The sequence below is a fragment of the Stappia indica genome (assembly GCF_020177335.1).
In the GTDB taxonomy this organism is placed as follows: Bacteria; Pseudomonadota; Alphaproteobacteria; order Rhizobiales; family Stappiaceae; genus Stappia; species Stappia indica_B.
In genome coordinates, this window is sequence record NZ_JAIVMG010000018.1 from 1 (window position 1) to 56151 (window position 56151).

General features: G+C 67.1%; 56 protein-coding genes and 1 riboswitch (1 of these 57 only partly in view). Of the genes, 14 read left to right on the forward strand and 42 right to left on the reverse strand.

From position 1 onward, the window contains the following. The 21 genes from LC062_RS19275 to LC062_RS19375 all read right to left on the reverse strand — a co-directional run. On the reverse strand, window positions 1-616 hold a 616-nt coding region (locus tag LC062_RS19275; RefSeq protein WP_224912640.1), incomplete at its 3' end, for a translation initiation factor IF-2 associated domain-containing protein. Continuing rightward, window positions 570-1217: an RNA-binding protein gene (locus tag LC062_RS19280; protein WP_224912641.1), complete on the reverse strand. Its 648-nt coding sequence runs from the start codon at window positions 1215-1217 to the stop codon at window positions 570-572. The genes LC062_RS19275 and LC062_RS19280, both read right to left, overlap by 47 nt. A 59-nt stretch (window positions 1218-1276) precedes the next feature. Beyond that, entirely contained in the window at window positions 1277-2944 is a 1668-nt protein-coding gene (gene nusA / locus LC062_RS19285) for a transcription termination factor NusA (RefSeq protein ID WP_224912642.1), read from the reverse strand. An 84-nt stretch (window positions 2945-3028) separates the two neighbouring features. After that, window positions 3029-3697, reverse strand: a complete 669-nt coding sequence (gene rimP, locus LC062_RS19290) for a ribosome maturation factor RimP (RefSeq protein ID WP_224912695.1) — start codon at window positions 3695-3697, stop codon at window positions 3029-3031. Window positions 3698-3924: 227 nt separating this feature from the next. Next, a complete protein-coding gene (gene trmB, locus LC062_RS19295; protein ID WP_224912643.1) occupies window positions 3925-4611 on the reverse strand; it encodes a tRNA (guanosine(46)-N7)-methyltransferase TrmB in 687 nt (228 codons plus the stop codon). 129 nt (window positions 4612-4740) lie between these two features. Continuing rightward, window positions 4741-5913, reverse strand: a complete 1173-nt coding sequence (gene metK / locus LC062_RS19300; protein WP_224912644.1) for a methionine adenosyltransferase — start codon at window positions 5911-5913, stop codon at window positions 4741-4743. A gap of 107 nt (window positions 5914-6020) precedes the next feature. After that, window positions 6021-6437, reverse strand: a complete 417-nt coding sequence (locus LC062_RS19305; protein ID WP_181761240.1) for a helix-turn-helix domain-containing protein — start codon at window positions 6435-6437, stop codon at window positions 6021-6023. Between the two features lie 206 nt (window positions 6438-6643). Next, a complete protein-coding gene (lnt, locus tag LC062_RS19310) occupies window positions 6644-8230 on the reverse strand; it encodes an apolipoprotein N-acyltransferase (protein WP_224912645.1) in 1587 nt (528 codons plus the stop codon). Between the two features lie 108 nt (window positions 8231-8338). After that, window positions 8339-9421 (reverse strand): hemolysin family protein, encoded by a 1083-nt coding sequence (locus LC062_RS19315; protein ID WP_404829752.1) that lies wholly within the window; start codon window positions 9419-9421, stop codon window positions 8339-8341. Between the two features lie 75 nt (window positions 9422-9496). Further along, window positions 9497-10027 (reverse strand): rRNA maturation RNase YbeY, encoded by a 531-nt coding sequence (ybeY, locus tag LC062_RS19320; protein ID WP_224912646.1) that lies wholly within the window; start codon window positions 10025-10027, stop codon window positions 9497-9499. After that, the gene (locus LC062_RS19325) at window positions 10024-11076 is read right to left on the reverse strand and encodes a PhoH family protein (RefSeq protein ID WP_224912697.1); all 1053 of its coding nucleotides are present in this window, start codon (window positions 11074-11076) and stop codon (window positions 10024-10026) included. The genes ybeY and LC062_RS19325 overlap by 4 nt, the downstream gene beginning before the upstream one ends. Window positions 11077-11274: 198 nt before the next feature. Beyond that, window positions 11275-12720, reverse strand: coding sequence for a tRNA (N6-isopentenyl adenosine(37)-C2)-methylthiotransferase MiaB (gene miaB / locus LC062_RS19330; protein WP_404829753.1), 1446 nt, complete (start codon window positions 12718-12720; stop codon window positions 11275-11277). 81 nt (window positions 12721-12801) lie between these two features. Beyond that, a complete protein-coding gene (locus tag LC062_RS19335; protein ID WP_224912647.1) occupies window positions 12802-13614 on the reverse strand; it encodes a lysophospholipid acyltransferase family protein in 813 nt (270 codons plus the stop codon). 2 nt (window positions 13615-13616) lie between these two features. Next, window positions 13617-14096: a Fur family transcriptional regulator gene (locus LC062_RS19340; RefSeq protein ID WP_224912648.1), complete on the reverse strand. Its 480-nt coding sequence runs from the start codon at window positions 14094-14096 to the stop codon at window positions 13617-13619. A gap of 69 nt (window positions 14097-14165) precedes the next feature. Further along, window positions 14166-14654, reverse strand: coding sequence for a ribosomal protein S18-alanine N-acetyltransferase (rimI, locus tag LC062_RS19345; RefSeq protein ID WP_224912649.1), 489 nt, complete (start codon window positions 14652-14654; stop codon window positions 14166-14168). Continuing rightward, the gene (gene tsaB / locus LC062_RS19350; protein WP_224912650.1) at window positions 14651-15340 is read right to left on the reverse strand and encodes a tRNA (adenosine(37)-N6)-threonylcarbamoyltransferase complex dimerization subunit type 1 TsaB; all 690 of its coding nucleotides are present in this window, start codon (window positions 15338-15340) and stop codon (window positions 14651-14653) included. The genes rimI and tsaB overlap by 4 nt, the downstream gene beginning before the upstream one ends. Before the next feature lie 165 nt (window positions 15341-15505). Continuing rightward, window positions 15506-16060 carry a NifU family protein gene (locus LC062_RS19355; RefSeq protein WP_224912651.1) on the reverse strand — a complete coding sequence of 185 codons (555 nt, stop codon included), beginning with the start codon at window positions 16058-16060 and terminating at the stop codon, window positions 15506-15508. Between the two features lie 136 nt (window positions 16061-16196). Further along, on the reverse strand, window positions 16197-16691 hold the full coding sequence (locus LC062_RS19360; protein ID WP_224912652.1) for a universal stress protein: 495 nt from the start codon (window positions 16689-16691) through the stop codon (window positions 16197-16199). A gap of 72 nt (window positions 16692-16763) precedes the next feature. Continuing rightward, window positions 16764-18068: an ATP-dependent protease ATPase subunit HslU gene (hslU, locus tag LC062_RS19365; protein WP_224912653.1), complete on the reverse strand. Its 1305-nt coding sequence runs from the start codon at window positions 18066-18068 to the stop codon at window positions 16764-16766. A 66-nt stretch (window positions 18069-18134) separates the two neighbouring features. After that, window positions 18135-18695 carry an ATP-dependent protease subunit HslV gene (gene hslV / locus LC062_RS19370; RefSeq protein WP_224912654.1) on the reverse strand — a complete coding sequence of 187 codons (561 nt, stop codon included), beginning with the start codon at window positions 18693-18695 and terminating at the stop codon, window positions 18135-18137. A 133-nt stretch (window positions 18696-18828) separates the two neighbouring features. Next, window positions 18829-19410: an NADPH-dependent FMN reductase gene (locus LC062_RS19375; RefSeq protein ID WP_224912655.1), complete on the reverse strand. Its 582-nt coding sequence runs from the start codon at window positions 19408-19410 to the stop codon at window positions 18829-18831. Window positions 19411-19568: 158 nt separating this feature from the next. Here LC062_RS19375 and LC062_RS19380 point away from each other — a divergent pair, with 158 nt between their 5' ends. Continuing rightward, window positions 19569-19988: an MmcQ/YjbR family DNA-binding protein gene (locus LC062_RS19380; protein WP_318246121.1), complete on the forward strand. Its 420-nt coding sequence runs from the start codon at window positions 19569-19571 to the stop codon at window positions 19986-19988. Here the strand turns inward: LC062_RS19380 and LC062_RS19385 are convergent. Beyond that, entirely contained in the window at window positions 19960-20421 is a 462-nt protein-coding gene (locus tag LC062_RS19385; protein WP_318246122.1) for an Lrp/AsnC family transcriptional regulator, read from the reverse strand. The genes LC062_RS19380 and LC062_RS19385 overlap by 29 nt on opposite strands. Window positions 20422-20562: 141 nt before the next feature. Here LC062_RS19385 and LC062_RS19390 point away from each other — a divergent pair, with 141 nt between their 5' ends. Next, window positions 20563-21774, forward strand: a complete 1212-nt coding sequence (locus tag LC062_RS19390; RefSeq protein ID WP_224912656.1) for a methionine gamma-lyase — start codon at window positions 20563-20565, stop codon at window positions 21772-21774. Between the two features lie 169 nt (window positions 21775-21943). Then, the gene (locus LC062_RS19395; protein ID WP_404829754.1) at window positions 21944-24346 is read left to right on the forward strand and encodes a 1-deoxy-D-xylulose-5-phosphate synthase N-terminal domain-containing protein; all 2403 of its coding nucleotides are present in this window, start codon (window positions 21944-21946) and stop codon (window positions 24344-24346) included. A 126-nt stretch (window positions 24347-24472) separates the two neighbouring features. Here LC062_RS19395 and LC062_RS19400 read toward each other — a convergent pair whose 3' ends face one another. The 4 genes from LC062_RS19400 to dnaK form a co-directional block, all read right to left on the reverse strand. Beyond that, the gene (locus tag LC062_RS19400; RefSeq protein WP_224912658.1) at window positions 24473-25078 is read right to left on the reverse strand and encodes a class I SAM-dependent methyltransferase; all 606 of its coding nucleotides are present in this window, start codon (window positions 25076-25078) and stop codon (window positions 24473-24475) included. Window positions 25079-25171: 93 nt separating this feature from the next. Further along, window positions 25172-26299 carry a molecular chaperone DnaJ gene (gene dnaJ, locus LC062_RS19405; RefSeq protein WP_224912659.1) on the reverse strand — a complete coding sequence of 376 codons (1128 nt, stop codon included), beginning with the start codon at window positions 26297-26299 and terminating at the stop codon, window positions 25172-25174. A 72-nt stretch (window positions 26300-26371) separates the two neighbouring features. Continuing rightward, a complete protein-coding gene (locus LC062_RS19410) occupies window positions 26372-27274 on the reverse strand; it encodes an FkbM family methyltransferase (RefSeq protein ID WP_224912660.1) in 903 nt (300 codons plus the stop codon). A 76-nt stretch (window positions 27275-27350) separates the two neighbouring features. Next, complete coding sequence (gene dnaK, locus LC062_RS19415) at window positions 27351-29267, reverse strand: molecular chaperone DnaK (RefSeq protein ID WP_224912661.1); 1917 nt, start codon at window positions 29265-29267, stop codon at window positions 27351-27353. A 311-nt stretch (window positions 29268-29578) separates the two neighbouring features. Here dnaK and LC062_RS19420 point away from each other — a divergent pair, with 311 nt between their 5' ends. Then, entirely contained in the window at window positions 29579-31063 is a 1485-nt protein-coding gene (locus LC062_RS19420) for a SulP family inorganic anion transporter (RefSeq protein ID WP_224912662.1), read from the forward strand. A gap of 88 nt (window positions 31064-31151) precedes the next feature. Continuing rightward, window positions 31152-32006: a universal stress protein gene (locus LC062_RS19425; RefSeq protein ID WP_224912663.1), complete on the forward strand. Its 855-nt coding sequence runs from the start codon at window positions 31152-31154 to the stop codon at window positions 32004-32006. Window positions 32007-32063: 57 nt separating this feature from the next. Here LC062_RS19425 and LC062_RS19430 read toward each other — a convergent pair whose 3' ends face one another. The 15 genes from LC062_RS19430 to LC062_RS19500 form a co-directional block, all read right to left on the reverse strand. Continuing rightward, window positions 32064-33776, reverse strand: a complete 1713-nt coding sequence (locus tag LC062_RS19430; protein ID WP_224912664.1) for a SulP family inorganic anion transporter — start codon at window positions 33774-33776, stop codon at window positions 32064-32066. Between the two features lie 184 nt (window positions 33777-33960). Then, on the reverse strand, window positions 33961-34587 hold the full coding sequence (locus LC062_RS19435; protein ID WP_224912665.1) for an MliC family protein: 627 nt from the start codon (window positions 34585-34587) through the stop codon (window positions 33961-33963). Between the two features lie 99 nt (window positions 34588-34686). Beyond that, entirely contained in the window at window positions 34687-35679 is a 993-nt protein-coding gene (locus tag LC062_RS19440) for an energy transducer TonB family protein (RefSeq protein ID WP_224912666.1), read from the reverse strand. Further along, window positions 35676-36101, reverse strand: coding sequence for a biopolymer transporter ExbD (locus LC062_RS19445; RefSeq protein ID WP_224912667.1), 426 nt, complete (start codon window positions 36099-36101; stop codon window positions 35676-35678). Before LC062_RS19445 ends, LC062_RS19440 begins: the two co-directional genes overlap by 4 nt. A gap of 52 nt (window positions 36102-36153) precedes the next feature. Beyond that, entirely contained in the window at window positions 36154-36528 is a 375-nt protein-coding gene (locus LC062_RS19450) for an ExbD/TolR family protein (RefSeq protein WP_224912668.1), read from the reverse strand. After that, the gene (locus LC062_RS19455; RefSeq protein WP_224912669.1) at window positions 36525-37166 is read right to left on the reverse strand and encodes a MotA/TolQ/ExbB proton channel family protein; all 642 of its coding nucleotides are present in this window, start codon (window positions 37164-37166) and stop codon (window positions 36525-36527) included. Before LC062_RS19455 ends, LC062_RS19450 begins: the two co-directional genes overlap by 4 nt. Continuing rightward, on the reverse strand, window positions 37163-38227 hold the full coding sequence (locus tag LC062_RS19460) for a DUF6925 family protein (RefSeq protein WP_224912670.1): 1065 nt from the start codon (window positions 38225-38227) through the stop codon (window positions 37163-37165). The genes LC062_RS19455 and LC062_RS19460 overlap by 4 nt, the downstream gene beginning before the upstream one ends. Then, window positions 38199-39053 carry an ABC transporter ATP-binding protein gene (locus LC062_RS19465; RefSeq protein WP_224912671.1) on the reverse strand — a complete coding sequence of 285 codons (855 nt, stop codon included), beginning with the start codon at window positions 39051-39053 and terminating at the stop codon, window positions 38199-38201. Before LC062_RS19465 ends, LC062_RS19460 begins: the two co-directional genes overlap by 29 nt. Beyond that, window positions 39050-40048 carry a FecCD family ABC transporter permease gene (locus tag LC062_RS19470; RefSeq protein WP_224912672.1) on the reverse strand — a complete coding sequence of 333 codons (999 nt, stop codon included), beginning with the start codon at window positions 40046-40048 and terminating at the stop codon, window positions 39050-39052. Before LC062_RS19470 ends, LC062_RS19465 begins: the two co-directional genes overlap by 4 nt. Further along, window positions 40045-40929: an ABC transporter substrate-binding protein gene (locus tag LC062_RS19475; protein WP_224912673.1), complete on the reverse strand. Its 885-nt coding sequence runs from the start codon at window positions 40927-40929 to the stop codon at window positions 40045-40047. The genes LC062_RS19470 and LC062_RS19475 overlap by 4 nt, the downstream gene beginning before the upstream one ends. Continuing rightward, window positions 40929-42863, reverse strand: coding sequence for a TonB-dependent receptor plug domain-containing protein (locus LC062_RS19480; RefSeq protein ID WP_224912674.1), 1935 nt, complete (start codon window positions 42861-42863; stop codon window positions 40929-40931). The genes LC062_RS19475 and LC062_RS19480 overlap by 1 nt, the downstream gene beginning before the upstream one ends. A 210-nt stretch (window positions 42864-43073) precedes the next feature. Continuing rightward, window positions 43074-43289: riboswitch (cobalamin riboswitch) on the reverse strand. A gap of 60 nt (window positions 43290-43349) precedes the next feature. Continuing rightward, window positions 43350-44183, reverse strand: coding sequence for a heme ABC transporter ATP-binding protein (locus LC062_RS19485; protein ID WP_224912675.1), 834 nt, complete (start codon window positions 44181-44183; stop codon window positions 43350-43352). A gap of 17 nt (window positions 44184-44200) precedes the next feature. Continuing rightward, complete coding sequence (locus LC062_RS19490; RefSeq protein ID WP_224912676.1) at window positions 44201-45304, reverse strand: FecCD family ABC transporter permease; 1104 nt, start codon at window positions 45302-45304, stop codon at window positions 44201-44203. Window positions 45305-45323: 19 nt separating this feature from the next. Further along, window positions 45324-46190 (reverse strand): heme/hemin ABC transporter substrate-binding protein, encoded by an 867-nt coding sequence (locus LC062_RS19495; RefSeq protein WP_224912677.1) that lies wholly within the window; start codon window positions 46188-46190, stop codon window positions 45324-45326. Window positions 46191-46216: 26 nt separating this feature from the next. Then, window positions 46217-47278 carry a hemin-degrading factor gene (locus tag LC062_RS19500; protein ID WP_224912678.1) on the reverse strand — a complete coding sequence of 354 codons (1062 nt, stop codon included), beginning with the start codon at window positions 47276-47278 and terminating at the stop codon, window positions 46217-46219. Window positions 47279-47630: 352 nt separating this feature from the next. Here LC062_RS19500 and LC062_RS19505 point away from each other — a divergent pair, with 352 nt between their 5' ends. The 8 genes from LC062_RS19505 to pdxY all read left to right on the forward strand — a co-directional run bounded on the left by LC062_RS19505 (window position 47631) and on the right by pdxY (window position 54408). Next, window positions 47631-49721 carry a TonB-dependent hemoglobin/transferrin/lactoferrin family receptor gene (locus LC062_RS19505; RefSeq protein ID WP_224912679.1) on the forward strand — a complete coding sequence of 697 codons (2091 nt, stop codon included), beginning with the start codon at window positions 47631-47633 and terminating at the stop codon, window positions 49719-49721. Between the two features lie 8 nt (window positions 49722-49729). Continuing rightward, a complete protein-coding gene (locus LC062_RS19510; RefSeq protein ID WP_224912680.1) occupies window positions 49730-50188 on the forward strand; it encodes a hypothetical protein in 459 nt (152 codons plus the stop codon). A gap of 12 nt (window positions 50189-50200) precedes the next feature. Then, on the forward strand, window positions 50201-50902 hold the full coding sequence (locus LC062_RS19515; protein ID WP_224912681.1) for a MotA/TolQ/ExbB proton channel family protein: 702 nt from the start codon (window positions 50201-50203) through the stop codon (window positions 50900-50902). 25 nt (window positions 50903-50927) lie between these two features. Next, window positions 50928-51269: a biopolymer transporter ExbD gene (locus LC062_RS19520; protein ID WP_224912682.1), complete on the forward strand. Its 342-nt coding sequence runs from the start codon at window positions 50928-50930 to the stop codon at window positions 51267-51269. Between the two features lie 13 nt (window positions 51270-51282). After that, the gene (locus tag LC062_RS19525) at window positions 51283-51708 is read left to right on the forward strand and encodes an ExbD/TolR family protein (protein WP_224912683.1); all 426 of its coding nucleotides are present in this window, start codon (window positions 51283-51285) and stop codon (window positions 51706-51708) included. Continuing rightward, window positions 51705-52664: an energy transducer TonB gene (locus tag LC062_RS19530; RefSeq protein WP_224912684.1), complete on the forward strand. Its 960-nt coding sequence runs from the start codon at window positions 51705-51707 to the stop codon at window positions 52662-52664. The genes LC062_RS19525 and LC062_RS19530 overlap by 4 nt, the downstream gene beginning before the upstream one ends. A 145-nt stretch (window positions 52665-52809) precedes the next feature. Then, entirely contained in the window at window positions 52810-53508 is a 699-nt protein-coding gene (locus tag LC062_RS19535) for an MOSC domain-containing protein (RefSeq protein WP_224912685.1), read from the forward strand. 45 nt (window positions 53509-53553) lie between these two features. After that, window positions 53554-54408 carry a pyridoxal kinase gene (pdxY, locus tag LC062_RS19540; RefSeq protein ID WP_224912686.1) on the forward strand — a complete coding sequence of 285 codons (855 nt, stop codon included), beginning with the start codon at window positions 53554-53556 and terminating at the stop codon, window positions 54406-54408. 24 nt (window positions 54409-54432) lie between these two features. Here the strand turns inward: pdxY and LC062_RS19545 are convergent, their stop codons facing one another. Beyond that, complete coding sequence (locus LC062_RS19545) at window positions 54433-55002, reverse strand: AAA family ATPase (RefSeq protein ID WP_224912687.1); 570 nt, start codon at window positions 55000-55002, stop codon at window positions 54433-54435. Between the two features lie 458 nt (window positions 55003-55460). Between LC062_RS19545 and LC062_RS19550 the strand changes: the two genes are divergently transcribed. Beyond that, window positions 55461-56151, forward strand: the 5' portion of a protein-coding gene (locus LC062_RS19550; RefSeq protein ID WP_224912688.1) for a TRAP transporter substrate-binding protein. Its footprint extends 326 nt past the window's final position; only the first 691 of its 1017 coding nucleotides appear in the window; the start codon lies at window positions 55461-55463; the stop codon falls past the right edge of the window.

The window sequence follows — 56151 nt, forward strand, 5'->3', positions numbered from 1 at the left end:
CTTCCGCAGCCTCGAGCTTGGCGCGCTCCGCCTCCTCGGCGGCCCGCTTGGCGGCCTCTTCGGCCTCGCGCTTGGCGCGCTCCTCGGCCTCGGCCTTGCGGCGGGCCTCTTCCGCGATGCGGCGGCGTTCGTCTTCCTCGCGGCGCTTGCGGTCCTCGACCTCACGCAGCTGCGCCTCGCGCAGGGCGGCCTGACGCGCGGCCGCTTCCTCGCTGGTCAGCGTGCGCAGGATATTGCCGCCACGCGGCCGCTGGCCGGAGGCCGCACGGCGCGCCGCTGCGGTATCGGCCTTGACCGAACCGCCCTTTTCGATGTCGGGACGGCGCTCGCGCTGCTGTTGCTGCTGAGCGGGCGCGCGCGGAGCCGGCGCTTCCGCCTCCGGCTTGCCTTCCTGCCCCGGCAGGACGACCCGGCGCTTCTTCTTCTCCACGACGACAGCCTTGCTGCGCCCATGCGAGAAGCTCTGACGCACGGTGCCCTGCTCGACGCCGGGCCGCTTCAGTCCAAGCGTCTTGCGTTCAACGCTGATTGTCTTGTCGCCGGGATTTTTCGTTTCGCTCATATCGCCTTCAGTCCTGGGTCGCCGCACCGCCCGCAACGCCGCCGGATTGCTCATCCGGGTTGGCTCGGAAACGCTCCAATGCGTCTATCCGCATCAGCGCATTTTCGCTCGCGGATCCCGCGAGCAGTGCAGCATGTATCACATTTGACCGACCCAATGCCAAATCCAATTGAGTCGACGCAAAACTCCGTAGCGTCCGGCACCCGCCGGACCCGGCGAATCGCGCCTTCGCGATCGCCGACAACTTTCTGACACCGTCCTCGCCCGCGTCCGCCGCCAGGAGAAGCGCGATCACATCCGCGCTCTTCAGGGCCGCTTCGACCTTGGCAAACCCAGCAAGGACCTGCCCCGCCTTGCGTGCCAGCGACACCGAATTCAGCGCCGCGCGTTCCAGCAGAGCGTCCACACGCTCCGCCAAGTCCTCATCGGCGGTCACCTGCTCCTTGAGGGAGCGGGCGAACACCCGTTTCTTCTGCGCGGCGGTGACCGCCGCATGTGTCGCACTCACCCATACACCGCGCCCGGGCAGCTGACGCTTGAGATCGGGAACGATCCTTCCGTCAGGGTCCGCGACAAACCGGATCAGTTCCGTCACCGGCCTGGTCTCGCGGGTCAGGGCGCAGCACCGCTCCAGCGGCTCGTTCCGTCTCGGCACGTTTTTACTCCGCCGATCCCCACGCGCCCCGCCTCTGGCGGATCAGGCGCATCGGGACGTCACACCTCGTGCACGACACCTGCCGCAACGACTTCCTCGGACGCCGGCGCATCGGCTTCTTCGCCATCCGCCTCGTCGCCCTCGCCGGCCTCGTCATCTTCGGCCGCGGCCTGAAGCTCCTCGGCGCTGACCCAACCGGCCTCGACGCGCGCGGCCATGATCATCTCCTCGGCCTCGGCGCGGCTCAGATCGAACCCGGACAGCGCGCCCTCGTGGCGAACCGTCTCGCCCGCCGACCGCTCGGTCCAGCCGACCAGGTCATCGGTGGCGCAGCCGGCCAGATCCTCGACGGACCGAACCTCGTCCTTGCCGAGCGCGACCATCATCGCGGTGGTCACGCCGGGGACCGCACGCAGGTCGTCGGCAACCCCGAGCGCCTTGCGCTCCTCGTCCAGCTTCGCCTCGACCTCTTCGAGATATTCGCGGGCACGCGCCTGGATTTCGTCGGCGGTGTCCTCATCGAAGCCCTCGATGGTCGCGACTTCGTCCCGCTCGACATACGCCACTTCCTCCACCGAGGCAAATCCTTCGGAGGCAAGAAGCTGGCCGACGACCTCGTCCACATTGAGCGCATCGACGAAAAGCTGCGTCCGTTCAGCGAATTCACGCTGGCGGCGCTCCGATTCATCATGCTCGGTCATGATGTCGATCGCCCAGCCGGTCAGCTGCGAGGCAAGCCGCACATTCTGACCGCGCCGGCCGATGGCCAGGGACAGCTGCTCGTCCGGAACCACCACCTCGATCCGCTCCGCATCCTCATCGAGCACCACCTTGGCGACCTCGGCCGGCTGCAGGGCGTTGACGATGAAGGTGGCCGCATCCGGGTTCCAGGGGATGATGTCGATCTTCTCGCCCTGCAACTCGCCGACCACCGCCTGGACGCGGCTGCCGCGCATGCCGACGCAGGCGCCGACCGGGTCGATCGAGGAATCCTTGGAGATCACCGCGATCTTGGCGCGCGAGCCCGGATCGCGGGCCACGGCGCGGATCTCGATGATGCCATCGTAGATTTCCGGCACCTCCTGCGCGAACAACTTGGCCATGAACTGCGGATGGGTGCGCGACAGGAACACCTGGGGCCCACGCTGCTCGCGGCGCACGTCGTAGATATAGGCGCGGATGCGATCGCCGGTGCGGAACATTTCGCGCGGGATCAGCTCGTCGCGCCGGACCACGGCCTCGCCGCGACCGAGATCGACGACCACATTGCCGTATTCCACCCGCTTGACGACGCCGTTGATGACCTCGCCAATGCGGTCCTTGAACTCGTCGTACTGGCGATCGCGCTCGGCCTCACGGACCTTCTGCACGATCACCTGCTTGGCCGACTGGGCGGCGATGCGACCGAAATCGAGCGGCGGCAGCGGCTCGGCGATGTAATCGCCGATCTGCGCCAGCGGGTTGCGCTGCAGCGCCTCCTCAAGCCCGATCTCGGTGGCGACATTCTCCACCTCCTCGGCAACCAGCAGAAGCCGCTGAAGCTTGATCTCGCCGGTGCGCGGATTGATCTCGGCCCGAACCTCGGTCTCGGATCCGTAGCGGGAACGCGCCGCCTTCTGGATCGCGTCCTCCATCGCCGCGATCACGATCTGACGGTCGATCGACTTCTCCCGCGCCACCGCATCGGCGATCTGCAGAAGTTCAAGCCGGTTCGCACTGATTGCCATCTCGCTCAACTCCTCTGGCGCCGGAAACCGCGGCGCACCCTCTGTCTTTCCGACGGAACGCTTGACCGGCGCTCCGGATGTTCACTATTCGCCCGGCTCGCGGCCGGATCCGCGATCCGTGTCAGTTGCCGCCGCAACCCCGGCGCGGGGCCCCTTGCCCCGCCCCCGGCGCGCGGCCCGCTCCGCCTGACGCGCCGCCTTCTCGGCCTGGCGCGCGGCCTTTTCCGCCTTCAGCGCCGCGTCGATCAGAAGATCGGTCAGGACAAGACGGGCATCGCCGACGTCGCGCAGCGCAAGCTCGACGTCCCGCTGTCCGTTGGGCAGTTCTTCCTCAAGCCGCAGCGTGACCGTATCCGCATCGGCGGCGGTCAGAACACCGCGAAAGCGCTTACGCCCATCGAGCGGCACCGAAAGTTCGATCTTCGCCAGATGACCGAGCCAGCGGCTGAAATCGCCGGCGCGCACCAGCGGCCGGTCGACCCCGGGCGAGGAGAGTTCGAGATTGTATTCCCGATCGATCGGATCCTCGACGTCGAGCACCGGCGTGATGCCACGGCTGACGGTCTCGCAATCGTCGATGGTCATGGTGCCGTCGGGGCGCTCGGCCATCACCTGCAACGTCAGCCCATCGACACCGGAGAGCTTGACCCGCACGAGGCGGAACCCGAGATCCTCGATGACGGGCTCGACGATGGCGGCGATCCTCGCCTCCAGTCCGGCCTCGCGGACAAGTCTTGGTTCGCTGTCCTGCACGAAATCCTCATTTCCCTGGGTGCGGCACGGGGGCGACGGATCCTGCGATACCGCCACGCATCACTCCGGCGCCTTCGCCGGTCGGCGACACCCGCCGCGCGCCTGGCGGCACCCCTAAAACAAAAAGAGCGGGTCCCGGAGGGGCCCACTCTCAAACTGCCCTTGATGAGCCGCCAGAGAATATTTGACGATCACTATAGTCAAATCACCGGCCAAGGCAAGCGGATTCACAGGCGGCGGAACTCCAGATAGCGGCCGACCCGCCCCTCGCGCACGGCCTTGCGCTCATAGCGTGTGCCGGACCAGGGCGCCCAGGGACGGCGCCAGTCATCGGCCCGCTCGGCGGTCCATTCGAACGCCGGATGGTCGCGCAGGTGCCGCAGCGTCCAGTCCACATAGGTATCGATGTCGCTGGCAAACCGCAGCAAGGCTCCCGGCTTCAGCACCCGGGCGTAACGGTCGAGATTGACCGGGTTGATGAACCGGCGCTTCCAGTGCCGGCGCTTCGGCCAGGGGTCCGGATAGAGCTGGTAGACACCGTCGAGGCAGGCCGGCGGCAACCAGTCCAAGAGCTTGATCGCATCGTCGCCATAGACCCGGACGTTCTCCAGGCCTTCGCTGTCGACCTCCGCCACCGCCTTGGCCAGGCTGCTGACGAAGGGCTCGACGCCAATGAACCCCACATCCGGCAGGCGCCGCGCCTCATGCAGCAGATGCTCGCCGCCGCCGAAACCGACCTCCAGCCAGACCGCGCTCACCGGCCGGGCGAACAGGGTCGTGACGTCTTCAGGCGCCGGAACCGAGAGATCCGGCTGCAACCGCTGCAACGCTGCGTCGAACTGTTCCTGCCGCCCCTTGCGCAGCGGCTTGCCCACGCGCCGGCCGAAAAAGGAACCCTTGGTGTGATCCGTCATCGCATTCTTCCATCCCGCCGGCGCGGCACGTCCCGCGCGCGGGCAAATTTCCGGCTGCCGAAGGGCAGCGGACATGACAACGCCGCCGGAAGGCTCCGGCGGCGCTGTTCGTTGATCTGAAGCCCCGGATCAGCCCGCGATGTCGCGCAGGGCGTGCACCAGGTCGATCTTTTCCCAGGAGAAGCCACCATCGGCCTCCGGCTCCCGACCGAAGTGGCCGTAGGCCGCGGTGCGGGCGTAGATCGGACGGTTGAGCTGCAGGTGCTCGCGGATGCCGCGCGGCGTCAGGTTCATGACGTTGCGGATCCCCTTCTCGAGCTTGGCCTCGTCCACCTTGCCGGTGCCATGCAGGTCGACATAGACCGACAGGGGCTCGGCAACGCCGATGGCGTAGGACAGCTGGATGGTGCAACGGTCGGCGAGATCCGCCGCCACCACGTTCTTGGCGAGATAACGCGCCGCATAGGCCGCCGAACGGTCAACCTTGGTCGGATCCTTGCCGGAGAACGCGCCGCCGCCATGGGGCGCGGCACCGCCATAGGTGTCGACGATGATCTTGCGGCCGGTCAGGCCGCAGTCGCCGTCCGGACCGCCGATGACGAAGGCACCGGTCGGATTGACGTGCCAGACCGTCTCGTCGGTGATCCAGCCGCCGGGCACGGCGGAAATGATGTAGGGCTCGACGATCGAGCGGATGTCATCGGAGGTCAGCGCCGGATCGAGATGCTGGGTCGACAGCACGATGGAGGTCAGCCCCACCGGCGCACCATTCTCGTAACGCACTGTAACCTGGCTCTTGGCGTCCGGGCCGAGCGCCGGCTCCCGGCCGGTCTTGCGCGCCTCGGCGAGGAGCCGAAGGATCTTGTGCGAGTAGTAGATCGGCGCCGGCATCAGCTCCGGGGTCTCGCGGCAGGCATAGCCGAACATGATGCCCTGATCGCCCGCGCCCTCGTCCTTGTTGTCCGCCGCATCGACGCCCTGGGCGATATGCGCGGACTGGTCGTGCAGGTGAACCTGGATGTCGCAGGTTTCCCAGTGGAACCCTTCCTGCTCATAGCCGATGTCCTTCATCGCCAGCCGGGCAAGATGGGCGATGTAGTCATGGGTGATGTGCGAGGGACCGCGGGTTTCACCCGCAATCACGACCCTGTTGGTGGTGGCCAGCGTTTCGCATGCCACCCGCGCTTCCGGCATTTCGCCGAGAAACGCATCGACCACGGCATCGGAGATCCGGTCACAGACCTTGTCCGGATGACCCTCCGACACGGATTCAGAGGTAAACAGATAGTTTTGACGCGCCACGAGCAATCGTCCTTCTGGGAAGAAAACAGTAAGAAGCGGCGGGAAATCCCGCCGCTTCGGCTGACTAAAGACAGTGTTTTGCGGAGCGCGTCAAGCCATTCGACCCGTCAGCCCTTGTCGGCTTCCTCGCCCGCCAGAGCGCGGACGAGTTCGACCACCCGGCGACGAACCTTCGCATCCTCGATCCGGACGAAGGCCTTGTTGAGCGACAGCCCTTCTGAAGAGGACAGGAAATCGACAACATAAGATGCCGGCTTTGCTTCACCGAAGCCGGTTGCTTCATCCGGTGTCCCAGGGGCATCTTCGAAGAAGAACGCAACCGGGACCTTCAGGACCGTCGCGATATGCTGCAAACGGCTCGCACCGATCCGGTTGGTGCCCTTCTCATACTTCTGGATCTGCTGGAATGTAATCCCGAGGCTCTCACCAAGTTTTTCCTGGCTCATTCCAAGCATCATTCGGCGCAGCCGCACGCGGCTTCCGACATGCACATCGATGGGGTTTGGTGCTTTCTTGCTGGGCATTTTTGATCTTCTTTCTCGCCTATCGGTTGCTGTGACCACGTCATTTATTCTCCGGAGGCTTTTTCACCGCCTCATCGAATGTCGCTCCGTTTCGCCCCGGAACATTCATCCATCGAGCCGGCAGCTTGCCATTTCCCGGTTTTTTCAACCCGCCGAACACGACCAGCGGACGCAGCTGTCATGATGCCGTGCGACAGGACCCGGCGTCAATCTTTACGCGCATACCCTACGTAACGCGATACCAGAAGGAGGCCAAGCAAAACCGTAACAAGCAAGCCCAAGATGAGCGCACCCGTCCGTGAATAAACCGTCGGGGGAGCACTGGAGGGCAAGCGCAGGTCGATCACCCCCTGTTGCCCGAGCCCGAGCCGTGCCCGCACTCGTCCCTGAGCGTCGACCACGCCACTGATTCCGGTGTTCGCCACCCGCACCACCGGCACGCCCTGCTCAATCGCCCGCATCCGCGCCTGGACGAAATGCTGGACGGGGCCGGGGGTATCGCCGAACCAGGCATCATTGGTGACATTGAGAATCCAGCCCGGACGCCCATCGGCCGAGGTCGCGGCTTCAGGGAATATCGCCTCGTAGCAAATCAGCGGCAGCATCAAGGGACCGGTCACCGGTGCCAGCAGCCGGTGGCGATAGCCGGCGCGGAATTCCCCTGGCGTCGCAACGAGCTTGGTCAGGCCGATGGCCTCCAGCCAGTCGCCGAAGGGCAGGAACTCACCAAAGGGCACCAGGCGCACCTTGTCATAGGCATCGCGGATGGTGCCCGCGCCATCGACCACGTAAACGCTGTTGTAGAACGACCCCGTCGCCTCGCCTTGCCGCACCGCGCCGGTGGCCAATGTGTCTTCCGGGCCAAGCATCCGGGCAATCGCCGACAGAGCGCCGGGCTCGTTCGTCAGAAGAAAGGGCACGGCGGATTCCGGCCAGATCACCACCCGCGGCAAATCGCCGCCGTCCGCGCCCGTCCAGGGCTGATCGCTCATCTCAAGATAGGTGGCGAAAACGCGGGAGCGGTTTTCCGGCTTCCACTTCTCCTCCTGTGGCACCGAGGGCTGCACCAGCCGGAGGGCCACCGGCTCGGAGGTCGGCGGGCCGGCCTGCGTCAACCGGGCCGCGCCAAATCCGCCGATCGCCAGAAAGAGCAGGACGCCGGCCACCCCGGCGCGGCGCCCTCCGCCCGGCTCGGCAAAGCCTGCCAGGCTGCAGAACACCAGGGTGACCAGGAGCCCGAGACCATAGACGCCGACCAGCGCGGCGGGCTGGGCCAGCCAGAGCACGTCACCGAACGCATAGCCCCAGGTGTTCCAGGGAAAGCCCGACAGAACGTTGCCGCGCAGCGCATCGGCGCCGGCGAGCGCCAGCGCCAGCGCCAGCAGCCGTCCCCAGCCGTCACGCCAGATGGCGGCGGCGAGCGCAACGCCAAGCCCGGTGAAGATGGCAAGTCCGGCCGGCAGCAGCAGCACGGCGAGCGGGATCATCCAGGCATGCAGCTGCGCGTCGACCAGAAAGGCCCGGCCGATCCACCACAGGCCGGCCAGATGAAAGCCGAAGCCGAACCACCAGCCAAGGACAAAGCCGGCGCGGGCGCGCGCCGCCAGCCGCGCGCCCGGCGCGATTGCTCCATCGAGCAGCCAGACCAGTGCGGGGAAGGAGAGGGCGAGCACCGGGAACCAGCCGAAAGGCGGCATTGCCAGCGCGGCAAGCGCTCCGCCAAGCGCCGCAAGCAGCCAACGCTGCCAGCCGAAGGCCAGCAGAAACACATGGGACAGTCGCTGCAAGATCACCGCTCCGCTCTACCAGCCTTTCCGAATGCCCCGCACCAGAGGTGCGAATCGTCCCGCGCATGCGCCGACGTTCTCCGCTGCGGCGCGGCCGGTCAAGCAGGCCATGCCCTACCCTTCCGAGGATGGCGCGGCCTCGGGCCGGCGAAGCCGGCGCCGCGCGTCGCCGTGCCGCGGATCGATACGCTTGGCCCGGATCCGCAGCCGCTTGATGCGCCGCGGATCGGCGTCCAGAACCTCGAATTCGTAGCCGGGAAGCTCGCGGGCGGCGATCAGCTCACCGCGCACCGGCACCCGTCCGACCAGCGTGAAGACAAGACCGCCAAGGGTATCCACTTCCTCGCCCAGTTCGCCGATCTGGAAACCGGTCCCCAGGGCCTGCTCCACGTCTTCCAGCGGAACCCGGGGATCGGCGGTCCAGGTGCCGTCGGAGACCCTGGAGATCATCGCCTCCTCGTCCTCGTCGTGCTCGTCCTCGATATCACCGACCACCGTCTCGACCACATCCTCCAGCGAGACCAGGCCGTCGGTGCCGCCATATTCGTCGATCACCAGCGCCATCTGCATGCGGTCCGCCTGCATCTTCGCCATCAGGTCGGCAGCCGGCATGGACGGAGGCACGAACAGCACCGGACGAATGATACCGGCCTCGTGCAGCGGCAACGACAAATCGACCCGAGACAGATCGACATCCGCCTCCTGGTTGGACAGACGCGCGGCCTGCGCCTCGTCTTCATCCTTCCCGGCCCTGTCCTTGGCGTCGCTCTGTTCGCCCCCCTCCTCGGCGCCCGCCTTGACCGCGAAATAGGCCATCAGATCCTTGATGTGCACCATGCCGCGCGGGTCATCGAGACCTTCATGATAGACGGGCATGCGGGAATGGCCGGATTCGCGGAACACCTCCATCAGCCGGCCAAGCGCGACCGTGTCCTCGATGGCGTCGATATCGGCGCGCGGCACCATGACATCGTCCACCCGCACCTCGCGCAGGCGCAGGATATTCGACAGGAGCACGCGTTCCTCGGGGGTGAAACTGGCCCCCTCATCCGCGTCACGGGCTAATTCATCCTGGAGATTCTGGCGCAGTGTCATCGCGCCGGATCGGCGCAGGCCGGCAAGCCGCTTCACCTGCCGCAAACCCCAGCCGAACAGGGACCGATGTGATATCGGCGGCTGGTCGTCATGTTCGCCCACGGCGCTCGCATCGGATGCGGGCTGCCGTTCGGGACTTCGATCCTCTGAATCGTGCATATCTGTTTTGCACCCGTCTCAGACGGGCGTGTTGCTCTCCGTGGTGCCATTGGTCAAGGGCGGCTCCCGATAAGGATCCGCAATTCCGAGCCGGGACAGAATCCGACGCTCGGTCTCCTCCATCTCCTCGGCCTCGTCCTCCATTTGGTGATCGTAGCCCAGAAGGTGAAGAAAACCGTGAACGACAAGATGAGAAAGATGATCGGAAAATGCAATTTCCAGCTCAGCCGCCTCGCGGGTGACGGTCTCCTCAGCGAACACCAGATCGCCGAGCAGCGGTCCGAACGGCGGCTCGGTCTCGTCGCCGCCGGGAAAGGACAGGACATTGGTCGCCGTGTCCTTGCCGCGCCATTCGCCGTTCAGCTCGCGCACATGCGCATCGTCGGTGAACACCAGCGACAGTTCCGTTCCCGGCACAAGCTCCAGAGCGAGATGGTCGCAGGCCATGCCCACCACCCGCTCGACCAGATCATGCAGCTCGGTTTCGCCCGGCCAGTTGCCCGCCTCGATGGACAGATCGAGTTCGGGCCGGTTCACCGTGGCGCTCATCGCCCCCGTCCCTCATTGGGGCTCCGGTCCGCATTGGCGCGACCGGGTGCGCTTGCCGCAAGCGCCTCGCGCTCCTGCGAGGCCTCGCGCGCGGCATCGTCATAGGCCTTGACGATGCGCGCCACCAGTTCATGACGGACCACATCGACCTCGGTGAAGGCCACATGGGCGACCCCTTCGACGCCCTGCAGCAGGGCCAGCGCCTCGCGCAGGCCCGATTGCTGGCCGGCGGGAAGGTCGATCTGGCTCGGATCACCGGTGACGATCATGCGGGAGTTCTCGCCCAGACGGGTCAGGAACATCTTCATCTGCATGGTGGTGGTGTTCTGCGCCTCGTCGAGGATCGCCACCGCATTGGAGAGGGTCCGCCCACGCATGAAGGCGAGCGGCGCCACCTCGATCATGCCGGACTGAAGGCCGCGATCGACCTTTTCCGCCGGCATCATCTCATAAAGCGCGTCATAGAGCGGGCGCAGGTAGGGATCGACCTTTTCCTTCATATCGCCTGGCAGGAAGCCGAGCCGCTCGCCCGCCTCCACCGCCGGACGCGACAGGATCAGCCGGGTGACGTCGCCGCGCTCCAGCAGCGCCGCGGCATAGGCCACCGCGAGAAAGGTCTTGCCGGTGCCGGCCGGGCCGGTGCCGAAGGTCAGGTCCGAGCGGTCCATCGCCCGGATATAGGCATCCTGCGCGGGCGTGCGCGCCAGCACCGTCTTGCGGCGGGTGGAAATCTGGGCGAAGGCCAGATGGGATTTCGGTTCGATGGTCGGCAGGTCGAGCTGCGCCTCTTCGGCCACCGCCATGCGCAGCGCCCCTTCCACATCGCCCGGGTGAAGCTCATGCCCCTGCTGCAGGCGAATGTAGAGCGCCTCCAGCGCCCGCCGCGCCTGTTCGCAGGCCGAATGCGGCCCCTTGATGATCACCTGATTGCCACGCGCGACCGCATCGACGGACAGCCGTTGCTCGATCAGGGCAAGGTTCTGGTCGAACTGGCCGAACAGATCGCCGACCAGGCGATTGTCATCGAAGGCCAGAACCACATGGGTCATGTCCGAGGCGGGGACCGCCGCGCGGCGCCCTCCTCGCGGCTGGGTCCGGCTGTCACCCGTCAAACGGCTTCTCCTGGCATCGCCTCTCCTGGCACCCCTCGCCGGCACCGTGGTTGCTGGCCCCGCCACCGGGCGGGTGCCAGATTGTCAGACACCGCAGTTCCGCCGCAGCGGAGCCATGCCGGTCGGCGCGCCCTGTCAGGCCGCACCCATCCGCCCGTCCCGCGCGGTCATCTCATCTTGCCCTGCGATCCGCCGGGCGAACAGGGAATTCGTACCGGTGCCGGTGATTTCCACCGGCACGATCTGGCCGATCAGGGTTTCCGGCGCCTCGATCTGCACCGGCTGCAACCAGGGCGAACGGCCGGTCACCTGCCCCGGATTGCGCCCGCGCTTTTCCAGAAGCACCTCGCAGCGCCGGCCGACCATGGCCGTGTTGAACTCCCGCTGCTGGCGGGTAATCAGCGCCTGCAGCTCCGCAAGCCGCTCCGACATCACCTCTTCCGCCACCTGATCTTCGAGCAGCGCGCCGGGCGTTCCCGGGCGCGGGCTGTACTTGAAGGTGAAGGCGGAGGCGAAGCCGACGCGCTCGACCAGATCCAGCGTGTCGCGGAAATCCGCGTCGCTCTCGCCGGGAAAGCCGACGATGAAATCGCAGGAAAGGGCGAGATCGGGGCGCGCATCGCGGATCCGGTCGACAAGCCGGAAATACTCCTCGCGGGTGTGCTTGCGGTTCATCGCCTTGAGGATCCGGTCCGAGCCCGACTGCACCGGCAGATGCAGATAGGGCATCAGCTGCGGCAGGTCGCGGTGCGCGGCAATCAGCGCATCGTCCATGTCGCGCGGATGGCTCGTGGTGTAGCGCAGCCGGTCGAGGCCGTCGATTTCGGCCAGGCGGAACAGCAGTTCGCCCAAGCCCCAGGCGCGGCCATCCGCCCCCTCGCCGTGCCAGCCGTTGACGTTCTGGCCGAGCAGGGTGACCTCGCGCACGCCCTCATCGGCAAGCCGGCGCGCCTCGGCGACGATCTGCTCGACCGGGCGCGAGACCTCCGCGCCCCGGGTATAGGGCACCACGCAGAAGGTGCAGAACTTGTCGCAGCCTTCCTGCACGGTGAGGAAGGCGGTGACCCCACGGGACCGGATGCCGGCCGGCGAGGGGGTCGCCAGATGGCGGAACTTGTCCTCGATCTCGAACTCGGTCTCCACCACCGTCGCACCATTGGCGGCCTGTTTCACCAGCTCCGGCAGCCGGTGATAGGTCTGCGGCCCGAACACCAGATCGACCACCGGCGCCCGGCGGGCGATCTCCTCGCCCTCCGCCTGGGCGACGCAACCGGCGACGCCGATCATCATTTCCTCGCCCTCGGCGGCGCGCGCATCCTTCAGCTTGCGCAGCCGCCCCAGCTCGGAATAGACCTTCTCCGCCGCCTTTTCGCGGATGTGGCAGGTGTTGAGAATGACCAGATCCGCCTCGTCCGGCGAGGCCACCGCCTCAAAGCCGTCCGGGGCGAGCGCATCGGTCATCCGGTCGCTGTCATAGACGTTCATCTGACAGCCGTAGGTCTTGACGAACACCCGCCGCTTGCGCGCTGCCGCTGCTGCCGGGTGCGTCTCGCCGCGCGCCATACTGGTCTCGTTGCTCATGAATTCCTCGGATCTCGCCGACGGCACCTGATGCCGTCCGCCGGCCGTCACGGGCCGGATCGCGATTGCTTTAACGGTTTTTCACCGGTTTGAGAATAGCGCGGATGCCGACGCCCGTCCCGCCAGCGCTTCGGCGGACAGGGCGCGCACCGTCTCCTCAAGCTGCCGGGTCAGCGCCTTGCGGTCGGCATCGGCAGGCACCTTGACCGGTTCGCCCCAGACGACCCAGACGTCAATCGCCCCCTGCTTCACCACTTCCATGAAGTGCGGCACCATCTCCATGTCGCCATACCAGGCCACATGCGGGCGGAACTGGCGCCCCATCGGCAGGCCGTGCAGGCCGGTATAGGCGATCGCCAGCGGCTGGATCCAGACATCGCCCTCCTCGCCGGCGACCGCGTGGCGCGCCGCGCCGATCAACGCCGAGCGGAACGGCAACACATAGTTGCCGCTGTTGGAGGTGCCTTCGGCAAACAGCACCATCGCATCGCCGGAGGCCATGCGCGTGCCGATCTCCTCGGCGGTGCGGGCGGTGGCGCTGCGCCGCTGCCGGTCGACGAACACCGAACGCTGCAGCTTGGCGAAAAGGCCGAACACCGGCCAGTTCGCCACCTCGGTCTTGGCGATGAAGGACAGGGGCGCGCGGCTGCCCAGCACCGTGATGTCGATCCAGGAGGCGTGATTGGCGGTAATCAGCAGCGGCCGCTCGGCCGCGGGCTGGCCCACCTCATGTACCTTGATGCCGACCATGCGGCAGGCGATCCGGTGCCAGACCACCGGCAGGCGGCGCTTCAGGTTGCCGTTGCCGCGCAGCGCCAGCCACTGCAGCGGAATGAGCGGCAGGGTCACCGCCGTCAGGGCCAGAAGAACGATCGCGGCCCGGGCGCGGGACATGTCTAGCCGGCCTCCCCGTCGGGCTCCGAACCGGCTTCGCTGTCCGCCTCCACGGGCTGCCCGCCGAGCGGAATGCCGTAGAGTTCCAGCCGATGATCGACCAGCCGGAAGCCGAGCTTGCGGGCGATCGCCTCCTGCAACCGTTCGATTTCCTCGTTGCGGAACTCGATCACCCGACCGCTCTTCAGGTCGATCAGATGATCGTGATGCTCTTCCGGCACGGTTTCGTAGCGGGCGCGCCCGTCGCGGAAATCGTGACGCTCGATGATACCCGCATCCTCGAACAGCTTGACCGTACGATAAACGGTGGAAATGGAGATGCGCGGATCGTTCTCCACCGCCCGGCGGTAGAGCTCTTCCACATCCGGATGGTCGCTGGCCCCCTCGATCACCCGGGCGATGATGCGCCGCTGCTCGGTCATGCGCATGCCCTTCGCGACGCAGATGTCCTCCAGCGACTGGGGGCTGTCGTGTTGGGTCATTTCGCCTTGTCCCTCCTTGCGAGGCGAGCCGCGCCTGGGTCCAGACCCTAACGCCTGATAGTCAGCCGATTACGCCAGATCGGCGCGCATGACAAGCGCACCGCCGCCGCCATCCCCGGTCTGATAATAGCCGCGCCGTTCCCCGACCTTGCGAAACCCGAGCCCGCGATAGAGCCGCAATGCCGGCTCGTTGGCCTCATCGACCTCCAGGAACAGCATTTTCGTACGCTCCGCGTAAAGCCGGCGCATGGCCGCGCGCATCAGCTGTACACCGATGCCCCGGCCACGCTGGCGTGGATCCACCGCAAGGGTCAGGATCTCCGCCTCGTCGGCAACCGAGCGCAGGATCACGAAGCCAAGCGGATTGCGGCTGCCGAACGCATTGGCGCGGCGGGCGAGCAGAATCACCACTCCAGTCTGCGCCCGCAGAGCGGCCAGTTCCTCACTGCTCCACACTCCGTCGAAGGAGCGGGCATGGATCTCGGCGAGCTGGTCGAGATCTTCCGCCGTCGCCTCCTCCACCACCGGAGGCGGCGCCCAGAACCACCAGAAGGTCATGCCAACAACCCCGGGGCGCGTACCGCCGGCTTGGCATCGGGCGGACGCAGGTAGAGCGGCTCCGGCGCGCTCTCAGGCGTCTCCGCCCGGGCGCCGAGCCGGGCCACCGCGCCGATCTCGGGAAAACCCGCCCGATCCAGGATCACCGGCGCCGGACCGGTCATCGCCGCCGCCAGCTTGTCGGCGCCGCTGCCGGCCAGCAGGGTTCCGGCGGTGAGCTCGGCGGCAAGCGCCTCCACTGCGACCACCCGCGCCGGGGTCAGGGCCGAACCATCGGCGGCAAAGCTCTGGGCATAGACATCCGGCCCACGCGCATCGATGACGGCGCAGATCGCTGCGTCTGCCGCAGCCTCCCCGCCGCTCTGACGGGCGGCCTCGCCAATCGCCTCCAGCGTCGAGATGCCCACCGCCGGGACGCCAACCACCAGCGCCAGCCCGCGCGCGGCGGACAGGCCGACCCGCAACCCGGTGAAACTGCCCGGCCCGATGGTGACGGCGATCCGGTCAAGCTCGGAAAAAGCCAGCCCCGCCTCGGCCATCACCTCGCCGATCATGTCCATCAGCCGCTCCGCATGGCCACGCTTCAGCAGTTCGCTGGCAGCGGTCAGGCGCGCGCCCTCCCCCTCTCCGTCAAGGACGGCGACCGAGCAGGCCTCAAGGGCGGTATCAATGGCAAGCAGGCGCATGAAGAGACTAAACCGTGCGGGGGAAGAAAGGTCGACTCGCCCTTTCGGCTAACAGCCGGGCCGGAGAAACGCAAGGACACGGGCGGCGGAGCCAATATGCTCCCTCCGCCACGCGAAACGGCCCGGTCGATGACCGGGCCGGTCCCTGCGTCTGGCGATACCGCGTCAGAGCGCGCGCACTTCCTCCACTTCCGGAACGAAATGGCGCAACAGGTTCTGGATGCCGTGCTTCAGTGTCGCTGTCGAGGACGGGCAGCCGGAGCAGGCGCCGCGCATGGACAGGTAGACGACACCGTCGCGGAAGCCCCGGAACGTAATGTCGCCGCCATCCTGGGCCACCGCCGGGCGCACCCGGGTCTCGATCAGTTCCTTGATGGTCTCGACCGTTTCCGCATCATCGGCCTCGAAGAACTCCTCGTCGCCCACCGCCTCGGTGTCCATCCGGGTCACCGGCGCGCCGGACATGAAATGCTCCATGATGGCACCGAGGATCGCCGGCTTGATATGCTGCCAGTCGGCGTCGCCCTTGGTCACGGAGATGAAGTCGTGGCCGAAAAAGATCCCCTCGACCCCCTCGACCTCGAACAGTTTCTCCGCCAGCGGCGAAGCCGCCGCATCCTCGCTCTTGCGAAAATCCATGGTGCCTTCCGGCAGCACGATCCGGCCGGGCAGGAACTTGAGGGTCGCGGGGTTCGGCGTTGCCTCGGTCTGAATGAACATCACTCTTGTCCTCTTGTCGCGCGGCGGGTGGCCTTGCTTGGCCCCGGCCCGCGATCGGTGTTGGCCCCAGTATACAGGCAGGAGGCGGCCTGCACCAGATTGGAATTGTTCCAGAGTGGCGACGGCCGCTGCCCGCTCAGGCCAGCGCCGCGATCGCCTCGTCGTCGAGCGTGCCGGGCACGATGGTCACCGGGATCGGGAAACTGGCAGCGGCCTTGCCGGCAATCGCGGTGACCAGCGGCCCCGGGCCTTCGGTGCTGTTTCCCGCCGCCAGCACCAGGATGGCAATATCGGCATCTTCCTCGATCAGATTGACGATCTCGTCGGCGCGGTTTCCTTCCCGCACCACCGGTTCGGGATCGGTGCGGGCGACCGAGCGCACCCGGTCGGCGGCGCGCGCCAGACAGTTGTCCGCTTCCTCGCGCGCTTCCGCCCGCATGATGTTCTCCACCCCCAGCCAATGCTGGAAATCGCCGGGGGCGATGACATAGAGCAGGATGACCACACCATTGGTGCGTTCCGCCCGCTTGGCGGCATAGACGATGGCCCGATCGCATTCCGCCGTCTCATCGACGACGACCAGGAATTTCCGTCGATGCCCGACCTCGAAACTTTTTCGTATAGCGACCATGGTCACATGCTGCCATCGGCTTGGCCGGCCGGCAAGCGGCAAGGCGCCGCAGTGTCCGCGCGGCGCATCGGGTTACAGGATGAAGCGCGACAGGTCGACGTTCTTCGCCAACTCGCCAATGTTCTTGCGCACATATTCCGCGTCGATCACCCGCGTTTCGTTGAACAGGTCCGGCGCCGAGAAGGACACCTCGTCCAGCACCCGCTCCATCACCGTCTGCAGACGGCGCGCGCCGATGTTCTCGATGGTCGCGTTGAGATCGACGGCGATCGAGGCGATCTCGTCGATCGCATCGTCGGTAAACTCGAGCGTGACGTCTTCCGTTCCCAACAGGGCGACATACTGCTTGATGAGGCTGGCCTCGGTGTCGGTGAGGATCGCCCGGAAGTCGTCCTTGGTCAGCGCCTTCAGCTCGACCCGGATCGGCAGACGGCCCTGCAGCTCGGGCAGAAGGTCCGAAGGCTTGGCGACATGAAAAGCGCCGGAGGCGATGAACAGGATGTGGTCGGTGTTGACCGGCCCGTGCTTGGTGGAGACCACCGTGCCCTCGATCAGCGGCAGCAGATCGCGCTGCACGCCTTCGCGCGACACGTCCCCGCCCTGACGCTCGGACCGCACGCAGATCTTGTCGATCTCATCGAGAAAGACGATGCCGGCGTTCTCCACCAGATGGATCGCCTCTTCCACCACCTTGTCCTCGTCGAGCAGGCTGTCGGCCTCCTGTTCGATCAGGATCTGGTAGCTGTCGCGCACGCTGGTGCGGCGGGTCTTGGTGGCCCCGCCCAGCGCCTTGCCGAGCATGTCGGACAGGTTCATCACGCCGATGCTGCCGCCGGGCATGCCCGGCATGTCGAAGCTGGGCATCTGTGGCTGCGCCCGCACCTCGATGTCGATTTCCTTGTCGTCCAGTTCGCCTTCGCGCAGCTTCTTGCGGAAGCTCTCCCTGGTGGAGGGGCTGGCGCTCTTGCCCACCAGCGCTTCCAGCACGCGCTCCTCGGCCTGAAGATGGGCCTTGGCCTCGACCGACTTGCGCTTGGCGGTGCGCACCAGCAGGATCCCGGCCTCGACCAGATCGCGCACGATCTGCTCCACGTCCCGGCCGACATAGCCCACCTCGGTGAACTTGGTCGCCTCGACCTTGACGAAGGGCGCGTTGGCGAGCTTGGCCAGACGGCGGGAAATCTCCGTCTTGCCGACGCCGGTCGGGCCGATCATCAGGATGTTCTTCGGCATCACCTCCTCGCGCAGACTCTCGTCGAGCTGCTGCCGGCGCCAGCGGTTGCGCAGGGCAATGGCGACCGCGCGCTTGGCATCCTTCTGACCGATGATGTGGCGGTCGAGTTCAGAGACAATCTCGCGCGGAGACAGATTGGTCATGGAAAGTTGGCCCCTCGGTTGACGGGATCAGAAATCAGGAACGGGTGGGCGTGCCGGCGCCGACGATCAGCCGTCGCACTCCAGCGTTTCCACTGTCAGGTTGCCGTTGGTGTAGACGCAGATATCGGCGGCGATGGCCATTGCCTTGCGCGCCACCGCCTCGGCGTCGAGGTCGCTGTCGATCATCGCCCGGGCGGCGGCCAGCGCGTAATTGCCGCCGGAGCCGATCGCCATCACCCCGCCTTCCGGCTCCAGAACGTCGCCGGTGCCGGTCAGCACCAGCGAGACCGAGCGGTCGGCGACCAGCATCATCGCCTCCAGCCGGCGCAGATAGCGATCGGTGCGCCATTCCTTGGCCAGTTCGACACAGGCGCGCATGAGCTGGTCCGGGTACTGCTCCAGCTTGGCCTCAAGCCGTTCGAACAGGGTGAAGGCATCGGCGGTCGCCCCGGCGAAGCCGCCGATGACATCGCCCTTGGCGAGCGGACGGACCTTGCGGGCGGTGTTCTTGATCACCGTCTGACCGAGGGAGACCTGACCATCGCCGGCGATTACCACCCGTCCGCCCTTGCGAACACCGAGGATCGTCGTTCCATGCCAGCCGGTCGGATCGTTCTGCGCGCTCATTCCGCCTCTCAACATCTTTCATTTCGTGTCTGCCGCCCGGCCGCCACCGAAAAGGAGGACCGCGCGCGGCAGGTCTCGCCTATGTAGGCGGTTGGCGGTGGATTGCCAACAGGGCGCGGATCATGCCCCAGCGTCACGCCCTGAGCCGGACCTCCTCGATCAGGCGGCGAACCATCACCTGCAACAGCTCGGCGGAGCGCTCGTTCTTCAACTCGCCGCGCTCATCGAAGGCATGCGCCGCCGATGGCACCACCGCCATATCCGGAATCACCAGCGCGCCAAGACCGATCTCCAGGATCGTCCGCAAGCCCATCAGGCCGCGCATGCCGCCGAACTGCCCGGGGGAGGCGGCGCCGAGCGCGAACACCCGGTCCTTGAACACCGACGTCGGCGCTTCGCCCTCGTCTGACCGGCGCGACACCCAGTCGATCGTGTTCTTCAAGAGCGGGGTGACGGCCGTGTTGTACTCCGGGCTGGCGATGAACACCCCATTGTGCTTGCGCATCAAGGCTTTCAGCCGCCGGGCGGTCTCCGGAACGCCCTTTTCCCGCTCCAGGTCCCCATCGTAGATCGGCATCGGATAGTCGGCGAGCGAAACCCGGGTGACCTCGGCATCGGCCAGCGCCAGCGATTTGGCGACCAGCTCGGCAAGCCGGGTGTTCAGCGAACCGGCCCGGATCGAGCCGGACATGACCAGTATGCGAACGTCCTGCATGATGCACCTTTCGAGGGGGCCGGGACCGGGGACAGCCGCGCCCTCGCCCCATCCCGGTGGTAAGTGATAAGGTGATATATTGCCCGCCCCGCCCGTGACCAGCAGACCGTGCCCCTCTGGCATAGCCGATCCGCCGCCCGTCCCGAAAGAGCCTTGCCGTGACCCGTGCCGAGTTCGATGCCTTCTGCCAGACCCTCACCGGTGCGACCCATGTGATCCAGTGGGGCGGGGCCTCGGTGTGGAAGGTCGGCGGCAAGATCTTCGCGATCTGCTCGCACTGGCGCGCGGGCGAGACGGACCGGATCAGCTTCAAATGCAGCGACCTCAGCTACCGGATCCTCACCGACCTGCCGGGCATTTCGCCCGCCCCCTATCTCGCCCGGGCAAAATGGGTGCTGGTGGAAACCGGCGAGGCGCTGGATGACGAGGATACCCGCGCGCATATCACCGCCGCGCATGAGATCATCGCCGGCAAGCTGACCCGCGCCCGGCGGGCGGAACTGGGTCTTCCGGTCAAGAGCGCGGCACGCAAGGCAACAACGGGCAAGCCTAGCCGGGCAGGACCTGGCTGCGCTTGACCACGCCGAAGGCGAAGCTGGAATCGAGCGAGGCAATGCCCGGGATCTTGTGGATCCGCCGGCGGATGAACTCCTCGTAGTCGGCCAGCGAGGCGACCACCACCCTGAGCAGATAATCCCGGTCGCCGGCCATCAGGTAGCATTCCATGATCTCGTCGATGCCGGCCACCGCCGTCTCGAAGGCGGTGACGTTTTCCTGGGAATGCCGGTCGAGGCGAACTTGCAGGAAGACCGTGACCGGCAGGCCATAGGCTTCCTGGTCGACGATCGCCGCATAGCCGTCGATCACCCCGGCGCGCTCCAGGTTGCGCACCCGGCGCAGGCAGGGCGAGGGCGACAGGTTGACCCGCTGCGACAGGTCCTGATTGCTCAGGCGCCCCTCGCGCTGCAGGGCGCGAATGATCTTGCGGTCCGTCTCGTCCAGTTTTGTCATTATTCCTGGCAGAATCTACCAATATTGTTCGGATGATTGGCAAAATAAGCCAGATTTGCGCAGACGCCAACCGCTATCGTCGATCCATCCGCCGCCCCGGTTTTCCGGCGCGGCCCGTTCGTTCGATCGAGGATCCGCATCATGAGCACCCGCACCACCGGACAGCTTGGTTTCGCCACCCGCGCCATCCACCATGGCTATCAGCCCGCCGACCATGAGGGCGCACTGACGCCGCCCTTGCATCTCACCTCCACCTTTGCCTTCGAAACCGCCGAGCAGGGCGGCGAGATCTTCGCCGGCGAGCGGTCCGGCCATGTCTATTCGCGCATTTCCAACCCGACGCTTGAGCTGCTGGAAGCGCGGATGGCGCTGCTGGAAGAGGGCGAGGCGGCGATCAGCTTCGCCTCGGGCATGGGCGCCATCACAGCGGTGATGTGGACGTTCCTCTCCCCCGGCGACGAAATCCTCGTCGACAAGACCCTTTACGGCTGCACCTTCGCCTTCTTCCGGCACGGGCTGGCGAAATTCGGCATCACCATCACCCATGTGGACATGCGCGATCCGCAGAACGTCGCGGCGGCGATCACCCCGCGGACGAAGATCGTCTATTTCGAAACGCCGGCGAACCCGAACATGCGGCTGGTCGATATTGCCGCCGTCGCCGAGATCGCCCATCACCATGGCGCCCGGGTGGTCGTCGACAACACCTATGCCACCCCGGTGCTGACCCGGCCGCTGGCGCTCGGGGCGGACATCGTTGTCCACTCGGCGACCAAGTATCTGGGCGGTCACGGCGATCTGCTCGCCGGCATCGCCGTCGGCAATGCCGAGGACATGCAGGAGGTACGCCTTGTCGGGTTGAAGGACATGACCGGTGCGGTGCTCGCCCCGCTCAACGCTCATCTGATCCTGCGCGGGCTGAAGACGCTGGAGTTGCGGATGGAGCGCCATTGCTCCAGCGCGAAGGTGGTGGCGGAGATGCTGGAGGCGCATCCGGCGGTCGCCCAGGTCCACTACCCCGGCCTTGCGAGCTTCCCGCAGCACGAGCTGGCGCAGCGCCAGATGCCCGGCTTCGGCGGCATGATCGCCTTCGAGCTGGCCGGCGGCATGGCCGCCGGCATCGACTTCCTCAACCGGCTGACCCTGATCAAGCGGGCGGTCAGCCTCGGCGATGCGGAAACCCTGATCCAGCATCCGGCCAGCATGACCCACTCCACCTACACGGCGGAGGAGCGGCAGGCCCACGACATTTCCGACGGACTGATCCGCCTGTCGGTCGGTCTGGAAACGCCTGAGGACGTGATCGCCGATCTTGTGGCCGCCCTGCCGGACGCCTCCCGCGCGGCGGCTTGAGGGACGCACGAAAGATTCTTTCCGATCTCGCCGCTCCAGCGGTATCTTTTTGCATCGCGGCGGCATTTTCCGTTCAGAACGATCTGAAAATGCCGCCACCCCTGCCTATCGTCGCGGGGTCCGGCGATGCCGGCACCTACCCCGGCCCCAGGCCCCACGAACCGACAGGATGAGGAGCATGATGGACACCTCCCGCAAGGCCGACCTGAAAGCCATTGAACAGAAGCTGCTCTGGCTCGCCTGCTGGACGGTCCACAATGCCAATCACCTGCGCGAGAAGACCGACGGCATGAAGGTCGGCGGCCACCAGGCGTCCTGCGCCTCGATGGTGTCGATCATGACGGCGCTGTATTTCCACATCCTGCGGCCCGAAGACCGGGTGGCGGTCAAGCCGCACGCCTCGCCGGTGTTCCATGCCATGCAGTATCTGGCCGGCAACCAGACCCGGGAAAAGCTGGAGGCCTTCCGCGCCTATGGCGGTGCCCAGTCCTACCCCAGCCGCACCAAGGACATCGACGACGTGGACTTCTCCACCGGCTCGGTCGGCCTCGGCGTGGCGATCACCGCCTTTGCCTCGATGATCCAGGACTATCTTGTCGCCAAGCCGTTTGCCGCCGACCGCCCGGAAGGGCGGATGATCGCGCTGGTCGGCGATGCGGAGCTGGACGAGGGCAATGTCTACGAGGCCCTGCAGGAGGGCTGGAAACACGATCTGCGCAACACCTGGTGGATCATCGACTACAACCGCCAGAGCCTCGATGGGGTCGTGCGCGAGGGGCTGGCCGGTCGGATCGAGGCGATCTTCGGCGCCTTCGGCTGGGATGTGGTGCGGATCAAATACGGCGCGTTGCAGCGGGCGGCCTTCACCGAACCGGGCGGCGAGGCCCTGCGCGACTGGATCGACACCTGCCCGAACGCGCTCTATTCGGCGCTCTCCTTTCAGGGCGGTGCGGCCTGGCGCAAGCGGCTCCTCGACGATATCGGCGACCAGGGCGCCGTCACCCGGCTGATCGACAGCCGCTCCGACGACGAATTGCAGGAGCTGATGAGCAATCTGGGCGGCCACTGCCTCGAAACCCTTGCCGACACCTTCGCCGAACAGGCCCGGCATGACCGGCCGGTCGCCTTCGTCGCCTACACCATCAAGGGCTGGAACACCCCGCTCGCCGGCCACAAGGACAATCACGCCGGGCTGATGACCCCGGCGCAGATGGAGGCCTTCCGCACCCAGATGGGCGTGCGCGAGGGGCATGAATGGGAGCCGGCGGAAGGGCTCGCGCTTGACGCGAGCACCCTGTCGCGCCTCGTTGCCGAAACCCCGTTCTTCGCCGCCGGCCGCCGCCGCCATCAGGCCGCGACGGTCGCCACCCCCGGTCCGGTGCTGCTCGACGACCGGACGCTGTCGACGCAGGCCGGCTTTGGCAAGATCCTCGACCAGCTCGCCAAATCGGATCACCCGCTGGCCGACCGGATCCTGACCACCTCGCCCGATGTCACGGTCTCGACCAATCTCGGCCCGTTCGTCAACCGGCGCGGCCTGTTCGCCCGCGACACGCTGGCCGACACGTTCCGCGACCAGCGTATTCCCTCAGCGCAGAAATGGGCGTTCTCCCCCACCGGGCAGCATATCGAACTGGGCATCGCCGAGATGAACCTGTTCCTGCTGCTGGGTGCCGCCGGCCTGTCCCATTCGCTGTTCGGCGAACGGCTGATCCCGGTCGGCACGCTCTACGATCCGTTCATCTCACGCGGGCTCGATGCGCTCAACTACGCCTGCTATCAGGACGCCCGCTTCATGGTGGTGGCCACCCCGTCCGGGGTGACGCTGGCGCCGGAGGGCGGCGCGCATCAGTCGGTCGCCACCCCGCTGATCGGCATGAGCCAGGACGGGCTGGCCGCGTTCGAGCCGGCCTGGCTCGACGAGCTGTCGGTGCTGATGGACTGGAGCTTCGACTATCTGCAGCGGGACGGTGACAGCGTTCCGGACGAACGCACCTGGCTGCGCGACGAGACCGGTGGCTCGGTCTACCTGCGCCTGTCAACCCGCGCGCTGGAGCAGCCGGCGCGGCGCGAGGACGATGCCTTCCGCCAAGGGGTGATCGACGGCGCCTACTGGCTGCGCGAACCTGGACCGAACTGCGAGCTGGTGATTGCCTATCAGGGGGCGGTGGCGCCGGAGGCAATCGAGGCGGCGGGGCGGATCGGCACCGACCGGCGCGATATCGGCGTGCTTGCGGTCACCTCCGCCGACCGGCTCAACGCCGGCTGGCACGCGGCGATGCGCATGCGCAAGCGTGGCCATCGCGGCGCCCGCAGCCATATCGAACGGCTGCTCGGCGGCCTGCCGTCCCATTGCACGCTGATCACCGTGCTTGACGGCCATCCGGCAACGCTGGCCTGGCTCGGCGGGGTGGCCGGCCATCGCACGGCGGCGCTCGGGGTGGAGCATTTCGGCCAGACCGGCACGGTCGCCGATCTCTACCATCATTTCGGGATCGATACCGACGCCATCGTCGCCGCCGCCTCCGAAATCGCGCCGGGACGGCCGGTGCGGCTGGTCAATCCGATTTGAGGGGGCCGATCTGAAGGCGTCGACCTGAGGGCGCCGACCTGGGGCGGCGTTCTGAGGGGGCCGACCTGATATTCGACATCAGACACCACCCGGGCGGCAGGACGGCTGCCCGGGAGCGCATCGGCCTCAGACGGTCTTGCGATAGACCCAGACCCGGGCGGGCGGCAGGTTCTTCAGGATCCAGCCGCTGCGCTCGACGGTAAAGACGCCGGGCTCCAGCGCGATCGGCGCAACCATGGCATAGGAAAACTGGATGAAGGGCGCGCCCGGCTGCAGCAGCTCGAACGCCTGGAACAGCAGGCTGCGCCGTTCCTCCTTCGGCCGCGAAAACAGCGGCATCGACGAGACGATGCTGGCGAGCGAACCGGCGGGAACATCGGCCAGCGTTTCGCGCAGCCGATAGGCGTCCCCTTCCACCACCTGCATGTCCGGATAGCGCCGGCGCAGAAGACGGCAGAAATTGTCATTGTATTCCAGCGCGATCACTCGTTCCGGGCCGATGCCCCGTTCCAGGATCGAATGGGTCACGACACCAGTGCCCGGACCGATTTCCAGCACCTGTCCGGGACGCTCGGCCTCGATGTAGGCGGCCATCCGCCGGGTGAGGTCCGGCCCGGAGGGGCTCACCGCCCCGGTGGTCAGCGGGTTTTCCGCCCAGCTACGGATGAAGCGGATTTCATCGGCCATCTTGGCGGTGAACCCACGGACCTTGCGGGTGGAGACCTCGAGCATCGTTTATCCTAGGTTGGAGCGTTACCCAGAAAATGCGAGCGGGCGATGGCGAATTCAAGGCGCCCGCCCTCGTCCGCTCGCATTCGTTTCCGGTTATCCGCTCAAATTGTCCAGAAAATCCTTCACCTTGGAGAAAAACCCGTGCGATTCAGGATGGGTCGCGCCGGAGGATTCCTGTTCGAACTCGGTCAGCAGCTCACGCTGCCGCTTGGTGAGATTGGCCGGGGTTTCGACCGTCACCTGAATGTAGATGTCGCCGAACTGCTGCGAGCGCATCACCGGCATGCCCTTGCCGCGCAGGCGGAACTGCTTGCCGGTCTGGGTGCCTTCCGGGATCTTCACCCGGGCCGTGTCGCCGCTCAGGGTTGGCACCTCGATCTGCCCGCCAAGCGCGGCGGTGGTCATCGAAATCGGCACCCGGCTGTAAAGATCCGCGCCATCGCGCTGGAAGAACGCATGGGGGCGGATCGACAGGAAGATATAAAGGTCTCCGGACGGACCGCCGCGCACGCCCGCTTCCCCCTCACCGCCGAGGCGGATGCGGGTGCCATCCTCGATGCCGGCCGGAATGCTGACCGACAGGGTGCGGTTGACGGTCTTGCGGCCATTGCCGCCACAGTCCTCGCAAGGGTCGGAAATCACCTGGCCCCGCCCCTGACAGGCGGCGCAGGCGCGCTCCAGCGTGAAGAAGCCCTGGGAGGCGCGCACCCGACCCGAGCCGCCGCAAGTGCGGCAGGTGACGGGCGCGCTGCCAGGCTTGGCGCCGGAGCCTGAACAGCTTTCGCAGGTGACCGAGGTCGGCACCTCGATCTCCACCGACTTGCCGGTGAAGGCCTCTTCCAGCGAGATTTCCAGATTGTAGCGCAGGTCCGCGCCGCGATCGCGGCCGGCCGACCGGCGGCCACCACCGCCCATGCCGAAGAACTCGTCGAAGATATCCGACATGGCGGAGGCGAAATCGCCCGGATGGCCGCCCTGGGCGCCAAAGCCACCATTTTCGAAGGCGGCATGACCGAAGCGGTCATAGGCCGCCCGTTTCTGCCCGTCCTTCAGGGTGTCATAGGCTTCGCTGACATCCTTGAACCGGGCCTCGGCGTCCGCATCGCCCGGATTGCGGTCCGGGTGGTATTTCATGGCCAGCTTGCGATAGGCGCTCTTCAGCGCCTTTTCGTCGGCATCGCGCGCCACTCCGAGCACGTCGTAGTAATCGCGTTTTTCCATCCAGCTTTCACCTGCTCACGGAACCTGATCCTCGTCTCACGGGAAACGAGGATCGGCTCCGACCATTTGTCGTCATGCGGCTCCGGCGGGAGCGCCAGGGCTCCCGTCACGCGAAGCGGCTGTCGAGGGAGCCCGCCGGAGCAGCGCGTTCAGCCGCGTGCGCCGGTCGAGCGAATACCCATGATCGAGGCATAGGCGCACGGCCGGCGGCAACTCCGCCCCCTTGCCCACTTCCACCACGATCAGGTCCGGCCAGAGCGTCTCCGGCGCCGCGGCGAACATGCCGCGCAGCGCCGCCTCGTCATGGCCCTCAAGGTCGATCTTCATTGCGTCGATGCGGGAAATGCCATTGCGCCGGCAGATCTCGCCGATCGGCAGGATCTCGACGCCTGCACCATCGCCGTCGTCACTGGCGCGCACCCGGTTCTCGCCGCGATTGCCGTCATGTTCGACCATCGCCCCGAAACCGGCGGTCTCGCTGACCGCGCAAGGGGAGACCGCGACCATATCGGCCGAGGACGCGGCCAGATTGGCCTCCAGCCGGGCGCGGGTGACCGGGTCCGGCTCCACCGCCAGCACCTCCACCTTGCGCCCCAGGGCGCGGGCGGCGGACACCAGCCACAGGCTGTACAGCCCGACATTGGCGCCAAGATCGACGAAGACGAAGGGATCGGACGGCGATCCGGCCAGCGCCTCGCTGAGCGCCAGCCGCTCCTCGCGGTCGAAGAACTGCACGCCGGCCAGCGCCCGCTTCTCGCAGCGGTTGGACTGCGGATGCAATCGGGCGAAGACGGTCGGATACACCTCGACATCGAAGGGGCCGGGGCGGCTGCCGACACAGAGCTTGCGAATGAGGGAAACGCCGATCCGGCCGATGCGGTTCACCGGCATGGCGGCGGCGCGGCGGCGCAGGGCCTCAAGCGGCCCGGGAAGGGCGCAGGTCCCGAAAGGGGGATCGAGCGAACGCGCGGTCATGATCCGGCCCAAACCTTTCGTCGAAACGCGAACTGGCGCGGCACCGGAGGGCGCCGCGCCAGGTCAGGGGACCCGATCAGGCCGACTTCTTGTCGTCGTCGTCGCGGACTTCCTCGAAGTCGGCGTCGACCACATCGTCATCCGCCTTCGGCTCGTCGGCGGCACCGGCTTCGGCACCTTCCTCGGCCTGGGCAGCCTGATACATGGCTTCGCCAAGCTTCATCGACACCTCGGCGAGCGCCTGGGTCTTGGCCTTGATGCCTTCCAGATCCTCGCCCTCGAGTGCGGACTTCAGATCGGCAATCGCGGTCTCGATCGCGCCCTTGTCCTCCGCCGAAACCTTGTCGCCATAGTCCTTCAGCGACTTCTCGGTGGAGTGGACCAGAGCCTCGCCCTGGTTGCGCGCCTCGACCAGCTCCTTGCGCTTCTTGTCCTCTTCCGCGTGGGCCTCGGCGTCCTTGACCATCTGGTCGATGTCAGCATCGCTGAGACCGCCCGAAGCCTGGATGCGGATCTGCTGCTCCTTGCCGGTGCCCTTGTCCTTGGCCGACACGTTGACGATGCCGTTGGCGTCGATGTCGAAGGCGACCTCGACCTGCGGCACGCCGCGCGGTGCCGGCGGGATGCCGACCAGATCGAACTGGCCAAGCAGCTTGTTGTCCGCGGCCATCTCGCGCTCACCCTGGAACACCCGGATGGTCACGGCGGTCTGGTTGTCTTCCGCGGTCGAGAAGGTCTGGCCCTTCTTGGTCGGGATCGTCGTGTTGCGGTCGATCAGACGGGTGAAGACACCACCCAGCGTCTCGATGCCGAGCGACAGCGGCGTGACGTCGAGCAGCAAGACGTCCTTGACATCGCCCTGAAGCACGCCGGCCTGGATCGCCGCGCCCATGGCCACGACCTCATCCGGGTTGACGCCCTTGTGCGGCTCCTTGCCGAAGAAGGCGCTGACCACTTCCTGGATCTTCGGCATGCGCGTCATGCCGCCGACGAGAACCACCTCATCGATCTGACCGGCGGCGATGCCGGCATCCTTGAGCGCGGCCTTGCACGGCTCGATGGTGCGCTGGACCAGATCGTCGACGATCGATTCGAACTTCGCCCGCGTCAGCTTCATGGTCAGGTGCTTCGGACCGGAGGCATCCGCCGTGATGAACGGCAGGTTGATCTCGGTCTGCGAGGCCGACGACAGCTCGATCTTGGCCTTCTCGGCAGCTTCCTTGAGGCGCTGCAGGGCGAGCTTGTCGGTCTTCAGGTCGATGCCCTGGTCCTTCTTGAACTCGGACGCGAAGTAGTCGACCAGACGCATGTCGAAGTCTTCACCGCCGAGGAAGGTGTCGCCATTGGTCGACTTCACCTCGAACACGCCGTCGCCGATCTCCAGCACCGACACGTCGAAGGTGCCGCCGCCAAGGTCATAGACCGCGATGGTCTTGCCGTCGTTCTTGTCGAGACCATAGGCGAGCGCGGCCGCGGTCGGCTCGTTGATGATGCGCAGCACCTCAAGGCCGGCGATCTTGCCCGCGTCCTTGGTGGCCTGACGCTGGGCGTCGTTGAAATAGGCCGGGACGGTGATCACCGCCTGGGTGACGCTCTCGCCAAGATAGCTCTCGGCGGTTTCCTTCATCTTCTGCAGGATGAAGGCGGAAGCCTGCGAGGGCGAATACTTCTGGCCGCCGGCCTCGACCCAGGCATCGCCATTGTCCGCCTTGACGATCTCGTAGGGAACGAGACCCTTGTCCTTGGCAACGGTCGGGTCGTCGTAGCGCCGACCGATCAGGCGCTTGACCGCGAACAGCGTGCCGGTCGGGTTGGTCACCGCCTGGCGCTTCGCCGGCTGGCCGACCAGCCGCTCGCCATCGTCGGAGAACGCCACCATCGACGGCGTGGTGCGCGCGCCTTCGGAGTTCTCAACGACCTTGGGTTCCTTGCCGTCCATCACGGCGATGCACGAGTTGGTCGTGCCGAGGTCGATACCAATGACCTTTGCCATATTGTCCTCTCTTTCCAGCAGACCGGTCAGACCCGTTGTGGCATCGGGCCGGCCCCTTTTCGATACGCATGACTTGTCCCCGCGAACGCCCGCATCCAATGCAGCTCCGCAGCAGAACGTGACCGCTATATAAGTGGCGCGCCGACACACCGCAAGGCTGCCGCGCCGCCTGCTTCAGGCGCCCCTGTTGTTGCATCGCAAAACAAACTCCCCTATCGAACGGGCGACACATTCTCCAGACCCTTGAGACCCTCGCATGCGGACGTCGGCCGGCAGGCCCGCCGCATGCGAACAGGAAAGCCCCGAACCCCATGACCTCAGCCTTTGCCTATCGCGACCAGTGGACCGGCAACATCCGCCGCGACCTCCTGTCCGGCCTGGTCGTGGCGCTGGCGCTCATTCCCGAAGCCATCGCCTTTTCGATCATCGCCGGCGTCGACCCGAAGGTCGGCCTCTACGCTTCCTTCTCCATCGCCGTGATCACCGCGATCACCGGCGGGCGTCCGGGCATGATCTCGGCGGCGACGGCCGCCACCGCCGTCCTGATGGTGACGCTGGTCAAGGACCACGGGCTGCAGTACCTGCTCGCCGCCACGGTGCTGGCCGGTCTGTTGCAGATCGGCGCCGGGCTCCTGCGGCTCGGTAATGTGATGCGCTTCGTCTCCCGCTCGGTGATGACCGGCTTCGTCAACGCGCTCGCCATCCTGATCTTCATGGCGCAGTTGCCGGAGCTGATCGGCGTGCCGTGGCTGACCTACGTGATGGTCGCCGCCGGCCTCGCGATCATCTATCTGTTCCCGTACCTGACCAAGGCGGTGCCCTCGCCGCTGATCTGCATCCTGATCCTCACCGCGGTGGCGATCGGCTTCGGCCTCGACGTGCGCACGGTCGGCGACATGGGCGAATTGCCCTCCACCCTGCCGATCTTCCTGATCCCCGACATTCCGCTCACCCTTGAGACGCTGCTGATCATCCTGCCCTATTCGGCGGGCGTCGCCGCCGTCGGCCTCCTGGAATCGCTGATGACCGCGAGCATCGTCGACGATCTCACCGACACCCCCAGCGACAAGAACCAGGAGTGCATCGGCCAGGGCATCGCCAACACCGCCACCGGCTTCATCGGCGGCATGGCCGGCTGCGCCATGATCGGCCAGTCGATGATCAACGTGAAATCGGGCGGTCGCGGCCGGCTCTCCACCTTTGCCGCCGGCGTGATCCTCCTGTTCCTGATCGTCGTGCTCGGCGACTGGGTGCGGCAGATCCCGATGCCCGCGCTGGTGGCGATCATGATCATGGTGTCGATCGGCACGTTCAGCTGGTCCTCGATCCGCGATCTGAAGGATCACCCGCGCTCCTCCTCCATCGTCATGCTGGCGACGGTGATCTGCGTCGTCGTCACCCACAACCTGGCCATCGGCGTCCTGGTCGGCGTGCTCCTGTCGAGCATCTTCTTCGCCTGGAAGATCGCCCAAATCTTCCGCGTCACCTCGACCCTGTCGGAGGATGGGCGCGCCCGCACCTATGTGGTGGAAGGCCAGGTGTTCTTCGCCTCGGCCGATGCGTTCACCGCCGCCTTCGACTTCCGCGAGGTGCTGGAGAAGGTCACCATCGACGTCAGCCGCGCGCATATCTGGGATATTTCCAGCGTTGCCGCGCTCGACATGATCGTGCTGAAATTCCGCCGCGAGGGCGCCGAGGTGGAGATCGTCGGCATCAACGAGGCGAGCGAGACCATCGTCGACAAGCTGGCCATCCACGACAAGCCCGGCGCGCTCGAACGACTGATGGGCCACTGAGACCGCCCCTCCGCGCCCGCTTCTCCCGAAGCGGGCCATTCACAAGACTGACGACAACCGGGCGACAGGCCGCCCAAGAGGACAGACAATGACCAAACTCATCGCCCTGGTCGACGGATCGGTCTATTCGCACAGCGTGTGCGACCATGCCGCCTGGATCGCCGGACGCACCGGCGCGGCGGTGGAAATCCTGCATGTGCTCAGCCCCCGGCAGGCCGCCGGGGGCGAGGCCAACCTGTCGGGCAACATCGCCCTTGGCGCACGCACCGCGCTCCTGCAGGAACTGTCCAGCCTCGACGAACAGATGGCCAAGCTGGCGCAGAAAAAGGGTCGGGCGATTCTGGAGGATGCCAAGGCGGTGGTCGAGGCGGCGGGCGCCGAGACGGTCACCACCCGGCTGCGCGCCGGCGACATCGTCGAGACCGTGACTGAGAGCGAGGCCGACGCGGCGCTGATCGTCATCGGCAAGCGCGGCGAGGCGGCGGATTTCGCCAAGCTGCATCTGGGTTCAAACCTGGAGCGGATCGTCCGCTCCAGCCACAAGCCGGTGTTCGTCACCTCCCGCGCCTTCCAGCCGATCGAGCGTTTCCTGATCGCCTTCGACGGTGGCCCGAGCGCACAGAAGGCGGTGGAGTATGTGGCCCGCAGCCCGCTGTTCGCCGGGCTCGACTGCCACCTGCTGATGGTCGGCGGCGAGAGCGCGGAGGCGCGCGCCAAGCTCGATGCGGCGCGGGCGACGCTGGAAGGCGGCGGCCTGTCGGTGACCGCGACGCTGATCCCGGGCCAGCCCGAAGCGGTGATCACCCGGACCGTGGAAGAAGAGAACATCGATCTGCTGATCATGGGCGCCTATGGGCACTCCAAGATCCGCACGCTGATCATCGGCTCGACCACGTCCGAGATGGTCCGCTCGTGCAAGACGCCGGTCTTGATGTTCCGCTGACGCGCGGAACCGCTGCCGGCGGCGGATCGCGCCGCCGGACATCTTCTCTTCAGCCGGTCACGCCGGCTGATTCACCATTGTCAGGGCGCGGGCAATCGTCTCCTCGTAGCGCACCAGCGGCGGCTTGATGCCGTGGGCGAACAGATCCTTGCGCAGATCGTGCGAGGTGCCGGTCAGGACCACCCGAACCCCGCGCCGCGTCGCCTTGCGCACCAACCCCTCGATGGTGTGCGCGGCGGTGGAATCGACAAAGGGCACCGCCGCGAAGTCGATCACCAGCGCCCGATGGGTGTCGGAAATCCGGTCGAGCACGGCCCCGATCGACGCCGCCGCACCGAAGAAGAACACCCCGGAAATCCGATAAACCACCACATTCGGATCCGCCGCATCCGCCTCGTCATAGGGCTGGCGTTCGCCATTGGCGTCGTCCGCCCGGTCTTCGGCGACAAACGGCGTGTGCGTATCGATCGCCGTGGTCTTCGACATGCGGTGGATGAACAGCACCGAGCCCAGCGCGAAGCCGACGATGATCGCCTCGGTCAGGTCGCGGAACACGGTCAGCAGGAAGGTGGCCAGCAGCACCGCCGCATCGCCGCGCGAAACCCGCAGCAAGGTGGCGAAGGCCTGCCGCTCGAACATGTTCCAGGCCACCACCAGCAGCACGCCGGCGAGACAGGCGAGCGGAATGAAACGAGCCAGCGGCGCGGCGACCAGCACGAACAGCAGGAGGAACAGCGAATGCAGCATGCCGGCGACCGGGCCATGGGCACCGGCGCGCACATTGGTCGCCGTGCGAGCGATGGTGCCGGTGACACAGAAGCCGCCGAACAGGCCGGAGGCGATATTGGCCACCCCCTGGCCGACCAGCTCGCAATTGGAACGGTGCCGGCGGCCGGTCATGCCATCGGCGACCACCGCCGAGAGCAGCGATTCAATCGACCCCAGGAGGGCGAAGGCCACCGCGCTCGGCAGCACGGCTATGACCTTGGCCATGTCCGGAACCGGCAGCGAGGGCAGCGGCAGACTGTCGGGAATGCCTCCGAACCGGCTGCCGATGGTGGCCACCGGCAGGTCGAACAGGGCAACGGCGGCTCCGGCGCCAACCACGGCAACCAGCATGCCCGGCGCGTTGGGGGACAGCCGTTTCAGACCGAGAATAACCCCGATGGTCGCCAGCGCCAGGGCGACGCTGGCCGGATCGAGGCTGGGCAAGGCCTGCCACAGCACCGGTAGCTTTTCCAGAAGAGGCCCGGGCTCGGGACCGGCCAGTGTCAGGCCAAACAGCTCCTTGATCTGGCTGGCGGCGATGATCACCGCGATGCCGGCGGTAAACCCGACGGTCACCGGATAGGGAATGAACTTGATGTAGGTGCCGAGCCGCAGGAACCCGACCACGATGAGGATCAGCCCGGAGAGGATGGTTGCCAGGATCAGTCCGTCCATCCCATGGAGCTGCACGGTGGTGGCGACCAGCACGATAAACGCCCCGGCCGGTCCGCCGATCTGGAACCGGCTGCCGCCAAGAGCAGAAACCAGAAAGCCGCCGATGATCGCCGTATAAAGACCGGCGGCGGGCGGCGCCCCGGAGGCGATGGCAATCGCCATGGACAGGGGAAGGGCGACAATGGCCACCGTCAATCCGGCAATCGCATCGGCGCGCAGGTTCGCCAATGTGTAGCCTTCCCGCAGGACGGTGATCAGCTTGGGGGTGAAAAGCTCGGCGAAGCTTGGTTCGGCGCGCTGCGGCGCCAGGGAATTCGTCGTGCTCATGACTGCTGGCGCCGGGCGCCGCAAAGCGTAAGGCTCATGGTCCGCTAAGATCCCGAAACAGGTCGTGCCCCGGCGGGCCGACGGCGCACCAGGGACAGACTCAGACGCAAGTGATGCCTCAAAGCATGCACATGCGCCCCCCCGCCGTCGAGGGGCGAGCGGCGGAAAGAGCGCAGATGGGACGTTATTGCGCGGCCACGCAGGCAAGATCCTCATCCGGCTGCCAGGTCAGCAGCGCGTCCGAGCCCTTGGTCCAGAAGACCACGCCGAACGGAGCTTCGTAGCGCGCGCCCGACGCGCTCCTGGTCAACACGCCGGCGACGGTGCGGTCGCCACGCTCCATGCGCACGCTCGGCCGCTCGGTATCGAAGAAGCTGGTGACGATCTCGTTCGCCGGATTGCCGCCACAGGTCCAGGAGGTGACCGCGGTCGGTTTCTCCAGCATGTAGCCTGCGACCAGCTCCCCTTCGCGGCGGCTGTAGGCATCCTCCACGCAGGACCGCAGATCGTCCGCCTTCCAGCACTCGTCGCGCCCCTTGACCCAGCCGCGCTGGGTCGCCTTCAGGAGTTTGAGCGCCTCGTCCGCCCCCGTGTCATAGGCTTTCACCGCCGTCACCGCCGCCGCATAGCGCGCCGTCAACCGGCGGTCGAGGCTTGCCAGGGCCGCATCCTCACACACCAGCTTTTCCGCGGAGCTGCCGGCCTTGGCGCAATCGAAGGACGGCCCCTCCTCCGCCTGAGCCGGCAGCGCCGCCCCGGCGATCAGCATGGGCAAGGAAAAGACCACGGCAAGGATAAAGGGGCGACGCATCGGGCTCTCCATCAGATGTTCGGCCCTGCCGGCGGTCGGCACGGGCTCCCAGTCTCGTTCTAGCGGGCGGTTGTGACGCAAATACGCCCACTCGGGGCGCTACTTCCTCTTCCCGAACCGCACCGGCACGGTGAAGGTCAGGGTCGGGCCGGCAATGCTCTCGGGGATGGCGGGAAAAGGCGAGGCGCGGCGGGCAAGCTTGCGCAATTCGCGATCAAGGGCGGCAACACCGGTCTTGCGCACCAGGCTCGCCCGTTTCACCCGGCCCGTGCGGTCGATGGTGATCTTCAGTTTGCCGACACCGTGCAAGGTGCCCGGCGTCGCACCGGGCGGGTAGCGTTTGTAGCGCTCCACCCGGCGCCGCAGCTTCAGCGCATAGGACGCCCTCTCGCCTTTCTTGCCCCCGGCCGCCGCGCGCTTGCCGGCGCCCACGTCGCCCTTGCGGGTGGAGACCTGCGCATCGCCGCGCCGGGAGGTACTGGCACGGGAGGCAGTCTTGCGCGGCGGCGCCTTCTCTGTTTCGCGAACAGGTTTGTGAACGGGGCGTTCGGGCGCCGGGCGCGGCAGCGGAGTTGTCTGAGGAGGTGTTGAGGTTTGCGCCATCTGCGCAACTCGCGTTGCGGCAGGATCAGGCAGAGCGTCCGTTGCAGGTTCTGAAGGAGCTTCCGGCACCTGTTGCGGCTCTGGCTGCGCCTCCGGCTCCGGCACGGGCGCGAGATCCGGGAGCGGCTCCGGTTCCGGCTGGGGCGCAGGTTTCGCCGGCGCTGCCGCCTCAGGACGAGGCTCCGAAGGCACGACCGAATCGGGCTCGGCCGCTCGCTCCGGTTCCGGCTGGCGCTCCGGCTCGGCTTGGGGCGTTTCCGGCTTCTCCTCGCCGGTCTCCGTCCCGGCGGTACGGTCCGCATCAGCACCGGCGGCACCCTCGCCAGCGTCTTCCAGAACCAGCACCGTCATCTCACCGGCGAGCGTGCCGCCGCTGTCCGTCTGGCCGGTGCCATCATCCGCCGTCGGCCAGAACACCGCCAGCCCGATGCCCAGATGCAGCAGCAGGGCGAGCACCAGCCCCACCCCCCAGGTCAGCGCCTCCCTCATCTTGTCCGGACCTCCAGCATGACGGCGCTGGCGCCGGCACCGCGCACCGCGCGGGCCAGCCGCAACACCTTGGCAAGATCCGCCCCGGCATCCGCCCGGATCGCCACGGGACGCGCTGGCCCCCCCTTCGACAGGTCGCCATCGGCCGAAATCCCATCGACAAGAGCGGTTGCCAGCGCCGCCAACACCGCCTCCTCGCCCAGAGCCGCGCCAAAGGCCACCTCTCCGGCCGCATCCACATGCAGTCGCAACACCGCCCGGGCCGGCTCGGTTTGCGTAGCCTCGGCCGGCGTCACGGTGATCTTCGCCCGCTCCTCCACACGGCCCATCAGCAACAGGAAGATCAACAGCAGAAAGACCACATTGATCAGCGGCAGCATCGGTTCCACCGGGCGCCGCCGCGCCTCCGGCGCGATCCTCATGGCACGGCCCTCATGGCATGACCCTCATGTCCTGGGCCTCATGGCACGACCCTCAAGGCTTTGCCTCCGGCTGCAGCGCGGCGCTCGCCGCGCCGGCCTCGCGCAGACGGTCCAGTGCATCGAGCCCCTGCTGCACGGCAACACCAGTGCCGATCCGCAGGACAATCGGCCGCTCGGCCGCAATCGCCGCCGCAATGCGCGCCTCATCTTCGGCCCCGCCGGCGAAACCGCCATCTTCGGCGAGACGCAGGATCAAGGGTTCGGTCTGGGGCGGCGTTGCCGCCGACCCGCCGCCGGCCAGCGGCAACAGCTGCAGCCGGTCGAAGCTGGAGACCAGCATGAAGAAGACGATCAGCAGGAAGATCACGTCGATCAGCGACGTCAGACCGACGCCGGGACGGCGCGCCCTGTCCTCCTCCAGCCTCACTGCGCCGCCGCCTGCCGGGCGGCTTCCGCCTTCGCCGGCTCAGTGACCGCATGCGGCGGTTCCGGTTCGGTCTCCAGCGCCTCGGTCGCCGCGACCTCCAACCGGAAGCGGAACCGGTCGACCAGAGCGTCGAGCAGGGCATGCAGCGCCAGCGCCAGAAGGGCGATCACCATGCCCGCCGCCGTGGTGATCAGCGCTTCCCAGATGCCGCCGGCAAGATCCGCCGGTTTTACCGCCTCTCCGGAGGACTGCATCGCCTGAAAGGCGTCGATCATGCCGAGCACCGTGCCGAGCAGCCCCAGCAGCGGCGCGGTGGTGACGATCAGCTCCAGCAGGCGAAAGCCGGTGCGCGCCTGGCGCAGATAGCCGCGCGCCAGAAGGGCCGCCTCCTCCGCAACCAGCGCGCGGTCGTCGCCGCGCAGCAGCCGGCGACGCAGATGGGCGGCAAGGCTTGCCGCCGCGCCGTGACCGGAGGCCGGGTCCTGAAAGGGGCGAAGCGCGGCAAGGCGCAGGACCGAGACGATGGCCGCCATCAGCGCGGCAACGGACAGGGCGAAGAGCGCCGCCATGGTCCAGCCGCCCCGGTCGAGCAACAACGCCGCCGCCGCGCCGAGCTGATCCATCAGGGCGCTGCTCACGAGGCCTCTCCCTCATGGCCCGGATTGTCGGCGTCCATCTCCTCTGCATGCTGTCCGCTGCGGTCGAACACCGCCTGCCAGTCCCGCGCCCAGACAAGGCGGGCCGCATCGCCGGTGCTTTCCGCAGCACGGGCGATCTGGCGCAAGGTGTTGCGCAGGCCGATGCGCCCGGTCCGGGTCGTCGGTTCGGTGAAGGAGGCGGGATCCTCGCTGGCGACACAGGCAGCCAGCACCGCGCCGCGCACCGCCAGATACCCGTCCGGCCCATAGGCGGCCAGCAGCTCCTCGAACGCCGCCTGCCGGGAGGCGTCATAGGCAATGTCCTCGCCCGCCGGCCCCGCCACCGGACTTGCCGGGTGCAGATAGGCGCAAGGCACGAATCCCTCCGGCACGGGGATATTGGCCGAATGGCTCCTCCCACTCTTCAGCAGCTTGGGTAGGACATGGGTGTGCGGCCCGTCCGGCGATACCCCGCCGGTCGCCGGTCCGCCGATCTTCTGATAGACCTCGACCCGGCCGAGCCGGGAGATCACCACCCGGTGCGGGTGCGCCTCAAGGATCGCCGCCATCGCCGCATTGCCCGGCGCCATCACGGAGGTGCCTGCACCTGCGCGCAAGGTGGCGACCAGCTCCGGATCCCGGGTGCGGATGCAGAAATCCACCTGCAACTGCCCCAGCCCCATGTCGAACAGCAGCGCGCCCCGGTCCTCGGCACGCAAGGCGTCCTCATCAGGCCCCAGTTCCGTCAGGACACTGCGCCCGGACATGGCCGCCTGCGGCGCGGGCAGGCACAGCGCCAGCCCAAGCCCCCAGCGATGGGCGCGCGGGCTCAGGGTCTCGTAAGCCAAGGCGTGCGCGCCGGCCAGCGCCGCACCGTCAAGGCGGATGCCGCCCTTCTCGCTCACCCGGGTGAGCTTTTCGGGGGCATCGACAAGGCGGATGTCGTCCGGCCGCTGGTGAAACTCGCCGATCGCGCCGAAGGAGCCGATGCTCCAGCCGGCGTCGATATCGCGCAAGGCAGCGCTCAGGTGATCATGCAATGCGCGGCAGGCAGCATTCATTTCCCTCTCCTTCTTCCTCGATTGGCGTGACTTCGGAGGTTTGTGCGGAGGCAGATGGGGCAAGCCCCTCCGGCACCACGGCGAAGCCGCCGCCGATGGTAAGCGGACGCACGGCAATGCCGTAGACCCGTGCCATGCGGTCGGCCGTCATCACCTCTTCCGGCGCGCCATCGGCGACGAGCCGCGCCCGGTCCATCAGCAGCAACCGGTCGCACCAGCGGCTGGCAAGGGTGAGATCATGCAAGGACACGAGCACGCTGCGCCCACCGGCGACAATGTCGCGAAACATCTGCATCAGGGCGATCTGATGCGCCGGATCGAGCCCGCTCGCCGGCTCGTCGGCGATCAGCACCTCCGGGTCCTGCGCCAGCATGCGGGCGATCAGCACCCGCGCCTGCTCGCCGCCGGACAAGGTATCGAAGGCACGTTCCGCGAAACCGTCCACCGACATGGCCGCAAGCGCCTCGGCAACCTTGCGCCGATCCACCGCCGAAGGCCCGGCAAAGCGGCCCTGATGCGGAAGACGCGCCAGCATCACCACGTCGCGGCAGGCGAGCGGCCAGTGCACCATGCGCTCCTGCGGCATGAAGGCGAGCGCCCGCGCCCGGCGCGCCGGGCTCATTGCCGCCAGATCCTCGCCGTTCCAGACCGCTGTGCCGCTGGCCGGCAGCAGGCCGGCGATGGCCCGCATCAGGGTCGATTTCCCTGCGCCATTGGGGCCGATCAGGCCAATGAGCTGCGGCCGGGGGGCGGCAAAGGAAACGCTATCGACGGTCAGCCGGTCGCCGCGCCGCACCGTGATCCGATCACACACCAGCCCGCTCATGCCGCCCTCCTTTTCAGTCCGAGCAACAGCCACAGAAAGAACGGCGCGCCGATGATCGCGGTGACGACGCCCAGCTTCAGATCCCGTCCCGGCAGGATCACCCGCACGAGAAGATCGGCGGCGAGCAGGAACGCGGCCCCGCCGAGCGCGCTGACCGGCAGGAGCCGGCCGGGCCGATGACCGACCAGCGGACGGAGCAGATGGGGAACGATCAGGCCGACAAAGCCGATGGCGCCGCTGACGGCGGTGGCCGCGCCAACCCCGAGCGCGGTGCCCAGCACCGCCAGCGCCCGGGTCCGGCCCATGCGGATGCCGAGGCTGCGGGCCACCTCCTGCCCGAGACTAAGCGCCTCCAGCGCCCGGCCGGTCATAAAGAGCAGCCCGGCGCCCACGAGAATGAACGGCCCGGCAAGCCCCACATGAACCATGCTGCGATCGGTCAACGAGCCGAGCATCCAGAAGACGATTTCCATCGCCGCGAACGGGTTGGGCGAGAGGTTCAGCACCAGCGAGGTCAGGGCGCCGGCCAGCGAGGTCAAGGCGACGCCGGCAAGGATCAAGGTCAGGATCTCAGCCGAGCGGCCAACCAGCGCCTGTAGCAGCACAACGGAGAGCAACGCACCGACAAGGGCGCTGAGCGGCAAGGCATAGGCATGGACCGCGACCAGACCGCCATGGATCGCCAGCACCGCGCCCAGCGAAGCCGAGGCGGAGACGCCAAGAAGCCCGGGTTCTGCCAACGGATTGCGCAACAGCCCCTGCAACACCGCGCCGGACAGACCGAGGATTGCCCCGACCATCAACCCGAGCAAGGCGCGGGGGAGGCGGATTTCGGCCATGATCAACCGGTCGGCGGCGCTGCCGCCGGTGAGAGTGGAAACCGGATCGATCCAGACCTGACCAACCGCCAGCGACAGAAAGAACAGCCCGGCGACCAGAGCGGCCAGACCGGCGACAAGCAGGGGAAAGCGGAGGCCCCGCCGCCCGCCGGTCATGATCCGCCTCCAGGCACTGCGGCGACCAGCGCCGCGACCGCTTCCACGGTGAAGGGGGCGCCGCAGATCCAGTAGCGGTCATCCGACCAGAGCCGGCGTTCCGGTCCGAACCATTTTTGCAAGGCCGGATGGGTCAGGATCTCGCCGGAGCGCGCCGGGGTGGCGGTCCAGCGGCGCCAGGACATCACATAGTCCGGATTGGCGACAATCAGGCTTTCCAGCGGCAGGCGCGTTGCCCCGGACAAGCCGAGCTCGGTGCCCAGATGACGAAAGCCGGCGGCCGTGACGATCTCAGCTTCCAGCGTGCCGCCGCCGGTGGTGTAGCTGTTTGCGGCATAGGAGCCGAGCACCGGGCGGCGCGTGTCCCGCGTACCTGTCCGCAGCCGCGCCAGTTCCCGGTCGAAGGTGGCGGCGAGCGCCCGTGCCCGCTCCTCGCGCTGCAACAGCGCGCCCATCCGCGTCAGATTTTCGCGAATATCGGCAAAGCTGCGGGCCGGGGCGAACTCCGCGACCCGCACGCCGAGCCGCTTCAGGAGATTGACCGTCGCCCGGGTGGTGTAGGTGCCGGCGATCACCAGATCCGGGTCAAGACGCAGGATTTCCTCCGCCAGACCGTGATTGCGCGGCAGGGCGCGGGCGCGGGCGCTGAGGACCGAGACGGTTTCATCGGAGGCCAGATGGGACAGCGCCCGGAGCTGCCCGGGCGCGGCCACCAGCAGGGCGAGCTGGTCGGTACACAGATTCATCGACACCACCCGCTCTGGCGGCGGGCCGACTTCTCCGGAGCCCCCGGCCACCCCGGCCGACTCGCCAGCCCAAACACCGGCGCCGGAGAGCGCAAGCAGGACGGCGGCAAGCAGGGAGGCGGCCGGGCTGCTCATCAGAAGGTGCCCTTGAGGCCGACGAAGGCGGTCAGCCCTTGCGTATTATAGCCATAGACCTCCTGGTAGTCCTGATCGAACAGATTTTCCACCCGGCCGAACAGCTGCACGTGATCGCTCAGTTGGTAATCGGCACCGACATTGACCAGCCAGTACTGATCGAGGGTAACCCGGGTCCAGGGCGTCGAGGGGATGAACTCCAGATCCTGCATCCGGCCGTTGTAGACCGCATCGAGGAACAGGTTGCCCCGCCCCTCGTCGAAGCCATAGACGAGACCGAGCGAGCCGGAATGACGCGGCCGGCGCACCTCCTCCAGCCCGGACGGCTCGGTCGCATCGAGATAGGTGTAGCTCACCTTGGCATGCAGGTTTTCCGTGAGGTCGACGCCGAGCGCCACTTCCACGCCCTGGCGCCGGCTGGTGCCGTCGAGGTTGACGGGAGTGCTGACCCAGCCGGGCAGGTAGCGGGTCTGGATTTCATCCTCCAGCCGCTCGTTGAAATAGGTGACATCGGCGACCAGCCGGTCCTCCCAGAACTTCTGTTCGATGCCGATGTCCCAGCCGAAGTTCTTCTCCGGCCGCAGGTTCGGATTGCCGATGAAGGAGGAGGGAATGAAGCCGAACTGCTCGAAGAAGGTCGGGTTGGTGACGCCGGTGCCGATCGAGGCGTGGAACCGGGTTCCCGTCTCCGGCACCAGATAGGCGGCGCTGGCACTGTAGGTCAGGGCATTCTTGAAGTCGTCGTTCTGGTCGAAGCGCAGCGCCCCGCTGATGAACAGATTGTCGTAGAACTCGCCCCGGTATTCCGCCACATAGCCGAAAAGATCGCGGCTGCGGGTCGGCACCTGCGAGGGGGTGCCGGGATGGGTATTGCGGAAGGTCTCCTGTTCCCATTCCACGGCGCCGGTCAGACTGTGCGCGGCGGAGAGAAACTCCGGCGTCTCGAAGGCGAAGGTGCCCTGATAGCTGGCATGATAGCGGCGGTCGTGGTTGCCGTTTTCGCTGCCGCTGCCATAGCCGCGCCGCTCCACATCGGTCAGCTCGAACCGGGTCTTCTGAACGAACCGGTCCTCGAACAGCGACCAGGAGGCGCCGACCCCACCAGAAAACTCACGGGTGGCATTGTAGCCGGGCGTATCGATCACCTGCCCCTCGGTCGGGGTCGGCGGGAATCTGTAGTCCTGATCGTCCGTGTCGGACTTGCGGTCGACATAGCGCAGGTTGGCATCGAGCCGGAAGGTTTCCGACAGGTCCCAGGCGCCCTTGCCGTAGAGGTTCAGGTTCCGGTCGCCATCCTTTTCCGAGCCGTAGTCGGACAGGTTGAATCCGTCGGTACGCCGGAAGGCGCCGGACAGGGCCAGATCGAAATTCTCGCCGCCACCGCGCAGATCGACGGCACCAAGCCAGGTGCGGTCGGTGCCGACCTCGGTGCGGCCGCTGACCTCGTAACCGTCACGAACACCGCCCTTGGTGATGATATGGATCACACCGGAGGCGGCATTGGAGCCATAAAGCGCGCTTTGCGGCCCGCGCAGCACCTCGATCCGCTCCACATCGGCGACCTGCAGGCCGCCAAAGTCGAACTCGCCGCTGGAGGAGGAGGAGACCTCGACCCCGTCGATCAGCACCAGCACGTGATTGGCTTCCGAGCCGCGCAGACGGACCTGGGTCAGGCCGCCGACCGAGCCGGTGCGCGAGACGGAAACGCCCGGCACCTTGCGCAAGGCGTCGGCGAGGTAGCGGGTCTGGCTCCGCTCCAGATCCTCGCCGGTGATCACCGTATAGGCCCGGCCGACCTTTTCCGCGCCAAGCGGCGTGCGCCCGGCGGAGACCACCACCTCTTCCAGTTCCAGATCCTGCGCCAGCGCCGGCGCCGTCGCGGCACAGAATAGTCCCAGTCCAAACATGCCGATCCGGCAGGCAGTTGCAGTCATCCTGACACACCCCAGGTGTTTGCCGGAGCACCTTTTGGCGTCTCCGGACATCACGTGTTCCAGGTCCCGGATGGCAGAGCGCACGGTTTGCCGCGCGCGAACACCTTGTGGGGTCACCGTGCGAGCGAAACCGAGGCCCCGCCAGGCGGGTCCTGATTTTCGGGTGTCACCTCAACGGAAAGCCGCACCTCGACACACCCCGTATCGAAGGTCGGGTGACCGAGAGCGGCAGGTCTCCTGGCTTGCGGGTCAGAGCCGGGCATCCACCTTCCCAACACCATGCCAAGGCAGGTGTCAGTGGCCTTTTCAGATGCCGGCTATCCGCTCACAGTTGCGGGGGCAGCCACGGTTTTGGCCCCTGATGGGTACGCCTCACCGTGTTCCCTATTCATCCGTTTTTACGGAACCACTCTCAAGGGTTAACTATGTCCTAACCCGCAAGGGGGCGTCAATGCGGCCAAACGAAGACCTTGAAAGATATACACGTCAAACGGGCGGCGCCTCCCGGGTTGCCTGTGGCAGGACGAAGGGCATTCCGCGCGCCGGCAGCGCCCCCACCCGCAAGGGATGGTCGAAGGCCTCGGAGATCAACTCGTCCCGCAACACCGCATCCGGCGGACCGTCCGCCAAGAGGCGGCCCGATTTCATCACCAGCAACCGGTCGGCGAACATCGCCGTCAGATTCAGATCATGCATCACCGCGACGACACCGCCGCCGCGCGCGGCGAAATCTGCGGCAATGCGCATGATCAGGATCTGGTGGCGGATATCGAGGCTCGACACCGGCTCATCGAGGAAGAGCCAGCGGGCGGTTCCCTCGCAGCTGGGTTCCCAGACCTGGCACAGCACCCGGGCGAGCTGGACCCGCTGCTGCTCGCCGCCGGACAGGCTTTGGTAGGCCCGACCCTCGAAGCCGGCAAGGTCGACCCGCCTCAGGGCGGCATGCACCCGGGCGTCCCGGCCCGGCCCAGATCCGGCAGGAGACAGCAGACCGAGCCGCACCACCTCCATCACGCTCAGGGGGAAGGACAGGCTGGTGTGCTGCGGCAGCACACCGCGCAAGGCGGCCAGTTCCGCCGGCGTCAGCGCCGACAACGGCGCGCCGTTGATCCGCACAAGGCCGGCATGGGCCACCTCCCCGGTCACCGCCCGCATCACCGTGCTCTTGCCGGACCCGTTCGGCCCGACGATCGCCGTGAGGGTGCCGGCGGGAACCGAAAAGCCGACACCGGAGACAATCCGCGTGCCGGACAGGGTGACGGCGAGGTCGCGCACCTCCAGCCGGCTCCGGTCCTCCGTCGTTTCAACAGTCTCGGGCATCGCAAGGGTCTCTGGCTTCATAGGGAGGTCAGGCCTTTCCGCCGCAGCAGGATCCACAGGAAGAACGGCGCTCCGGCAAGCGCCGTGACGATGCCGATGGGCAATTCGGCCGGAGCGACGATGGTCCGGCTCACCGTATCGGCGAGGATCAGCAGGCTGGCGCCGAGCAAGGCGCAGGCCGGCAGGAGATAGCGATGATCCGGACCGATGGTCAGACGCAGGAGATGCGGCACGACGATGCCGACGAAGCCGATGCCGCCGCTGACGGCAACCGCCGCGCCGGTGGCGGCGGCAACGGCGACGATGGCCACGGTCTTCAGCCGCTGCACCCGGACGCCGATGTGGCTCGCCGCCGCCTCGCCCAGCACCAGCGCGTTGAGCCCGCCGGCGAGAAACGGCACCGCCGCCAGCACCAGCGCGATCACCGGGCCGGCGGCCAGGATCTTGTCCCAATTGGCGCCGGCGAGCGACCCGAGGCCCCAGAAGGTCAGGTCGCGCAATTGCCGGTCATCGGCGACATAGACCAGCAGTCCGGTCAGCGCTCCGGCCAGCGCGCCGAGGGCGATGCCGGCCAGCAGCATGGTCGGGATCGAGGTCATGCCACCGCGCGTGCCGATGCGGTAAAGGGCGAAGGTGGTCACAAGACCGCCGAAAAACGCGGCGACCGGCAGGGCATAGATGCCGGCAAGGGCGACCACCGGCGCCAGCGCCCCGCCGCCGAGCACGATCAGCCCAGCGGCGGCGAGCCCCGCGCCGGCGGAGACGCCAACGATGCCGGGATCGGCCAGCGGGTTGCGGAAGATCCCCTGCATGACCGCGCCGGAGACGGCAAGCGCGGCCCCGACCAACGCCCCGAGCAGCACCCGGGGCAGGCGCACCTCGGTGAGCACAATCCGGTCGCGCAAGTCGGTGGCGGTGAGTGCGTCCCGCCCCTCCACCCAGGAACCAAGCGCCGACAACACCGGGATGTCCAGCGCCCCGGTCGCCAGCGAGAACAACGCGGTGCCGGCCAGAGCCACGGCCAGGGCGGCGATCACCGCCCGGGCCATCGGGCCGCGATCGCCGGCGCGGGCGGCGGCGCGCCAGCCGCCAGCGGGACGTTCCAGAACGGTTTCGCTCATGATCGGCCGTTCCCTCTTGTCAAAGACCGTAGTCGGTGAGCGCGGCGGAAAGATCCCCGACCGCTGCGGCGGTGCGCGGACCGAAGCCGAGCAGGTAGAGCCCATCCATGCGGATCAACCGCCGATTTTCCCCGGCAGGCGTGCGGGCGATTCCCGGATGGGCCAGCACCTCCGCCTCCCCGGTCTGATGGTCGCCGCCCCGGCTGATCATCAGGATCACATCCGGCGCTGCGGCCATCGCCGCCTCATCGCTGATCTGCTTGTAGCCGGAAAGCCCCTCGATGGCGTTGCGGGCGCCGGCCAGGCGAATCACCCCAGCGGCGGCCGTCTCGTCGCCGGCAGCGAGAATGCGCCCGCCGCTGAGCGAGAGGATGAACAACACCCGCGCCTCGCGCCCACGAGCTTTGGCCTCGGCGGTCGCCGCCTGAAGCTCTGCCTCGATCCGCCGTATCAGCTCAGCGCCCTTTTCCGGCACGCCCAGCGCGGTGCTCACCCGGCGCACCTTCTCCGCGATGCCGGCCGCGTCGAAGCGTTCCGGCACGGTGACGAAATCGACCCCTGCGCCCTTCAGCACGGCAAGCGCCTCCGGCGGGCCGCTGCCCTCGATTGCCAGGATGGCATCGGGCTTCACCGACAGCACCCCTTCCGGCGACAGGGCGCGCATGTAGCCGACATCGGGCAGGGCTTCCGCCGCCGGCGGATATCCGCTGGTGGTGTCGCGGGCAACCAGCCGGCCTTCCTCGCCCAGCGCATGGACGATCTCGGTCACCGCACCGCCAATGGAGACGATCCGCCGGGCATCCTGGAGGGCCGCCGTCTCGGCTCGGGCCGCACCGGCGGCAAGGATCAGAGCCAGAACGAGGGGCGCGGCGGTCCGTGTAAGCATGAGCAAGAGGATTGGCATGGCGGACCTCACTGCGCGGGAACCAGCGACAGGCGGGGCAGGTTCTCCACCAGCGCGCGCCAGTCGCCGCGTTCGTCCGCACCTTCCTTGCGCAGGCCGAAGAACTGGATCACCAGCGTGCCGTCCGCGTCATAGGCCTCGATGGAGGTGACATGCCCCTCGGCCGTCGGCTTGCGCACCGCCCAGGCCTCGTGAATCTGATCGGTGCGCAGATGCAGATGAAAGCCCGGATCCATCACGTTGATCCACGGCCCGCGCAGCGCCACGGTCTCCACCGGACCGGAATGGATCTGGATACAGCCACGGCTGCCGACGAAGCACATGATCGGCAGCTTCTCGTTGGCGGCAAGGCGCAGGGTGGCGGAGACCGCATCGGGCTGCAACTGCCAGGCATGAGGCTCGCCGGCCAGTTCCAGCGCGTCCAGCCGGTGCAACTTGAACTTGCGCAAGAGGCCATGGAACTGGTGCGGATCGGTCATCGCCGCCCAGCTGGCGCGCAAGGATGTGCGCACGGAGGTATCCAGCGGCGGCCGGACAGGCAGCACCGCCGGTTCCGGGCGAACGCCAAGGCCGGGCGTCTGGTCCTCGGCAAGATGGCTTGTCACCAGCGCGTCCCAGGCGGCGATATCCGTCGCCTCGCGGGCATGGATCTTGTGGACCGCATCGCCATGCCGGTCGAAGACCTGCAGGCTGCGGCGCACCGACCCATCCTGCTGCGGCCGCTCGACGGCAAAGCCATGGACCCAATGGGAGGGAAACATGCGCATGTCGATGTCGGCGCCAAGCATCATCGCCGCCATCTTGCCATCGATGAACCGGTCGTAGACGCCAACCTTTTCATGCACGGCGCTTTCGTTGCGGGTCAGCGCCAGCACCTCGCCCACCGCCTCCAGCGCGGGAAACAGCGTGTCGAAGCGCACGTCGATGCGGCGCACGGTCTCGCCGCAGAACGCGGCCACCAGCTCCGCCTCGCTGATGCCCATCATTTTGGCCAGGTCGCGCTCGCGCATCTTCGGATTGCCATCGCGCATCCGCCGGATCTGATCGATGTCGAAAGAGGTGTCTGTCATAGCCATTGTCCGTGATTGGGCCGCCCCGCGAAATGGGGTGCCGCCGCAGGAAGCACAGGCACGCCTCAATGAGGCGCGCGCGGCGGGGGCTCGGCTGTGCTTGCGCTCCACTCGGCCACCGGTCGGAGAAGGGCAGGCATTGGCCCGCCGCGACAGGGCGGCCCGGAGTGTGCTGGCTTTGCATCGCACCCGGGTCATGACGGTCGAAACCGCCGATCAATATCTTGACTCAAATACTCATGTTTCGTATCCACATCAATACCTGAGTTGTTAACTCATATTTCACCCACCGAAAAGCGAGCAAGCCGATGCCAGCGAGCAGACGAGGAATGTCTGGAGACCGGAAATGCATATGGCCGCTGGCAAACTTGCGGTTTGGAAGAACGGTGTCGCGCTCGGCGCGCTTTTTATCGCGCTAGCGCCGCAGGCGCGGGCGCAGGACGCGGCAACGGTCAACGCGCCCGGCGCCTCGACCCTGTTGCAACGGCTGGTGATCGGCGCCGGCGTGGAAAAGGTGGCGATCGACACGCCCCAGGCGGTCACGGTCCTCGACCAGGAGGCGATCGACGAAGAACAGCCGATGGTGATCGGCGACATCCTGCGCCAGGTGCCGGGCATTACCGTCATCGGCAGCGAGCGGACCACCGGCCAGTCCTTCAACATTCGCGGCATCGGCGGCCTTGAGGCTTCCGACGAATCGAAGATCGTCGTCACCGTCGACGGCGCGGTGAAATTCTACGAGCAATACCGGCTCGGCTCGTTCTTCAGCGATCCGGAGCTCTACAAGCGGGTGGAGGTGCTGCGCGGCCCGGCCTCCTCCACGCTCTATGGTTCCGGCGCGCTCGGCGGCGTGATCAACTTCACCACCAAGGACGCGGCCGATTTCCTCAAGGAGGGGCAGACCACCGCCGTCCAGCTCAAGTCCATGTATGATTCCAACAAGGACGGGGTGCTGGCCTCGATCTCCGCCGCCCATGCCTTTTCCAACGGCACGGAGGTGCTATTGAACGGCAACTTCCGCCGCTCCAGCGAATACGAGAACGGCAATGGTGTGCCGGTGCCCGGCTCCGACTTCTCTTCTTTTTCCGGGTTGGCCAAGCTGACCCACCGTTTCGGCGAGAACGACGAACAGGCGGTGCGGCTGTCCTACCAGCGCTGGCAGAGCGATGCGGATGACACCGAGTATTCGCAGACCGGCACCCAGGCCTTCGGCACCATCGACCGCAAGATCACCGACCAGACGGTGGTGCTGAGCTACGAGAACCCGGCCAGCAGCAACCCGCTGCTCGATTTCAAGCTGAACCTGTCCCTGTCCGATACCAAGGTGCGGCAGGAAAACTCCTCGTTCAGCTTCGTTCCCTCGCCGCTGTTCGCCGATTCCGACTACGGCTACCGCACCTGGGCGGCGAAGGCGGAAAACACCTTCGAGCACAGCGGCGACGGCTTTGAGAACTTCCTCACCGTCGGCGGCCAGCTCAGCCACCAGCAGCGCTTCGCCGAGGCGAGCACAGGTCCGATCGGCTTCCACCCGGAAGGAACGGACACCAAATACGGCGTGTTCTTCCAGAATGAGTTCATCTGGAACGAGAAGCTCACCGTCATTCCCGGCGCCCGGCTCGACTTCGTCAACCTGCGTCCGGACGCATTGGTGCCCGGCGCCAAGACCACCAACGACATCGCCTTTTCGCCGAAACTGGCGGTGATGTACCAGATCAACGAGACCTTCTCGCTGTTCGGCTCCGTTGCCCATACCCAGCGGGTGCCGACCCTCGACGAAATGTTCTCCAGTGCCGGCCCGAACGCGGACTATCCCGGCGGGCGCCTGCCCAGCCTCAACCTGAAGAAGGAAACTTCCAACTCCGTCGAGCTGGGCTTTGCCATCTCCACCCAGGATCTGATCACCGACGGGGACAGCCTGCAGCTCAAGACCACCGGCTTCTACAACGACCTGCACGACCTGATCACCACCAACCCGAACAAAGGCGCGGGCGTGCCGGTGGTCTATTACGTCAATGTGGACGAGGCGGAGATCTACGGCGTGGAGGTCGAGGCCGCCTATGAGATGGACTACGCCTTCGCCAGCCTCGCCTACAGCCTGACGCGCGGCGAAGACAAGGCGACCGGCGAGACCCTGACGACGATCCCGGCCGACACGCTGGCGGTCACCCTCGGCGGCCGTCTGCCCGAGCATGACCTGTCGTTCGGCTGGCGCGGCCTGTTCGCCGCCTCGATTTCCACCGGCGCCACCACCGGCCCGTTCGGCGGCTATGCCGTGCATGACCTGTTCATGAACTGGACGCCGGATGAGGGGCGCTTTGCCGGCCTGCAGGTGCGGGCCGCCGTGGAGAACCTGTTCGACAAGCAGTACCGGGCGAACCTGTCCGGCGACGATGGCCGGGGCCGCACCTTCAAGCTGACCCTGGCGAAAACCTTCGGATGGTAGGCCCGCGCATGAAACTCGCCGTCTCGATCCTGGCTGCCGCCGCCCTGTCGGCGGCGGCGCTCCTCCCCGCGTTCGCCTCGGCGACGGAGGCAGCCCCGCCCGCCGACGCGGACAAGGGGCTGGCCCTTGAGCTCAACCGGGTCGCGCGCGGTTCAGCCGGGTGCCTCTTCACCTTCGTCATCCGCAACGACACGGGCGGCGTCATCGACGCCGCCCGCTACGAAGTGGTCCTGTTCAACAAGGCGGGGCTGGTGGAGCAGCTCACCACCCTCGATTTCGGCGCGCTGGCACCGGCGAAAACCGTCGTCCGCCAATTCGACCTTCCCGGGGTGTCCTGCCCGAACCTTAGCCGGCTGCTGGTCAATGGTCCGGCCGGCTGCTCCGGTGGCGGCGACGGCACTGCCGCCGCGCTGTGCACCGCGCCGCTGCACCTTTCCAGCCGGACCGACATTTCCGTTCTCAACTAGGAGTTTTCGCCCATGTCCGCCCCTGATCTGTTGCAGCCCGTCCTTGCCCTGATCGAACTGGGCGGGCCGGTGGTGGCGCTGCTTGCCGGCCTGTCGATCATCGCCCTTGCCCTCCTCATGCTGAAGCTCGGCCAGTTCCTGCAAGCCCGGGTCGGCCGCCCGACCCGGGCGCGCGCCGCCGTGCTGCACTGGAGCCACGGCCGGCGCGGCGATGCCTGGCGGGCCCTGAGCGGGGCGACGAGCGCGGCGGAGGAAGCGGTGGCCATGGCCATGCGCTTTGCCGAGCGCCCCGAGGGCGAGAAAGCAACGGTCGAGGAAGACATCGCCCGGGTCGCCGGCGAGCGCTTCCACCAGCTTGGCCGGGGGCTGAAGGCGCTCGATTCCATTGCCCAGATCGCGCCGCTGCTCGGTCTGTTCGGCACGGTGCTGGGCATGATCGAGGCCTTCCAGCAGCTCCAATTGGCGGGCAATGCGGTCGATCCATCGGCGCTGGCCGGCGGCATCTGGGTGGCGCTGTTGACCACCGCCGCAGGGCTTGCGGTCGCCATGCCGGTGTCGCTCGCCGTCACCTATCTGGAAGAACGCCTGGAAAGCGAGCGGGTGGCGGTGGAAACCCTGCCCATGGCCATCCTCTTGCACGGGATCGGTGCCCCCGCGCTGCCGCTGACCGATGAGGTTGCGGCACTTGCCCCCCGGGTGGCCCATGCGCGTTGACCGACCCATGGCGCGGCGGCGGCCCTTGTCCCTGACGTCCCTGATCGACGTCATCTTCCTGTTGCTGCTGTTCTTCATGCTGTCCTCGACCTTCTCCCGGTTCGGGAAGGTCGACCTGGCCGCTGGAGGACAGGGCGGCGCAGGCCCTGCCCCGGATATCTTCCTGACCGTCGATGGGCAGGGTCTGCGCCTCAACGGCCTGGCCATGGACCTTGAGGGTGCGGCCGAGGCGGTCACCGATCTCGTCGGCAAGGGCGCGAAGACCGCGCTGCTCCTGCCCGGCGGCGATGCCTCCACCCAGGATCTCGTGGCCGCGCTCGACCGGCTGGGCGCCATCGCTCCCTTGCAGATCACCGTGGCGAGGTGAGGCGATGATCCAGATGGCGCGCGTCCGTCCGAAACGACCGCAGGAAAACACCCTGTCGCTGATCAACATCGTCTTCCTGATGCTGATCTTCTTCCTGATTGCCGGCCAGTTGTCGCCGCCGGTCGACCCAAGCGTGTCGCTGGCGCAGACAACCGGCGCGCCGCCGCTGCCGCCGCCCGATGCGCTGTTCGCAGATGCTGAAGGGGTGTTGCGCTATCGCGGACAGGTCCTCAGCGCCGAAGCGTTCATGGCCGATCATGCGCAAGGAAGGGAAACAGCGGGAGCCGAAGGAGCGGCGGACGACGCGCCCGCACGCCCCGCCATCCGCCTTGCCGCCGACCGGGCCTTGCCGGCGGTGCGCCTGCTGACGCTGGTGGATGCGCTTTACGCCGCCGGCGCCGGCAGCGTGTCGGTGGTGACCGTACGGGCTACCCCATGACCGAACACCGCGCCTTTCGCCCGCCCTACCGGCTGCTGGCGGTGGCCGCCTCGCTGGCGGTCCATCTCGGCGCCGCTGCCTTCGCCCTGAACGGACGGGCGCCGGAGGAGCAGCTTGCCGGTGCCGGCGCACGCGCCTCGGTGCAGATCGGTCAGGCCTTTGCCAGCAGCATCGCCGCCGGTGCACAGGCCGGGGGCGGGGCGGTTCCTCCCAGGCAGAGCCCGACACAAACGGCGGCAACGACGGAGCCGACACAGGCGGTCACGCCAGCGCCCCCACAGACCACCGCGCAGGCGGTCTCACCGGCGATCCAACCCGTGGTCAAACCCAGTGCGGCGCAAGCGGCGCAAACCGCAATGGCTCGCCCCACAGAGGCAAAACCGGTGGCGGCAACGCCTGCCAGGGCAGCCGAAAGCCAGGCAACGACACAGACCCCGGCGGTGCCGCGTCCCATCGCCCGCCCGCCGGAAATCACCCGGATCGCCGCAGCAACGCCCACGACGAAAAAGCCGGAGCGGAAACAGGCTCAGAAACAGGTGGAGCCGAAGCGGCGCGACACGGCGGCCAGGACAGCACGCGCGAAAAGCGCGCCCGGCGCTGGCGGCAAGGGGCGGCAGACCGTGCAAAAGGGCGGCTCACGCGGCGGGGCAAAGACCCGCGAGGCGGGCAACGCCGCCAGCTCCAACTATCCCGGCCTGGTCCGGCGCAAGCTCGGCCGCTCCTTGCGCTATCCGCGCTCGGCCCGGCGCAAGGGGCTCACCGGCGAGGTCACGGTCGGCTTTACCGTGCAAAGCTCCGGGGTGGCGACCGGCGTGCGCGTCGTCCGCAGTTCCGGCTCCCCCATCCTCGACCGGGCAGCGCTGGAGACCGTCGGCCGCGCCGCGCCCTTCCCGCGCATTCCGGCCAATGCCGGCAAGACCCGCTGGCGCTTCACCATCCCACTGACCTTCCGCTGATCCCGGCGGGCGGCGGGCGGCTGCGGCGGAACTGGTTCCTTGCAAATATTGGAACCGGCTCTTTTTGCGAGACCAGATTTCCCCTAACACCGGCCACGGGCCGGGCGCGACCGGCACGATGCAACAGCAAGAGGGGCCGCATGTCATGACCGTTCATCTCGATCACCTGCTGGTCGGGGCGTTGGCGGACCTGGGACCGAAGGCCGTCCCCAGCGGCATCGCCAAGCTGCCGGTGGATCGCCCCTTGCACCTTGGCCGCGAAGGTCTTGACGGCGATGCGCAAGGCGACCGCAAGCATCACGGCGGTCCGGACAAGGCGGTGCATCACTATCCGTTCGAGCATTACGACGCCTGGCGGCGGGAGCTGGGGGCAACGCCGCTGCTGGCCGCCCCGGGCGCCTTTGGCGAGAACCTCTCCACCTCGGGCATGACCGAAGCAACCGTTGCCCTTGGCGACCGGTTTCGCCTCGGCACGGCCCTGATCGAGGTGTCGCAGGGGCGCCAGCCCTGCTGGAAGCTGAATTTCCGGCATGACGTGCCGGACATGGCCTTGCGCGTGCAGAAGAGCGGACGGACCGGCTGGTACTACCGGGTGCTGGAAGAAGGCACCGTGGAAGCGGGCGCATCGTTTACGCTGGTGGACCGGCGTTCGCCGGACTGGACCTTGCACCGGCTGTGGCACACGCTCTACGTCGATACGCTCAACTTCGACGAACTGGCGGCGATGGCCGCGCTTGAGCACCTGCCCGATGGCTGGCGCCGCTATGCGCGCCGGCGCCTCGAAAACCGGCGGGTGGAAAGCTGGGACAGCCGCCTGCAAGGAACGCCCGAGACAACCGCCTGAGGCATCTTCGCCGTCGATCTTCCCCCAACCTAGAAGACCCTGATCATGAGTGCGCCCAGAACGCCCGCCCCGCTCGTCCTGTCGATCCAGAGCCAGGTGGTGCATGGCCATGTCGGCAACAGCGCGGCCGTGTTTCCCATGCAGGCCGCCGGCCTGACGGTGGCCGCGGTGCCGACCACCCTCTTGTCGAACAACCCGCATTACCCGACCATGCGCGGACAGGTGCTCGATGCGGAGCTGGTGGAGGACCTCCTGCTCGGCCTCACCGAACGCGGGCTGATCGAAAAGGCGCGGTTTCTCGTTACCGGCTATCTCGGTTCGGCGGAAATCGGCGCGGCAGTCGCCCGCTTCGTCCGGCTGGCAAAGGCGCGCAACCCGGATCTCGTCTATATCTGCGACCCGGTGATGGGCGACATCGACCTCGGCGTCTATGTGAAACCGGGCATTCCGGAACTGATGCGCGACGAGCTGGTGCCGCTGGCCGACCTGCTCACCCCGAACCAGTTCGAACTGGGGCTCCTGACCGGCCATCCGGCCGGCACGGCCGGGGAGCTCTCCGGCGCTTTTCAAGCCCTGTGCGACGCACGGCCGACGGGCGCCACCGCACCGACGGGCGTGATCGCCACCGGCTGCGTGCTGGCCGATACGCCGCAGAACCATCTGGACACGGTGCTGGTGCAGGCGAGCGGCCTGCATCGCTGTCCGGTGCCGCGCCTGCCGGTGCGCCCGGCGGGGACCGGCGATCTGTTCACCGCCCTGATGATCGGCCGGTTGGCGGCGGGCACCCCACTGCCAGCCGCCGTGGCCCATGCGGTGGGCAAGATGCAGAAGGTGCTGGCCCGCACCGCCGAGGCCGGCGCGGAGGAAATGGTGCTGAACGGGTTTGCCGCCGCCGGTTGAGCGGCTGGAGGCCCGCCGCGAGCGCTATTCGGGGACCGGTTGCGGCGCCAGCCCGAGATGCGCGCGCACGAAACGGACGCGTTCCTCGACGCTGACCCGTGGCAACTCGACCAGCCGATAGCCGAGCCGGCGGTAGACCCGCGCCATCGCCTCATAGGTCCGGCAGGCCTCGGCGAAGTCCTGACGGCGTTCCGCGTCCCGGTGAAAGATCTCCCGCCAGGGCGGGGCGATGAAGACCTGCGGGTGATAGCGAAACCGGCGCGCCGCCGCCTCCATATGCACGGGCACGGCGAGGCCCGAGAGCTCCAGAAATCCAAGCACATCCGGAACAGCGCGGTCGAACAGCACCGGCCCGGGGAGATCCTGCGCCATGTGATGCGAGCGCATGTCCCATGCGAGCATCTGTTCGGCGAAGGCGGCCGGATCGCACCAGGGCAGCGCCGAACCGCCAATCGCCACCTGATCCTGAATGATCGCCCGGCCGGCCTCGACCGTCCGGGACAGGCCGGCCCCCGCCAGGGCATCGAGCAGGGTGCTCTTGCCGGAGCCCGGCCCGCCGGTAACCACATGAAACCGCATCGTGGATTGCGCCATGACATGACCTTTCTCGTCCAAAGGTTAAGAAACGGGGGAGCGCGCGGACGGGAAACCGTCCGTTCCATGCGGAGACGGACGCAGGACACGCGCCCCGAGGGAGCGTTTGAAAAAAGCGGGAGATGGGGAAAGGGGCTGTTGGACGGCCCCGAGGGCTCGCCGGTGTGGCGCGCTTCGGCTAAGGGACCCTGGAGGTTCCGATCATCGACCGGACTTCAACCGCCGGCCACATCTCTACGAGATCAACCACCTGAAGGCAAGGTTTCAACGTCGCGACGTTCTCAGTGCGAACATTTCTTCTTTCCGCCTTGTTCCAACCTGACGCAACGACCTATCCAGATAGGAACTGGAGGCATTTTGTTCCGGCACCGGACATGACCCGCCGGTGCGGCGACGGAGCGGATGCATGCGGTTGCGGGATACATCCACATAAATCTCGACAATTGGGGAGGAAACCCATGACTGAACTGACCAAACGGCAATTCCTCGGACTTGCCGCCGGCGCCGCTGCCTTGTGCGCCCCCTCGATCCTGCGCGCGGCCGGCCCGACCAAGCTGCGCTTCACCAATTTCGCCGGACCGACGTCCTTCCTGACCAATGGCATTTTCCGCCCCGCCTTCGACGCGATCGAAGCGGCCTCCGACGGCACGCTGAAGATCGACATCTATTCCGGCGGGTCGCTGGCCAGCGCCGCCGACACCTATGACGCGGTGCGGCGCGGCATCGCCGACATGGGCTGGGGCGTGACCAGCTACACCCCGGGCCGGTTCAAGACCGCGACGCTCGTGGAACTGCCGTTCGAGGCGCTGACCTCCAAATCCGCCTCGCAAGGGCTGTGGAAGCTCTACCAGGAAGACCTTCTCGACGGGTTCAAGGGCGTGGAAGTGTTCTCGGTGATGTCTTCCGGCATCCAGCACTGTCACAGCACCAAGGAGATCGACAGCCTCGACGGCCTGGCCGGCGAGCGGGTGCGCGCCGCCGGATCGACAGCAGCGATGATGTGGGAAGCCTTTGGCGCGATCCCGGTTTCCCTGCCGGTGTCGACCATCGCCGAGAGCCTGTCGAAGAACACCCTGCACGGCTCGATGAACGACTGGAACGCGCTGGAGACCTGGGGCATCCTCGATTTCGTCAAATGGCATATCGATG

What these genes read in the sequence shown, in the direction of transcription:
- LC062_RS19375 (WP_224912655.1), bottom strand. Translation starts at nt 19,410, where the DNA reads ATGCAGGACGTTCGCATACTGGTCATGTCCGGCTCGATCCGGGCCGGT.
- LC062_RS19475 (WP_224912673.1), bottom strand. Translation starts at nt 40,929, where the DNA reads ATGAGCAGCCCGGCCGCCTCCCTGCTTGCCGCCGTCCTGCTTGCGCTC.
- LC062_RS19425 (WP_224912663.1), top strand. Translation starts at nt 31,152, where the DNA reads ATGACCAAACTCATCGCCCTGGTCGACGGATCGGTCTATTCGCACAGC.
- ybeY (WP_224912646.1), bottom strand. Translation starts at nt 10,027, where the DNA reads ATGAGCGCCACGGTGAACCGGCCCGAACTCGATCTGTCCATCGAGGCG.
- LC062_RS19505 (WP_224912679.1), top strand. Translation starts at nt 47,631, where the DNA reads ATGGCCGCTGGCAAACTTGCGGTTTGGAAGAACGGTGTCGCGCTCGGC.
- LC062_RS19390 (WP_224912656.1), top strand. Translation starts at nt 20,563, where the DNA reads ATGAGCACCCGCACCACCGGACAGCTTGGTTTCGCCACCCGCGCCATC.
- LC062_RS19305 (WP_181761240.1), bottom strand. Translation starts at nt 6,437, where the DNA reads ATGCCCAGCAAGAAAGCACCAAACCCCATCGATGTGCATGTCGGAAGC.
- LC062_RS19430 (WP_224912664.1), bottom strand. Translation starts at nt 33,776, where the DNA reads ATGAGCACGACGAATTCCCTGGCGCCGCAGCGCGCCGAACCAAGCTTC.
- LC062_RS19500 (WP_224912678.1), bottom strand. Translation starts at nt 47,278, where the DNA reads ATGACAGACACCTCTTTCGACATCGATCAGATCCGGCGGATGCGCGAT.
- LC062_RS19545 (WP_224912687.1), bottom strand. Translation starts at nt 55,002, where the DNA reads ATGGCGCAATCCACGATGCGGTTTCATGTGGTTACCGGCGGGCCGGGC.
- LC062_RS19400 (WP_224912658.1), bottom strand. Translation starts at nt 25,078, where the DNA reads ATGCTCGAGGTCTCCACCCGCAAGGTCCGTGGGTTCACCGCCAAGATG.
- LC062_RS19440 (WP_224912666.1), bottom strand. Translation starts at nt 35,679, where the DNA reads ATGAGGGAGGCGCTGACCTGGGGGGTGGGGCTGGTGCTCGCCCTGCTG.
- trmB (WP_224912643.1), bottom strand. Translation starts at nt 4,611, where the DNA reads ATGACGGATCACACCAAGGGTTCCTTTTTCGGCCGGCGCGTGGGCAAG.
- tsaB (WP_224912650.1), bottom strand. Translation starts at nt 15,340, where the DNA reads ATGCGCCTGCTTGCCATTGATACCGCCCTTGAGGCCTGCTCGGTCGCC.
- LC062_RS19460 (WP_224912670.1), bottom strand. Translation starts at nt 38,227, where the DNA reads ATGAATGCTGCCTGCCGCGCATTGCATGATCACCTGAGCGCTGCCTTG.
- LC062_RS19355 (WP_224912651.1), bottom strand. Translation starts at nt 16,060, where the DNA reads ATGTTCATTCAGACCGAGGCAACGCCGAACCCCGCGACCCTCAAGTTC.
- LC062_RS19360 (WP_224912652.1), bottom strand. Translation starts at nt 16,691, where the DNA reads ATGGTCGCTATACGAAAAAGTTTCGAGGTCGGGCATCGACGGAAATTC.
- LC062_RS19435 (WP_224912665.1), bottom strand. Translation starts at nt 34,587, where the DNA reads ATGCGTCGCCCCTTTATCCTTGCCGTGGTCTTTTCCTTGCCCATGCTG.
- nusA (WP_224912642.1), bottom strand. Translation starts at nt 2,944, where the DNA reads ATGGCAATCAGTGCGAACCGGCTTGAACTTCTGCAGATCGCCGATGCG.
- LC062_RS19495 (WP_224912677.1), bottom strand. Translation starts at nt 46,190, where the DNA reads ATGCTTACACGGACCGCCGCGCCCCTCGTTCTGGCTCTGATCCTTGCC.
- LC062_RS19410 (WP_224912660.1), bottom strand. Translation starts at nt 27,274, where the DNA reads ATGACCGCGCGTTCGCTCGATCCCCCTTTCGGGACCTGCGCCCTTCCC.
- dnaK (WP_224912661.1), bottom strand. Translation starts at nt 29,267, where the DNA reads ATGGCAAAGGTCATTGGTATCGACCTCGGCACGACCAACTCGTGCATC.
- LC062_RS19535 (WP_224912685.1), top strand. Translation starts at nt 52,810, where the DNA reads ATGACCGTTCATCTCGATCACCTGCTGGTCGGGGCGTTGGCGGACCTG.
- LC062_RS19530 (WP_224912684.1), top strand. Translation starts at nt 51,705, where the DNA reads ATGACCGAACACCGCGCCTTTCGCCCGCCCTACCGGCTGCTGGCGGTG.
- LC062_RS19445 (WP_224912667.1), bottom strand. Translation starts at nt 36,101, where the DNA reads ATGAGGATCGCGCCGGAGGCGCGGCGGCGCCCGGTGGAACCGATGCTG.
- dnaJ (WP_224912659.1), bottom strand. Translation starts at nt 26,299, where the DNA reads ATGGAAAAACGCGATTACTACGACGTGCTCGGAGTGGCGCGCGATGCC.
- LC062_RS19385 (WP_318246122.1), bottom strand. Translation starts at nt 20,421, where the DNA reads ATGACAAAACTGGACGAGACGGACCGCAAGATCATTCGCGCCCTGCAG.
- LC062_RS19485 (WP_224912675.1), bottom strand. Translation starts at nt 44,183, where the DNA reads ATGCCCGAGACTGTTGAAACGACGGAGGACCGGAGCCGGCTGGAGGTG.
- LC062_RS19470 (WP_224912672.1), bottom strand. Translation starts at nt 40,048, where the DNA reads ATGACCGGCGGGCGGCGGGGCCTCCGCTTTCCCCTGCTTGTCGCCGGT.
- pdxY (WP_224912686.1), top strand. Translation starts at nt 53,554, where the DNA reads ATGAGTGCGCCCAGAACGCCCGCCCCGCTCGTCCTGTCGATCCAGAGC.
- LC062_RS19525 (WP_224912683.1), top strand. Translation starts at nt 51,283, where the DNA reads ATGGCGCGCGTCCGTCCGAAACGACCGCAGGAAAACACCCTGTCGCTG.
- rimI (WP_224912649.1), bottom strand. Translation starts at nt 14,654, where the DNA reads ATGACCTTCTGGTGGTTCTGGGCGCCGCCTCCGGTGGTGGAGGAGGCG.
- LC062_RS19335 (WP_224912647.1), bottom strand. Translation starts at nt 13,614, where the DNA reads ATGTCCCGCGCCCGGGCCGCGATCGTTCTTCTGGCCCTGACGGCGGTG.
- hslV (WP_224912654.1), bottom strand. Translation starts at nt 18,695, where the DNA reads ATGAGCGCGCAGAACGATCCGACCGGCTGGCATGGAACGACGATCCTC.
- LC062_RS19490 (WP_224912676.1), bottom strand. Translation starts at nt 45,304, where the DNA reads ATGAGCGAAACCGTTCTGGAACGTCCCGCTGGCGGCTGGCGCGCCGCC.
- LC062_RS19480 (WP_224912674.1), bottom strand. Translation starts at nt 42,863, where the DNA reads ATGACTGCAACTGCCTGCCGGATCGGCATGTTTGGACTGGGACTATTC.
- LC062_RS19515 (WP_224912681.1), top strand. Translation starts at nt 50,201, where the DNA reads ATGTCCGCCCCTGATCTGTTGCAGCCCGTCCTTGCCCTGATCGAACTG.
- LC062_RS19325 (WP_224912697.1), bottom strand. Translation starts at nt 11,076, where the DNA reads ATGACCCATGTGGTTCTGGCCTTCGATGACAATCGCCTGGTCGGCGAT.
- LC062_RS19465 (WP_224912671.1), bottom strand. Translation starts at nt 39,053, where the DNA reads ATGAGCGGGCTGGTGTGTGATCGGATCACGGTGCGGCGCGGCGACCGG.
- LC062_RS19420 (WP_224912662.1), top strand. Translation starts at nt 29,579, where the DNA reads ATGACCTCAGCCTTTGCCTATCGCGACCAGTGGACCGGCAACATCCGC.
- miaB (WP_404829753.1), bottom strand. Translation starts at nt 12,720, where the DNA reads ATGAGCAACGAGACCAGTATGGCGCGCGGCGAGACGCACCCGGCAGCA.
- LC062_RS19395 (WP_404829754.1), top strand. Translation starts at nt 21,944, where the DNA reads ATGAGGAGCATGATGGACACCTCCCGCAAGGCCGACCTGAAAGCCATT.
- LC062_RS19510 (WP_224912680.1), top strand. Translation starts at nt 49,730, where the DNA reads ATGAAACTCGCCGTCTCGATCCTGGCTGCCGCCGCCCTGTCGGCGGCG.
- LC062_RS19340 (WP_224912648.1), bottom strand. Translation starts at nt 14,096, where the DNA reads ATGACCCAACACGACAGCCCCCAGTCGCTGGAGGACATCTGCGTCGCG.
- hslU (WP_224912653.1), bottom strand. Translation starts at nt 18,068, where the DNA reads ATGACCAATCTGTCTCCGCGCGAGATTGTCTCTGAACTCGACCGCCAC.